The sequence below is a fragment of the Colwellia piezophila ATCC BAA-637 genome (assembly GCF_000378625.1).
Lineage (GTDB): Bacteria > Pseudomonadota > Gammaproteobacteria > Enterobacterales > Alteromonadaceae > Colwellia > Colwellia piezophila.
Genome location: NZ_KB905175.1, coordinates 48,763 through 106,433, shown reverse-complemented (window position 1 = coordinate 106,433; position 57,671 = coordinate 48,763). Strand labels below are relative to the sequence as shown.

Annotated in this window: 42 protein-coding genes (1 of these 42 running past the window's edge); 16 read left to right on the top strand and 26 right to left on the bottom strand. The window is 39.2% G+C overall.

Annotation, left to right across the window (positions count from 1 at the left end; translation table 11 throughout):
- Positions 1–3, bottom strand: partial view of an SRPBCC family protein gene (locus tag F580_RS0121325; RefSeq protein WP_019029802.1) — the start only. It extends 420 nt beyond the left edge of the window; 3 of the gene's 423 nt are visible here — the first part of the coding sequence; its start codon is at positions 1–3; its stop codon lies beyond the left edge, outside the window.
- A 515-nt stretch (positions 4–518) separates the two neighbouring features.
- Between F580_RS0121325 and F580_RS0121320 the strand changes: the two genes are divergently transcribed.
- From F580_RS0121320 to F580_RS0121295, 6 genes are all read left to right on the top strand, one after another.
- Positions 519–1,004, top strand: a complete 486-nt coding sequence (locus F580_RS0121320; protein ID WP_019029801.1) for a potassium channel family protein — start codon at positions 519–521, stop codon at positions 1,002–1,004.
- 3 nt (positions 1,005–1,007) lie between these two features.
- A complete protein-coding gene (gltS, locus tag F580_RS0121315; RefSeq protein ID WP_019029800.1) occupies positions 1,008–2,198 on the top strand; it encodes a sodium/glutamate symporter in 1,191 nt (396 codons plus the stop codon).
- A gap of 40 nt (positions 2,199–2,238) precedes the next feature.
- The gene (locus F580_RS0121310) at positions 2,239–2,604 is read left to right on the top strand and encodes a hypothetical protein (RefSeq protein WP_019029799.1); all 366 of its coding nucleotides are present in this window, start codon (positions 2,239–2,241) and stop codon (positions 2,602–2,604) included.
- 5 nt (positions 2,605–2,609) lie between these two features.
- Positions 2,610–3,164, top strand: coding sequence for a hypothetical protein (locus F580_RS0121305; protein ID WP_157443206.1), 555 nt, complete (start codon positions 2,610–2,612; stop codon positions 3,162–3,164).
- 49 nt (positions 3,165–3,213) lie between these two features.
- The gene (locus F580_RS0121300; protein WP_019029797.1) at positions 3,214–4,368 is read left to right on the top strand and encodes a hypothetical protein; all 1,155 of its coding nucleotides are present in this window, start codon (positions 3,214–3,216) and stop codon (positions 4,366–4,368) included.
- A 103-nt stretch (positions 4,369–4,471) separates the two neighbouring features.
- The gene (locus F580_RS0121295) at positions 4,472–5,329 is read left to right on the top strand and encodes a PA4780 family RIO1-like protein kinase (protein ID WP_040357820.1); all 858 of its coding nucleotides are present in this window, start codon (positions 4,472–4,474) and stop codon (positions 5,327–5,329) included.
- Positions 5,330–5,421: 92 nt separating this feature from the next.
- Here the strand turns inward: F580_RS0121295 and F580_RS0121290 are convergent, their stop codons facing one another.
- Positions 5,422–7,512 carry a S9 family peptidase gene (locus F580_RS0121290; protein WP_019029795.1) on the bottom strand — a complete coding sequence of 697 codons (2,091 nt, stop codon included), beginning with the start codon at positions 7,510–7,512 and terminating at the stop codon, positions 5,422–5,424.
- Between the two features lie 516 nt (positions 7,513–8,028).
- Here F580_RS0121290 and F580_RS0121285 point away from each other — a divergent pair.
- Entirely contained in the window at positions 8,029–10,290 is a 2,262-nt protein-coding gene (locus F580_RS0121285) for a YHYH protein (protein WP_019029794.1), read from the top strand.
- 319 nt (positions 10,291–10,609) lie between these two features.
- Here F580_RS0121285 and trhO read toward each other — a convergent pair whose 3' ends face one another.
- The 6 genes from trhO to F580_RS0121255 all read right to left on the bottom strand — a co-directional run bounded on the left by trhO (position 10,610) and on the right by F580_RS0121255 (position 19,970).
- A complete protein-coding gene (gene trhO / locus F580_RS0121280; protein WP_026301588.1) occupies positions 10,610–11,602 on the bottom strand; it encodes an oxygen-dependent tRNA uridine(34) hydroxylase TrhO in 993 nt (330 codons plus the stop codon).
- 741 nt (positions 11,603–12,343) lie between these two features.
- A complete protein-coding gene (locus tag F580_RS0121275; RefSeq protein ID WP_019029792.1) occupies positions 12,344–13,741 on the bottom strand; it encodes a sensor histidine kinase in 1,398 nt (465 codons plus the stop codon).
- 34 nt (positions 13,742–13,775) lie between these two features.
- A complete protein-coding gene (locus F580_RS0121270; RefSeq protein ID WP_019029791.1) occupies positions 13,776–15,206 on the bottom strand; it encodes a sigma-54-dependent transcriptional regulator in 1,431 nt (476 codons plus the stop codon).
- Positions 15,207–15,380: 174 nt separating this feature from the next.
- Complete coding sequence (locus tag F580_RS0121265) at positions 15,381–17,882, bottom strand: FtsX-like permease family protein (RefSeq protein ID WP_019029790.1); 2,502 nt, start codon at positions 17,880–17,882, stop codon at positions 15,381–15,383.
- A 54-nt stretch (positions 17,883–17,936) separates the two neighbouring features.
- On the bottom strand, positions 17,937–18,704 hold the full coding sequence (locus tag F580_RS0121260; protein WP_019029789.1) for an ABC transporter ATP-binding protein: 768 nt from the start codon (positions 18,702–18,704) through the stop codon (positions 17,937–17,939).
- 9 nt (positions 18,705–18,713) lie between these two features.
- Complete coding sequence (locus F580_RS0121255) at positions 18,714–19,970, bottom strand: efflux RND transporter periplasmic adaptor subunit (RefSeq protein ID WP_019029788.1); 1,257 nt, start codon at positions 19,968–19,970, stop codon at positions 18,714–18,716.
- Positions 19,971–20,438: 468 nt separating this feature from the next.
- Here F580_RS0121255 and F580_RS0121250 point away from each other — a divergent pair, with 468 nt between their 5' ends.
- Entirely contained in the window at positions 20,439–23,261 is a 2,823-nt protein-coding gene (locus F580_RS0121250) for a bifunctional aconitate hydratase 2/2-methylisocitrate dehydratase (RefSeq protein WP_019029787.1), read from the top strand.
- Between the two features lie 126 nt (positions 23,262–23,387).
- On the opposite strand, the gene F580_RS0121245 is transcribed toward F580_RS0121250, so the two are convergent.
- Positions 23,388–23,765 carry a hypothetical protein gene (locus F580_RS0121245; protein WP_019029786.1) on the bottom strand — a complete coding sequence of 126 codons (378 nt, stop codon included), beginning with the start codon at positions 23,763–23,765 and terminating at the stop codon, positions 23,388–23,390.
- Between the two features lie 78 nt (positions 23,766–23,843).
- Complete coding sequence (locus tag F580_RS0121240) at positions 23,844–24,650, bottom strand: zinc metalloprotease (protein ID WP_157443204.1); 807 nt, start codon at positions 24,648–24,650, stop codon at positions 23,844–23,846.
- A gap of 233 nt (positions 24,651–24,883) precedes the next feature.
- Here F580_RS0121240 and F580_RS0121235 point away from each other — a divergent pair, with 233 nt between their 5' ends.
- Positions 24,884–25,519, top strand: coding sequence for a DUF1326 domain-containing protein (locus F580_RS0121235; protein WP_019029784.1), 636 nt, complete (start codon positions 24,884–24,886; stop codon positions 25,517–25,519).
- 46 nt (positions 25,520–25,565) lie between these two features.
- Complete coding sequence (locus F580_RS0121230) at positions 25,566–26,297, top strand: DUF2182 domain-containing protein (RefSeq protein ID WP_019029783.1); 732 nt, start codon at positions 25,566–25,568, stop codon at positions 26,295–26,297.
- On the opposite strand, the gene F580_RS0121225 is transcribed toward F580_RS0121230, so the two are convergent.
- From F580_RS0121225 to ampD, 8 genes are all read right to left on the bottom strand, one after another.
- Positions 26,298–27,371 carry an energy transducer TonB gene (locus F580_RS0121225; RefSeq protein ID WP_019029782.1) on the bottom strand — a complete coding sequence of 358 codons (1,074 nt, stop codon included), beginning with the start codon at positions 27,369–27,371 and terminating at the stop codon, positions 26,298–26,300.
- Between the two features lie 108 nt (positions 27,372–27,479).
- Entirely contained in the window at positions 27,480–35,009 is a 7,530-nt protein-coding gene (locus F580_RS0121220; RefSeq protein ID WP_019029781.1) for an outer membrane protein assembly factor BamB family protein, read from the bottom strand.
- 274 nt (positions 35,010–35,283) lie between these two features.
- Positions 35,284–36,717, bottom strand: coding sequence for a dihydrolipoyl dehydrogenase (lpdA, locus tag F580_RS0121215; RefSeq protein WP_019029780.1), 1,434 nt, complete (start codon positions 36,715–36,717; stop codon positions 35,284–35,286).
- A gap of 197 nt (positions 36,718–36,914) precedes the next feature.
- On the bottom strand, positions 36,915–38,576 hold the full coding sequence (gene aceF, locus F580_RS0121210; RefSeq protein ID WP_019029779.1) for a dihydrolipoyllysine-residue acetyltransferase: 1,662 nt from the start codon (positions 38,574–38,576) through the stop codon (positions 36,915–36,917).
- Positions 38,577–38,595: 19 nt separating this feature from the next.
- A complete protein-coding gene (gene aceE / locus F580_RS0121205) occupies positions 38,596–41,283 on the bottom strand; it encodes a pyruvate dehydrogenase (acetyl-transferring), homodimeric type (RefSeq protein WP_019029778.1) in 2,688 nt (895 codons plus the stop codon).
- A 109-nt stretch (positions 41,284–41,392) separates the two neighbouring features.
- A complete protein-coding gene (pdhR, locus tag F580_RS0121200) occupies positions 41,393–42,154 on the bottom strand; it encodes a pyruvate dehydrogenase complex transcriptional repressor PdhR (protein WP_019029777.1) in 762 nt (253 codons plus the stop codon).
- 294 nt (positions 42,155–42,448) lie between these two features.
- Positions 42,449–43,360 (bottom strand): beta-lactamase regulator AmpE, encoded by a 912-nt coding sequence (gene ampE, locus F580_RS0121195; RefSeq protein ID WP_019029776.1) that lies wholly within the window; start codon positions 43,358–43,360, stop codon positions 42,449–42,451.
- Position 43,361: 1 nt separating this feature from the next.
- The gene (gene ampD, locus F580_RS0121190) at positions 43,362–43,931 is read right to left on the bottom strand and encodes a 1,6-anhydro-N-acetylmuramyl-L-alanine amidase AmpD (protein WP_019029775.1); all 570 of its coding nucleotides are present in this window, start codon (positions 43,929–43,931) and stop codon (positions 43,362–43,364) included.
- A 119-nt stretch (positions 43,932–44,050) separates the two neighbouring features.
- Between ampD and F580_RS0121185 the strand changes: the two genes are divergently transcribed.
- Entirely contained in the window at positions 44,051–44,572 is a 522-nt protein-coding gene (locus F580_RS0121185) for a retropepsin-like aspartic protease family protein (RefSeq protein WP_019029774.1), read from the top strand.
- A 13-nt stretch (positions 44,573–44,585) separates the two neighbouring features.
- The gene (gene nadC, locus F580_RS0121180) at positions 44,586–45,512 is read left to right on the top strand and encodes a carboxylating nicotinate-nucleotide diphosphorylase (protein ID WP_019029773.1); all 927 of its coding nucleotides are present in this window, start codon (positions 44,586–44,588) and stop codon (positions 45,510–45,512) included.
- A gap of 103 nt (positions 45,513–45,615) precedes the next feature.
- On the opposite strand, the gene F580_RS0121175 is transcribed toward nadC, so the two are convergent.
- Positions 45,616–46,887, bottom strand: coding sequence for a DUF3667 domain-containing protein (locus tag F580_RS0121175; RefSeq protein ID WP_019029772.1), 1,272 nt, complete (start codon positions 46,885–46,887; stop codon positions 45,616–45,618).
- 242 nt (positions 46,888–47,129) lie between these two features.
- Here F580_RS0121175 and F580_RS0121170 point away from each other — a divergent pair, with 242 nt between their 5' ends.
- Positions 47,130–47,678 carry a YkvA family protein gene (locus tag F580_RS0121170; protein ID WP_019029771.1) on the top strand — a complete coding sequence of 183 codons (549 nt, stop codon included), beginning with the start codon at positions 47,130–47,132 and terminating at the stop codon, positions 47,676–47,678.
- 151 nt (positions 47,679–47,829) lie between these two features.
- On the opposite strand, the gene F580_RS0121165 is transcribed toward F580_RS0121170, so the two are convergent.
- From F580_RS0121165 to F580_RS0121155, 3 genes are all read right to left on the bottom strand, one after another.
- A complete protein-coding gene (locus F580_RS0121165; RefSeq protein WP_019029770.1) occupies positions 47,830–50,016 on the bottom strand; it encodes a DUF6351 family protein in 2,187 nt (728 codons plus the stop codon).
- 92 nt (positions 50,017–50,108) lie between these two features.
- Positions 50,109–50,663: a peptide-methionine (S)-S-oxide reductase MsrA gene (gene msrA, locus F580_RS0121160; RefSeq protein WP_019029769.1), complete on the bottom strand. Its 555-nt coding sequence runs from the start codon at positions 50,661–50,663 to the stop codon at positions 50,109–50,111.
- Between the two features lie 682 nt (positions 50,664–51,345).
- Complete coding sequence (locus F580_RS0121155; protein ID WP_019029768.1) at positions 51,346–52,458, bottom strand: DUF3083 family protein; 1,113 nt, start codon at positions 52,456–52,458, stop codon at positions 51,346–51,348.
- Between the two features lie 139 nt (positions 52,459–52,597).
- On the opposite strand from F580_RS0121155, the gene F580_RS0121150 reads away from it, so the two are divergent.
- Both F580_RS0121150 and rmf read left to right on the top strand, forming a co-directional pair.
- A complete protein-coding gene (locus F580_RS0121150) occupies positions 52,598–52,816 on the top strand; it encodes a DUF3820 family protein (RefSeq protein WP_026301585.1) in 219 nt (72 codons plus the stop codon).
- A gap of 435 nt (positions 52,817–53,251) precedes the next feature.
- Positions 53,252–53,425, top strand: coding sequence for a ribosome modulation factor (gene rmf, locus F580_RS0121145; RefSeq protein ID WP_019029766.1), 174 nt, complete (start codon positions 53,252–53,254; stop codon positions 53,423–53,425).
- Between the two features lie 138 nt (positions 53,426–53,563).
- Here the strand turns inward: rmf and hemN are convergent, their stop codons facing one another.
- The 4 genes from hemN to F580_RS0121125 form a co-directional block, all read right to left on the bottom strand.
- A complete protein-coding gene (hemN, locus tag F580_RS0121140) occupies positions 53,564–54,934 on the bottom strand; it encodes an oxygen-independent coproporphyrinogen III oxidase (protein ID WP_019029765.1) in 1,371 nt (456 codons plus the stop codon).
- A gap of 113 nt (positions 54,935–55,047) precedes the next feature.
- A complete protein-coding gene (locus F580_RS0121135; protein ID WP_019029764.1) occupies positions 55,048–55,536 on the bottom strand; it encodes a DUF2489 domain-containing protein in 489 nt (162 codons plus the stop codon).
- Between the two features lie 5 nt (positions 55,537–55,541).
- Positions 55,542–56,159 carry a Der GTPase-activating protein YihI gene (gene yihI / locus F580_RS0121130; protein ID WP_157443203.1) on the bottom strand — a complete coding sequence of 206 codons (618 nt, stop codon included), beginning with the start codon at positions 56,157–56,159 and terminating at the stop codon, positions 55,542–55,544.
- A 124-nt stretch (positions 56,160–56,283) separates the two neighbouring features.
- Positions 56,284–56,541 carry a hypothetical protein gene (locus F580_RS0121125; RefSeq protein WP_019029762.1) on the bottom strand — a complete coding sequence of 86 codons (258 nt, stop codon included), beginning with the start codon at positions 56,539–56,541 and terminating at the stop codon, positions 56,284–56,286.
- Between the two features lie 183 nt (positions 56,542–56,724).
- Here F580_RS0121125 and tesB point away from each other — a divergent pair, with 183 nt between their 5' ends.
- Positions 56,725–57,582 carry an acyl-CoA thioesterase II gene (tesB, locus tag F580_RS0121120; RefSeq protein WP_019029761.1) on the top strand — a complete coding sequence of 286 codons (858 nt, stop codon included), beginning with the start codon at positions 56,725–56,727 and terminating at the stop codon, positions 57,580–57,582.
- The last annotated feature ends 89 nt before the right edge of the window (positions 57,583–57,671 follow it).

Sequence of the window (57,671 nt, the reverse complement as noted above, 5' to 3'; positions counted from 1 at the left end):
CATGCCTTACTCCGTTGAAAATGCTTTAAATAAGTAAGTTTAAGTTTATGCCATACCGGTAAAATTTCCAGAAAATCGCACAGCTAGATATATTCCTTGGTTCCTAGTGAAAAACTAACTCATAACTAAGCCGAGCTAATACCAATTCCAATAAGTTTCTTCCCCCTCAGCGAGAATTAAAAGGCTTAGAGGTAAGGCATTGATTGCAGAGAATGGTTGTTCAGGAGAATAAGCTCCTGCATTCTCTATTAAGCTACATCCCTGTAGCGTCCTTCTCAAAATCAATAACGCAACTTATAAGCCTTTTAAACTCGCCCTTTGGGAGCTTCCCAACGACTAGATAACCGCACATAATTCCTTTCATATAGAGTGACTATATACAAAAAATTCTATTTGTTCTCAAGTCGCTGGTAAGCTCTGAGTGGGAACTAATTTAATGGACTTGGTATAACCCTTTTCTATCGTCTCCGATTGTAATATCATCAAAAATATTATCAGAAAATAGCCAAGAGAAAAAAATGATTATTTTGCAAAGCGCTATGGAAAAAAGTAACTTATTTAAAATTGATGAATTTGGCGTGAAAAACTATAACTACGGGGCTTTAGGGCTGTTATCTGTTGTTTTATTCGCTGTCATTAATATGAGTTTAGGTTATGTTACTTTTGTCGCAGAAACCAGTGTAGTAGGTTCCCCTGTTAAAAATTATGCTGATGCTTTTTGGCTGATGTTAATGTCTTCAACCACCATAGGCTTTGGTGATGTTTACCCCATTACTTTGGTGGGACGCATTACGGTATTTGTTATGTTTCTTTTAGGTGTTGGCATATTAGGTGGCGTAGGTGCTGTCTTTGCTAATAAAATTTTTGGCTTTGCTGACACCAATATCAAAAACCGAGAGTTGAGAAAACAGAACGAAGAAATTTTGCAACAAAATGAAAAAATTTATCAGAAACTCACCACCTTAGAAGACAAGTTAGAAGCGTTCAATAAAGAGATAAAGTAACCTATGGAACTTGATGCGAGGCAAACGTTAGTATTAGCGGTGTTAGTACTGTTCTTAGGCCGTTTCTTAAATAAAAAAATCAACTTCTTACAAAAGTATAATATTCCCGAGCCTGTCACCGGCGGCATTATCGCTTCGCTATTTTTTAGTGCTATTTACTTTATTTTTGACCGAAGTGTCGATTTCTCTTTAGGACAACGTGATCAATTACTGATTGTCTTTTTCACCTGTGTTGGCTTATCAGCCAAGTTCTCTACTTTACTGCAAGGAGGTAAGGCACTTATAACCTTACTAATACTTGCTGTTGGTTACTTGTTCTTGCAAAACTTTACCGGTGTTGCCGTCACACTCGTTACCGACTTAGCTCCCCCCGTTGGTGTACTGGGCAGTTCAGTTTCGCTTAGTGGTGGTCACGGCACTGCTATTGCTTGGGCGCCAACCTTCGTCAGTGATTTTGGCATTGATAACGCCATGGAAATTGGTATTGCCTGTGCCACCTTTGGTTTGGTCTTGGGTGGGCTTTGTGGCGGCCCCATAGCCAACTATTTAATTAAGCGCCATAACCTGAGCTCCAATTGCCAGGAAAACCTGTCTGTCGGTGTCAATGATGAACAAGAAAAAATCACCGTGCATAGTATTTATACGGTGTTATTGGTGTTATGTATTGCCATTGGCATAGGTATAAACCTACACCAAGTGATTGATAGTTTTGGTATCAAGCTGCCTATATTTGTACCTTGCCTATTTGGCGGGATTATTCTAACCAATACGGTACCTCTGGTATGGAAGCAGTTACCTTGGCCGTCGGGCACACCATCGTTGGCCTTAATCTCTGATTTTTGCTTAGGATTATTTCTAGCAATGTCTTTGATGAGTTTGCAACTATGGACGCTAATCGACCTGGCCATGCCAATTTTATTACTGCTCGCCGCGCAAGTGATTATGGTTTTATTCTTTACTATTTTTGTAGTATTTAGAGCACTAGGAAAAAACTACGATGCCGCTATCATGGCATCTGGTTATGCCGGTTTAGCACTGGGCGCCACACCAACGGCCATTGCCAATATGACGGCGGTAACCAAAAAATATGGCGCGTCACCGCAGGCATTTATCGTGGTACCGCTTATTGGTGCTTTCTTTATTGATATTTCCAATGCCTTTATCATCCAATTATTTCTTGGTTGGCTGAGCTGATAAGCCACCAGATTAAGTTGCAGGACTAAGAGTTGACACTATGATGAAAAAAAATTACCAAGCGATAAGCTTTATTTTATTAAGCTGTTTTCTTTCAGGCTGTGTAAATTACAGTCGCGATGCTGGGGTAGAAAACCTTTGGCGTCAACCACAGACATTTAACAATGGCACGACCACTAGCCAGCAAGTGTTAGCCGCATTAGGGCCGCCTTCTCAGGTGTTAGCTGTTGGCAAGCAAACTTTATATTACTACCTGAAAGAACAGGTAACCCGAGAAGGCTTAATTCTACTTATATATAACGAAACCACTGAAATATCCGTGTTCGATCGCGCTATGTTCATCTTTAATGAACAAGGTATTTTAGTCGATTACTCCTATAGTAAATTGGCTGATAAGCCCGAGTAGTAACCATGCTAAGACAACGCAAGCTACTGAGAATCATTAGTTTATTTTTCCTGGTATTACTTACCTCATGCTCTATGGTAAAACGCCAATATGGATATGTTGCAACCGTACCGGCCTTCTCACCCAAAAATTACCATGATGTATTAACTCAAATGGGCGCACCTGACTCCATCGCAGTGCTCAACGACGCCTTTATCTTTGCCTATCATAGTGTCACCATCGATGAACCTCAATTAGGGCTGGCGATCCCTTCGTTCGATTTTTTTAAATTTACCTTGGGCTCGGCCACCGCAACCCATAACTATCATTTTTATGCTTTTTCGCTGCAAGGAGATACCATAAATTTACAACAAAACCATTGGCAAAATACCTTAGGAGATAGCTCCAGCATTGGTTTAATTTTTGTGGTTGAAGAAACGGTTGATTTAGCCAGTTTTGAAACGAAACGGGCTGCTAATGTTTGGGGCGAACGTTTGTTACTTGATATAAACCTCATCGAAATTTCTTTTGAAGAGATTGTCTTAGGCAAACGATTAGATTTAATTGGCCAAGATTACTGAACCACAAATAACGTGATAATATCAATCAAAAAAGGAATAATAGTCTAGGATGACTGCTAAAAAAATTGTATCGATCGCCATCGCCTGTACCCTAATAGTGGTTATCACAGCTTTTCTGAATAAAGTGACTTCTCAGATAACACCCAAGATATCGGCTAGCCCCTCAGCCAACCCCATAATTCCTGGTAAGGTCTCTGAATCTAGCTTAACTCACCAAAAAAACATTCAGGTCAAAACATCAACGCTAGATAAATTCTCGGTACGAATTAAGCATGAAGATGACAGTTACATCGTTCCGTGTAATAGAGAGTATTATGACAATATATATGATGATGACTTTTATGAAAAACTGACAGATTTCCATGACTATTTAGCAAAATCTAACGCCGCTGAAGATAAACTCGCTTATGTCTTATTTTCTGCCTATACCCAGCAAACTCCACAACTAGATTTATTGCAGAATTACTTGCAAGAATACCCAGATAATCAACTAGCGTTAATGGACTTAATAGGAGAGTGTTCAAAAAACCTACAACATAATACGTGTAGCCAAGTGCAATTTGACCGATTAAGCAAAGTAGATAGTAATAATGCCGCATTATGGCTACAAATAGCTAACTTTCATGCTGCTAACGGAGATAAGCAAGCAACCCTAAACGCGATACAAAAGGCAAATAAAGCAACTCAATTTAATGACTATTACTATCACTACCTTTCATTGTTTATGCAAGTTTCTAAAGGTGCTATTGATATTAACGATAAGCAACGACTGATTACAGGTATCGGCATTCAAGCAGCAAGATCAATATGGATTAGTGATCTATCTAACTTCTGCACCTCGGTTGATAATTTAGCTAACGATAAAAATCACGCCTGTTTAACGCTCGGTCAACTTATGGAAGAAGAAGGGAAACACTTAGTAGTCAATTTAATTGGTATGGGTATCCAATCCAAAATATATCAAGCTGAGAATAATGATGAATTACTCAAACAACTATCTACGAGGAAAGAAACACTTTGGAACCCAAGAGTAAGCCAGCTAAATTTTGATGCATCAAACCTTATGATTGCTGATGAGAAGCTATTTCAATATTGGCTCAGCAATGCGTTAATTTATGGTGAAGTGAAAGCGGCTAACATGCTGATAAAAGAAGCCATTTTATTATCAAAAAATCCCGATTATAACCCTTGTGCAAACGAGTAACATAACGTGAGTACAATCGACAAAACTCAAGCCTATTGCTAGCAGCAAGCACACAACTCATCTTTTACTATACTCCAGCACCCATCTGATGTATAACAGCGCAATGAAAATTCCAAAGCGACTATTGCCTCTCGTAGAAGAAGGCTTAATTGATGAAGTGCTCAACCAACTAATGAGCGGTAAAGAAGCCACAGTGTACCGAGTACGTTGTGGTGATGAAATTCGCTGCGCGAAGGTTTATAAAGAAGCCACTAAACGTAGCTTTAAAAAAGCATCACAGTATACAGAAGGCAGAAAGGGCCGAAGTAGTCGACGTGCTAGAGCCATGGAAAAAGGCTCTAAGTATGGTAAGAGCCAGCAAGAAGAAGCTTGGCAAAATGCTGAGGTTGAGGCTTTATATACCCTTGCCGAGCATGATGTTCGTGTGCCGCAAGCCTATGGCTGCTTTGACGGCGTATTGTTGATGGAACTTATCACCGATGATGAAGGTAATGTAGCCCCACGTCTTAACGATATTGTCATGCCAAAAGAGCAAGCCATTGAAGATCACGCGTTAATGATGATTTATATCATGCGTATGTTATGTGCTGGCATAGTACATGGTGATTTATCTGAATTTAATGTCTTAGTTGACGCTTATGGCCCTGTTGTTATCGATTTGCCTCAGGCTGTTGATGCCTCGGCTAACAATAATGCTAAAGCGATGCTGCTTCGCGATGTTAACAATATCACTAGTTATTATGCTCAATTCGCCCCTAACTTAGCCTTAACCAAGTTCGGTGAAGAGATGTGGGCATTGTATGAAGCCGGTGAGTTAACTGACACCACTAAATTAACGGGCCAGTTTGCAGAAGACACCCAAAGTGCTGATGTAGAAACTATCTTAGCAGAAATACAAGCCGCGTTTGAGCAAGAGCAAGACCGCCTAGCCTACCTTAAAGAAGCTGCTGAGCAAGACTAGTTCGCACACAAGATAAGACTTTACTTTACCATTGAAAAGGGCAGATTAACCTAGGTTAATCTGCCCTTTTTCGTTCTAACTATTAAAGATGACTATTGCTTAGTATATTTTTCTAACCATTTGAATACTTCATCGTACCAAACCACTAAGTTATCAGGCTTGCGAATATGATGGTCTTCATCTGGGAACATCACTAAACGGCTATCAATGCCTTTGCGCTGTAAGGTAGTAAAGGCACCTAAACTTTGTGCGTACGGCACGCGGTAATCTAACTCACCTTGAATCACTAACATAGGTGTTTGCCAGTTATTCACGTAAGCAGCAGGATTAAATTTTGAATAATCAGGACTTACCTTACCTTTATCACTACCCGTTTCTTTACCCCAAGAAGGACCGCCCATATCGTACTCTGGGAACCATAATTCTTCAGTAGTCTGATAGAAACTTGGCATATCATATAGACCTGCGTGATTGATTAAGCACTTAAAACCCGTTGGCCAGTTACCAGCAATCCAGTTCATCATGTAACCGCCGTAAGAGGCGCCTAATGCACAGGCATTATCGCCATCTAACCAAGGTTGGTCTTTAACAATAAAGTCTAAACCTTTTTGTAAGTCTTCTAACGGCTTACCACCCCAGTCACGACTAATTGAGTGAGTAAATTCTTGTCCGTAACCAGTAGAGCCGTGGAAATCGACCATCACTACACCATAACCTTGGGCTGCCCATAATTGCGCATTCCAACGGTAATGGAACATGTTGCCAAAACTGCCTTGTGGACCACCATGTACTAAAAAGGCAATCGGGTATTGTTTGCCTTTTTCATAGTTAGCAGGCTTTAACCAGTAACCATGTACAGTTTCATCATTCCAACCTTTAAAGTTAAATTGCTTATAGTCTGCAAATTTTACCTTCGCTAATTTGTCTTTATTAATACTCGTTAGTTGCTTTAACTGGTCACCGTGATCATCAATAGAGAAAACATCTTTGGGTGAGTTTAAGGTATGACGAGTAAAGTAAATTTTGCTGCCATGGCTAGTTACATCACCATTACTGCCAACATTATATATACGTCTTACTTCATCAAACTCAGGAGTAATTGAGAAGATGCTTTTTTGGCCAACATCTTGAGCAACAACATACAAAGACTTGTTATCTGGTGCGAAAGCTAAGCTGCTAATTGAGCGATCCCAATCTTGCGCTACAGCACGCGTTTTCCCCGTTCTGCTATCACGTAACTGCAAAGTAAACTTATCCGCTTCATAACCGGGTGTTTTCATGGCTTTATACGCTAAGAAACGACCATTTGAAGAATAAACTGGGCTAGCATCCCAGGCTTTATTATCTTCAGTGATATTTTTTAAGTTAAAAGCCGATTGACCCGCTGATAAGGCGACTTCAAAGATATCAAAGTTAGTGGTCCAAGCATGATCTCTCGCCGCCGCTTTACTTGAGGAATCTTTTGCTGCAAAGGCTATAGATGTGCCTTTAGGATGAAGGGTAACTTGGCTGATGCCAGCAAAATCACTTGACCAGTTTGGCATAATATCTTGGGCATTTTTTAGTTGTCCGTCTTTATCGACATGACCAACAAATAAGTGCTCTTTATACTCAGTGGTCCAAGTATCCCAGTGGCGCACCATTAATTCATCATAGGCGCGGATATTATACTTCTTCTCTTTATCAACTTTTTTAGCGTCAACGGTACAAGCTAAGCTGTGACAACCCGGCTTGACGGTAAATGACAAGGCAAATACTTGGCCATTTTTAGACAACTTGAAACCATTAACCCCTAGTTCAAAATCAGAGATTTGTTTAGCTTTGTTGCCGTTTACACTTTTTTGCCAAATTTGGCTACTACCACTGCGGGCAGAGAGAAAGTACACCGATTGAGCATCATCTGCCCAAACCACATTGCTCTCACTTTTTTCATTGTCGGTAAACTGGCTGACTTTACCGGTTTTAATATCTTGTTGATAAAGGTTATTGTCTTGGCCTTTTTTAAGGCCATAAATTAAAGTATCTCCTTTTGGCGAGACACTAACATCATGCAATTGATGTAATTGGTTCAATTTTTCAACGGTAAATATTTCGTTAGACGTATGCGCATTGACGCTTACCGACATTGATAACGATACGGATACGGTAAGCGACATTGCCGCAAGGGTAAATAATTTTTTCATTTATAATCTCATGTAAAACAGACTAGATTTTGAGTGCAGCAAGAATATACAATCTACAAGTTATATGCAATATAGCGGGCGTAGGTGATAGGAGAAACCTTGTAAACTAAAGGCACCAGTGTGTGACGCCAGTTAACTTTACAAAACTTTACTCATGCTTTACGCCAGCTTACATAATTTATTGCACACTTAGGTTAGGAAGAATAATGTTAAATAACCTCACCTCTGGTTAATGAATGTTTGATACTTGCAAAGTAACTATTAATATCAATTGGTGGCAATGCCAATAAAAAATATTGGTCTATTTATATCACTCAATATTGATAGTTTGGTGTATATCAAGGCGGTTCTGCTACCAATAGCTGGCTATTGGTAGCAGAACTAACGAAGATAGGCGCTAAAATAACTTATTGAGTAACTTTACTTATCCATAGTTGCGGTTAAATAGTCAGCTGATAAAAAAGTACCCTTCTTTGTATTATCAGATCACATTTTATCTATGAGGTTGCCCTTGTTATGTCAAAAAAAGCACCACTATTTATATCAATAATTACGCTATTAGCTATTACTTTATCAAGTATTTCGGGTTGTGGTGGCAGCGCCACAGAAGAGGCCGTAATTGTCGATACTGATCCTGCTGATGGCTCTTCAAATGGCACTGTAACCGAGCAGCCAACTGACGATGACAATGCATTATTACAGCCCAACATCTTATTTATAATCTCTGATGATCAAGGCTTAGATGCTTCTGCTCAATATGATTTAAGTGAAGATGTACCACAAACCCCCACTTTAAATAGATTGGCGCAGCAAGGACTTACTTTTGAAAATATGTGGGTAACACCAGCCTGTTCAACAACCCGAAGTACCATTATTACCGGAAAATATGGCATAAATAGTGGCATAGAATCAGTGCCCGCTACACTCTCCTTAGAACATGAAATCTTGCAGCAGTATTTACAACGTAACCCTGCATCTAAAAATTATCAATCGGCGGTTTTTGGTAAATGGCATATAGGCGGTGGCGATACAAATACTACCCATCCAAATGATGTCGGCGTTGATTATTATGCCGGTAATTTAGGTAACTTATCTGACTATTACGATTGGTCATTAACCATTAACGGTGTCGTAGAAAATTCGACCGAATACCACTCAACTAAAATTACCGACTTGGCTATCAGTTGGGTAAATGAACAAAGACAGCCGTGGTTTGCTTGGCTTGCTTATTCGGCCCCACATGCACCTTTTCATTTGCCCCCGGAGTCTTTACACAATAGAAACTTATCCGGCGATGCTAGTGATATCAATAACAATAAACGTGAATATTACCTCGCTGCTATTGAAGCGATGGATACAGAAATAGGACGCTTGCTCGACTCTTTAGACGAAGAGGTTAGAAATAATACCCTTGTTATTTTTATCGGTGATAATGGCACGCCTAGCAGTGTCATAGATAAAACGATATACAGTAAATCACATGCTAAAGGCAGCTTATACCAAGGCGGCGTAGCCACACCGTTTATTGTTTCAGGCCAAGGGGTAACTCGACTCAACGAAAGAGAGTCGGCCTTGGTAACCGCAACCGATTTATATGCCACTATTGCTGAAGTTGCTGGAATTTATGAAACTAAAGTTCATGATAGTCAAAGTTTTAAGTCGTTATTTACTGATGGCACCCTGCCAGGTAAAGATTATATCTACACCGCGTATAAATCAGATAAAGTCACCGGGTGGACGACAAGATCAGACGATTATAAATTAATTGAATTTGCAGACGGCAATCAAGAGCTTTATTCATTGTCAGACAGCTTTGCTGAAACGAGTGATTTTTCCGAAAATAATAACTTACTACCAAGTAATGATGCCGATTTACTGACACAAGTACGAAATTTATCTGCGGTTGCCGCACTGATATATAACGATGAAACCGTAAACCCCATTGATATAACTAATGTAACGCTCTTTAACCACAGTCAAAACTGTGTCGATTACATTGAACAATTTACCTCAACGGTGAGTGATATAAGCAATGCTACTGTTTTTCATGGTGACCTTGTTATCTCACAAGTTGGCGACAAATGTGTCTTTAAAACCAATGCTATCCCTAATCATGATTTCAATGATGGTGGCAGCGCTTTTCCTAATGATGTCAGTGAACAAAATGACCAATTTGAAATTACCGTTAATCCAATTAAGGCCAATAGTAAAACGGCTATTTCATTACTGGTAGATAATGCAATATTACTTAATGGCGTTAAAGTCGACTTGCTCGCTGCAGGATGTTACGGGGTAGGTAATGGAAAAATTGGTTGTAATGATATTGAACAACCTTGGCGATATGATCCTATGCATGCTGTTAATGGTTTTGCTGTTGACTCCCACAATGCTCATGCTCAACCTAATGGCACGTATCACTATCATGGTTCACCTATGGCATTATTTGCCGATGATGATAGCCAAGCATCACCCGTTATAGGATTTTCTGCAGATGGGTTTCCCATTGTAGGTTCCTATTTTGATGATCAAGGGGAGATTCGTAAGGTGAGGTCAAGTTACCGCTTGAAATTGGGCAGTCGACCAAGTGGCGCCGGCGATCCTGGCGGAAATTATGACGGCACCTACCGAGATGATTATGAATATGTTGAAGGCTTAGGTGATTTGGATGAATGTAATGGCATGACAGTAAATGAGGGCTATGCCTATTATGTAACGGCTAACTATCCTTACGTATTAGCTTGCTTTTCTGGTACGCCAGATAACAGCTTTAATAAATAACCTGAGTTCTGGATAAGCAATATTACACAACAAAGCTATTTTAACCGCTATCAGCGTTATTTCTCCTACCAATAGCCAGCTATTGGGTACATAAAAATGCCTTGATAACGACTAAACTAACATCATTGTGTATAACGTGTAATTTACTATTTAAATTTCATGATGTTATAACATTCATTAACCAGAGTTCAGGTTAAATAAGCTCATGATTTAAGACGTTGAATAGTGATTACTGAAACAATAGGGTTTAGCCCATAAAAAACGCCAGCTTGAAATTCAAGCTGGCGTTTATAAATGCTACAGACAGAAAAAGTAAGCGTTATTTAGCTGCTTGTTTAGCCTTTTTATCGGCTTTGCCTTGACGGCGCTCTTCAATAATAGCTTGAATGTCGCCACCGATATGGCTTTCACCACGTTCTTCAGCTAAACAAATTTGACGTTGACGTTCAGCATAACGATTTCGCTGTGCTTCAGTTACCTTGTCGTGACAACGGTGACAACTTACGCCCTTAACATAATGCTGACTTTCCTTTTCAGCTTCAGTTAACGGGAAGCGACAAGCAAAACATTGGTCATACTGACCTTGCTCTAATTCATGATTAACAGCAACACGGCCATCAAAAACAAAACACTCGCCTTGCCACATGGTCTCGTTACTAGGAACTTCTTCAAGATACTTTAAAATGCCACCTTCGAGATGATAAACCGCTTCAAAGCCTTGCTCTTTTAAGTAAGCAGTAGATTTTTCACAACGAATGCCACCAGTACAGTACATGGCCACTTTCTTGTGCTTATTTTTATCTAGGTTTTTTTCGACAAATTCGGGGAATTCACGGAATGTTTCGGTGTTCGGATTAATAGCATTTTTAAAGGTGCCAATCTCGACTTCGTAATCATTACGGGTATCAACTAAGAGGACATCGGGATCAGAAATTAATGCATTCCAATCTTTTGGTTTTACGTAAGTGCCAACAACTTGGTTAGGGTCAATGCCTTCAATGCCCATAGTAACAATTTCTTTTTTCAATTTCACTTTAGTGCGGTGAAATGGATTTTCTTGCGCGTAAGATTCTTTATGAGAAATGTTATCTAAACCTGGCTGTTCACCAAGGAAAGTCAATACGGTATCAATACCCGCTTGAGGACCGGCAATCGTACCGTTGATACCTTCTGCGGCTAATAACAGAGTACCTTTGACTTCAACGCTGGCCATTTTATTTGATAAGGGTTCACGTAAGGCTTCAAAAGCATCTAAACGCACGAACTTATAAAGCGCACAAATAGTAATAGCATTGCTTGAATCTGCTGACATTTTTGCAGATATACCTGTGGTAAGTGTTGATAATTTTTTTTCTGATGAACTCATAGAGTCTCCATTGAACTAGCTGGAACGTAAATCCAGTGCTGTAGATTAAATTTTTTAAATCAATAATAAACGTAACTTTTGTTATCTAAGTCACGTTTTTAGGGACGCGCATTCTAGCAGAATTATTTGACAATGAACATAGCCCACTAATTGAGCGGGTGTATTTGTCCACGGCTGGCGCATTATAACTCTATTGTCTACATGGTTTACGGTAGTTTATAGTTAGGGGGAGCTCTATAGCCACCTTTAGTTCAGCATTACCAATATCTTCGTGACTGCAATACTTTCAAATAAGGTAATTGAGTAGCAAACCAGCCAAAAATCGCCGAATCTGCGTGGTAAAACCCTGAAATGATTGAGAGTGCGCAGGTGTTTTCATCAGGACGCTGCAAGGATGCAGCTTATAAGACAATGCAGGACGCATATTGTCCTGATGATGAAAAAGCGGCGTTGGACAGGGACGTTCATTAACGCGGCACCTCGAAGTACTTGATTGAATGAAAGGTTAGGTTTTACTCGTAGCGCCGGGAGAGTCCAGAGAGGGCTCGGCGATAGCCCTCTCTGGGTGTAGTCGCCACCGCGACGCGAAAGAAGTTAAGAATACAGCTAGTTTTTAAAGACTATATTACATCAAGCAATACATGATAAGGAGTAAAAATGCGCTTACCGTGTGTGTTTGCCAGCTTATTAATTATTAATGGGTAAAATAATGCTGGCTACCGCACCTTGACAATCATCTCGATTAGTTAAGGTCAAACTACCGCCATGGTTAACAATAATTTGTCGGCTAAACACTAAACCTATGCCGCAGCCATCAGCTTTGGTGGTATAGAAAGGCACAAATATATTCTCACTGTTATTGATACCGGTTCCTTGATCACAGAGTTTAATCTCAACAATGTCATGCTTTTGCTGCCACTCAATAGTAATAATGCCATTACTGTTATTCAGCATGGCTTGTTGTGCATTTTTGATTAAGTTAACAAGGACTTGCTGCAATTGCTTTTCATCAACATAAATAACTAAAGACTGACCAGACAGAGAGATATTGTAACCATCAAAAAGTAATAACATCGACTTCATTAAGCTGGCTAAATCAACTAGGCATCTATCTGGTTTGGGCAAACAGCTAAACTCTTGATAGCGTAATAAGAACTCATTAAGGGATTGTGCTCGCTCAGCGATAACCGCTAATCCCTCTTCTAAATCCTCAAAGAGCTCAGTGTTGTTTACTGAGGTATTGATTGCTGTACTGTTGTTCTCTGTTGCTGTTTGCTCTATGATCACTTTTTTCTGAATGCCGATCAAACGTATTAGGGTGTCGCTTAACGAAGCTATGGGCGTTAACGAGTTATTAATTTCATGACTCAATACCCGTAATAATTTTTGCCAAGCTTGCCGTTCTTCTTCATGTAATAACTTTTGAATATCGGTAATGAAGATGAGCTTTTTTCGCTCGCCTTGCTCTAGGTACTCATCGGTATGAATAAAAACTTTTTTCTTATGCGCTTTAACCTCAAACTCGGTGACTTGACGGCTTTCGTGCGTTAATACGTCTTGTAAACCTAAGGTGCTAATAGGCCAACCAGCAACTTCATCAAAACGGTAAGAAAAAAGTTTTTCGGCTGCTGGATTCATTAATATGATATTACTATTTTGGTTCACAGCAATAATGGCAACATCTATTTGCTGGGTAACTTTATCTAATAATATTTGCCTTTCCCTACTGATCAGCTGCTGCTCAGCTAGCGCTAACGACAAGCCATTAAAGACCTGATTAAATTCTTTTAACGCGCCTTCACTTTCTAGGTGATTTGCTCTGATAGCATGATCGCCTGCTTGCATCGCGGTAATTAAATTGGCAGAGGTTCTAAATTGAACAATAACTTTTTGCCGAATGAGAAATGCACCATAAAAAACCGTCACTAAAAGTAAAAAAAACAGCATTATTTTTAAATATATCGATAACTCATGGCTATACAAGGTATAAAATAACAACGTCGTTGGTAATAGCCCAATAAATAAAGCGATATGTAATAGCTGGTTTTCAAATGAGGTTTTAACTCTGCCTTGTTGAATTTTCATCTGATACTTTTCATCCGATAAGACCGCCAATAATTCATAGCTTATGCTTTTCTAGACGACGATAATAAGAACTTCGGCTTAAGCCTAAAGATTCTGCGGTTTCATGTCCGTTATCATTAAAACGTGCCAGTCTATCCACTATAATTTGCCTTTCTATCACCTCTAGTGTGTCCTTGTTACAATCAAAAACACGGCTATCAATACCGACAACATCTCCTGTCGATTGTTGTCTCGAAAGTCCAAGATCTTCAGGGCTGATTAATTTATTCTGACTAAGAAAAATTGCCCGCTCTATCATATGGCTCAATTCTCGAATATTGCCTGGCCACTGATAAATCTCTAGTGCATCACAAGATTCCTGACAAAGTTGAGGCGCTTCTAGGGCGTACTTTTTGGCAAACTGTTTTAAGAAATACTGCGCTAATGGTAATATATCTGCAACACGATCTCGTAGTGGTGGGATATGAATTTCAATAGTGTTGATACGATAGAGTAAGTCTTGTCTAAACTTACCTTGTTCGATGAGATCGCCTAATAAGGCATTAGTTGCAGAGACTAAACGCACATCTACTCGTTGGGTTTTAGCACTACCGACTTTTTCAAATTGCTTTTCTTCCAACACCCTGAGCAATTTAGCTTGTTGAGATAAAGGAATATTGGCAATTTCGTCTAGAAAAATTGTACCACCTTCAGCCAGTTCAAAACGACCGATACGGGTTTCTTTTGCATCGGTAAAAGCACCTTTTACATGACCAAACATTTCACTTTCAAATAAGTTATCCGTTATAGCCCCCATATTGACTGCGATTAAACTATGTTGATGACGCTGAGAACATTGATGCAAGTAGCCTGCAAACATACTTTTTCCGGTACCATTTTCACCGGTAAATAGAATATTCATATCACTTTTCGCCAGTTTGGCTAATTGACTAAGCAGCTGTTTCATCACAGCAGATTGGGCCACTATATTTTGGCAATCTGTGCTGCTTTGTGATTTAAGTAAAGCATTCTCTTGTGCTAACTTCTGCCCTGCTTTTGCTATTTGTTGAATATGGCATTGTGCTTGTAAAATACTTAATAGCCGCTCATTTTTCCACGGTTTTTGCACAAAATCTGCAGCACCTTGTTTCATTGCTTCCACAGCAATATCAACACTGCTGTAACCTGTCATTACAACAATAGGCATATGTTCATCAAGCGAGCGCATTTTCGCGACTAGTGCCAAGCCCTCTTTACCGGATGTGGTGTCATCTTGATAATTTAGATCAATTAACGCCACTGAGAAGCTACGCCTTGCCAGTACCGTTAACAACTCCGCCGGTGAACTAACCGCGACAACTTGGTAATTCTGCGACTTTAATAACAGTTTTAACGTGGTAAGAATACGCGGGTCATCATCGGCAATCAGAATTGAAGGCGTACTTGTAGGAGGTGTTGATGGAATAGCTGACGTCATAGTATCCATTTCTGTAGCGTGAGGTAATAGGTTTTTAGGTCTTACTTTTCGAAATATTAGTTTTCAAAGTGAGACTGTTCCAGGTAATACTTTATAACTTTATCAAAGTATTACCTGGGTTTCTGCTAAAAGTGCATTTAATCAGTACTTATCCGGAACTTATGCAACATAAATTCGATATTATTAATCATGATGCAGCGCATCACTTGGCTCCATTAACACCACTTTCCGGGTCGGTACATAGGTGGCAACCAGCACCATAATGATGATTAATAAAGGTATCGCAATTAAACCAACTATATAACTGCCCTGGTTTATCACCATGGTATCTGTCATTTGATTGACCACCAAAAGTGATAAAGTAATGCCGATACTCAAACCAAAAACTAATTGCCAAAGTGCTTTTTTCATAAATAATTGCATAATGTTACTATCGCTGGCGCCAAGCGCTCGGCGTACGCCAATTTCTTGGGTACGTTGACTAATACTGTTGGCGGCAACCGCATAAATACCACTTGCGGCTAAAAATACTGCAATAACACCACATAATAAAAAGACTTTCGAAATGGCCGAGACTAAAATCATTGGTTGTGAGATTAGCTCATCGTAACTTTGTATGTGATAGGCCGTCGCGTTGCTATTCACCTGATTAATGGCTTGTTGTAGCGATTTTTCCGCTAATGCTTGTGAGCCTGAATAATGAATCGCCATATCAATCCAGTTGAAACCGATATTGTCTAACATAAAATAAGAGCTATATTGCTCACTAGACGTGCGCATAGCTGAGCCATGATAAGTATCAGAAACCACACCCACTATGGTTTGCCAACCACCTTCTCTATCTGCATCTGGATTTCTAAAAGCACGACGAACACGTTGGCCAACAGCATCACCATCTGGGAAGAAGTCTTGGGCAATGGATTCATTAATAATGATGGTATCAATTTCTTCACTGATATCACTTTGATTAAAGTCTCGACCACTTAACACTGTCATACCTAGCGCTTGCCAAGCATCACGAGAAACTACCTCATTGTTTGAATAGGGGTTTTCGTTATATACCGCTGCAGCTCTTCCTTCTATTTCAAAGAAGCTTGCCCCTTCGCCTGTACCAGGTAACTGGCTCATAAAAGCTACCCCTTCAATATTAGGCATCTGCTCTAAGGTGTCTTTTAGTTGATAATAGAAGGCTGTTCTTTTAAGAGTATCCTCTAATTCAAACTCGGTATCCCGGCGAATTGGGTAACTTTCTTCAGGTAATTCTACCGTTGCAGTAATTCTGTTTTTGGTATCAACACCGTAATCAGCTTGTCCTGCTGAATAACTGGTTGATAATAATATTGTCGCAATAACAAGTACCACACAAGATAACAATATTTCACTGATCACTAGGATTTGGCTAGCTCTGGCGGCCTTTTTTCCTTGTGATCCGCGAGTACCATCTCTTAATACAGCATTAAAATCACCCGAAAGTGCTCGCCATGCAGGGATAAACCCGGTAATGGCTATCATAGCGATAACAGACAAAATCAATAAAATAATAGCATCAGCATCTAAACTGACATGCCACCAAAATGGTTTTGCTGCATTCACTAGAAACATTTGATCAAAAACACTGTTGCTTAATTCTAAACCCCAACCTGCAATTAATACGGCTAAGAAGCCACCAACGGTGCAAATAAAAATACTTTCAAGTAACATTTGTAATATCAAACGATTACGCGGTACACCCAAGGCAACGCGTATGGCGACTTCTTTAAATCTTTCATTCACTCGGGCGAGTAATAAATTACCGACATTAATACAGGCCAATAATAAAATAAGTACTACTACAACTGCCATGGTGATAAATATTGAATAGAACTGGGTGATACTCGCTTCTTTATAAGGCACTGCTCTTAAGTAACCCTCGAAATCATCAAGTCGCCAGCGCATATTATCGGGTAAATCTTTGACCACTTTTTTGTTGAGTAAAGCCAACTCTTGGGAGAAAGCATCAAACGACACTTCTTTTTTTAACCTAGCGTAAGCAAATAGCCAACTGCGACTTCTGTCTGTTGGTGTTAACATGTTTTGTTCTATCGGCTGCCAAAGCTGGGCGACTGTCGGAAAAGAAAAGCCGGCCGGCATAATGCCTACAACTCTGGTAGCAATGGCATTAACTAAGATAATGCTATCAACAATATCTTCTTGTGCTAAAAAGTAATGCTGCCATATGTCGTAACCTAGTACGACCACAGGCTCAGCCCCTTCAAAGTGATCTGCCGCCTTTAAAGCCCGACCCATAATAGGTTTTACGCCAGCAAACTCAAAAACATTCCACTCAATACGTACCGAATTATATTTACGGGTTGCTGAGTTCTGCTGAGATTGTCCAATAAGCGCGGTACCTTCTTCATAAACACCAAATTCAGCAATGGCATCCATTTCATTTCTTATCGTTAAAAAATCAAAGGCATCAACGCCAATTCTAAATAGATGACTTTGATTATATTCCGCTTCAATGGAAATAACCGGCGCTTCTTTATTTAATAATAAAGGTTTAAATACCAAGCTGCTCAGTAAAGAATAGGTATATAAAGTAAGTCCCAAACCGATGGCAACAATAAAAACGGTTAGGGCAGTAAAAACTGGTTTTTTATGGAGCAGCCTAGCTGCATATTTTATATCAAGAGTTATAGACACCTGAAAATCCTCGTCTCTAGTTAAGAGTAATGATAAAAGCTAAAAATAGATAAATTACACCGCAATGGCTGTAGGTGTTTGGCTGAGTTGATCAGCGACTATCTTGCCATCAAATACCTCTATCATACGTTCAGCTCTTGCTGCAGAGCGCGGGTCATGAGTTACCATACAAATAGTTGCCCCTTCTTGATGTAATTGATCCAATAACGCCATAACGATTTGGGCATTTTTCGAGTCTAAATTACCCGTTGGCTCATCGGCAAGAATAATAGAGGGTTTGGCCGAAATAGCGCGGGCTACAGCAACACGTTGCTGCTGGCCACCGGAAAGTTGTGAAGGGAAATGATCGGCGCGGTGTAACATATCCACTTTTTCTAAGGCTGTATTCACCATAACTGCACGCTGTTTGGCATCAAAATCGCTGCGATATGTTAGTGGCAATTCAACATTTTCTGCTACGGTTAAATCACTGATTAAGTTAAAAGCTTGAAAGATAAAACCTATTTCTTTATTTCTAATCGCTGAACGTTCATCTCGATTTAAATCTGAGACATCATGTCCTGCTAAGGTATAACGACCACTGCTGGAATTATCTAATAAGCCCAATAAGGATAACAAGGTCGACTTACCGCAGCCTGAAGGACCCGAAATAGATAAGTATTCACCTTTATTGATCGTTAAATTGATATTATTGAGTGCGTGGGTTTCAACATCATCGGTATAAAAAATTTTCTTAATCTCATGCAGCTCCACTAAAACTTGTGTCGCCTTTTCTGCATTACTTATATCAGTTGTATTGTTGGTATTATTATTGCTTTTCATCACCTGCTCCTAATTTACGCTAATAGTTTGTAGTTTTTCCCAAGCTGAAATATCAGAAATAATAATATTATTTCCTACCGTTAAGCCTGATGTTATTTGAATATATTGTGTAGATGTTTGACCAAAGTGAATGCGTACTTTATCTGCTTGGCTACCGTCTGCTGCAAGTACATAAGCAAAAGCTTCGCTATGTTCATTAGCAAACATAGGCCGTTTAACAAAAAGTGTATCTGCTATATTAGCAATGGCGATAACACCATTGACGGTGAGATCAGGACGAGCATCTTTTGGCATATCACCAATAAGCTCTATATCAACTTGTACTGAGCCATTATTAACAATGGGATCTATGCGCTGTACAATGCCAACGATCTTACTATTGCGGGTATCTACTATGACTGCTTGACCAAGTTCGACATCTTTAATTTGTTTTTCCGGGATACGCAGCTCAGCAATAAATTCTCCGCTGCGCGCTAACCGGGCAAGATTACTGCCCATTAAGACCCGTTGGCCAAGTTCCATTGGCATCGCTTGTACAATACTGTCCATGGTGGCATGTACTTTTAAAGACTCAACTTGCTGCTGCGCTCTTTGATATATTTTATGCATGCGATTAAGTCTGGCTTGATAAGCTTTTGCTTGTGCAGCTAAACTTTCTTGTTTTTTATTTAAACGTTTTATTTCTAGCTGCCAACGCTCTTTATATTGCGCTACATCTATTTTTACTTCTTCATGAGCAATATGTGAGACAGCGACTGTGCCTTGGTCTAACAATTTTTTCTGGGCGGTATAGGTGAGTAACGCTCGTTGATGATTCAATTTTTCATTAATGACCGCGGCTTCTTGATCTAATAACTCTGAGGCTAACGAGGCGTTGAGTGCATTCGTTTCGGCGACCATCTCTTCTAATTGCCACTTGGTTTCTTCTAGTTGCTGTACTAATTGTGGGTTAGATAACTCCAGTAATAAATCACCCTTTTTTACCTTAGCGCCAGCTTTGATGAGGATACGTTCCACCCGGCCGTCAACATTGGTCGCTACCCAGCGAATATCTTTCGGCACTAGCACGCCAACACCTCGGACGCTTATATTGAGTTGACCACGCTGTACTTGAGCAAGCAATAATTCCGATTTATCAACATGGTATGCTGATGTGTTGCCTGAGAGGTTTACTATCAAGGTAAGTGCAACACCACAGATAGCCGCAATAGAAAACCAGTGCTTAACATTAATTTTTTTCTTCTGCTTCGAGCGAACAATATCCATAACTAAGCCAATTAATAATTCATGGTCTTGTTAGAGCAATCGCCATACCAATTATAAATTAATGATTAAATACAGACAGTTGATTACATTTCAGTTACAACTAAGCACATTTAGTCTCGATATCGAGACGAGGTTATTGAGAGGTAATTTCGATTTCGAAATTGGCAGTTACTAATAAAAAAAATTGAGAGAACATAATGCTTTGGTCAGTAATGCTTTATTGATTCATTCAAAAACAAAAACGCCTTTAGGCAAGACATTGATTGAAGAGAAAATGTTACCAGCAAAGTGGTATAACCACTATAACTATATCCACTACCAACTATAATCAACATGAATAGTGCTTATTTAACCAAATGATTAGTAGTGCTTAGAAAATCAGGTAAAATAGAGATAATAGAAATAAAATTTGTCCAAGCTAATGATGACAATGTTATTAGCGCCTTAGAACTAGAGAGAGAGTTTTAAATGAGTCTATATATAGAATACATTAAAGAAATTGAAAGTCGTAAAAATGATCTAGCATTGGCTCCATTGCCAATTGATGGCGCGGAATTATTATCTGAGATTATTGCTCAAATTAAAGATGTCGCAAATGAGCATCGCGAAGATTCCCTTAACTTTTTTATATATAACACCTTGCCGGGAACGACCAGCGCAGCTGGGGTAAAAGCGACTTTCCTAAAAGAAATCATCTTAGCTGAATTCGTACTAGCAGAAATTACCCCTACGTATGCTTTTGAATTGTTGTCTCACATGAAAGGCGGTCCTTCAATTGAAGTGCTTCTTGATTTAGCGCTTATTGACCTAACACAGTCTGATGACGCATCAGTTGCAAAACCAGCAGCTGAAGTATTAAAAACTCAAGTATTTCTATACGACGCTGATACCGCTCGTCTTGCCACAGCGTTTAAAGCGGGCAATGCAATTGCCAAAGATATTCTTGAAAGCTACGCACAAGCTGAGTTTTTCACTAAGCTGCCAGAAATAGCCGATAAAATTGAAGTTGTTACTTATATTGCCGGTGAAGGTGACATATCAACTGACTTACTTTCTCCTGGTCATCAAGCTCACTCTCGTGCTGACCGTGAATTACACGGCAAGTGTTTGATCACGCCAGAAGCTCAAGCAGAAATACAAGCATTACAAGCTAAGCACCCTAAAGCTAAACTAATGCTTATCGCAGAAAAAGGCACTATGGGTGTTGGCTCTTCTCGTATGTCTGGTGTTAACAACGTTGCACTATTGGCGGGTAAAAAAGCAAGTCCTTACGTACCATTTATTAACATTGCCCCAGTTGTTGCAGGTACTAACGGCATCGCTCCTATCTTCCTGACTACTGTTGATGTAACTGGTGGTATTGGTCTTGACCTTAAAAACTGGGTTAAGAAAGTAGATGCTAATGGCAACAATGTTGTTGATAAAAATGGCGATGCAGTGCTAGAAGAAGCTTACTCGGTAGCTACGGGTACTGTATTAACTATCGATACTAAAGCGCAGAAGTTATATAACGGTGATAAAGAATTAGTTGACGTATCTTCAGCATTCACTCCACAAAAAGTGGAATTCATGAAAGCAGGTGGTTCTTACGCGGTTACATTCGGTAAGAAATTACAAACATTTGCGGCAGAAACTTTGGGCGTTGAAGTACCTGCTGTTTACGCAGCATCTAAAGAGATCTCACATGAAGGTCAAGGTTTAACTGCTGTTGAAAAAATATTTAACCGTAACGCAGTTGGTGTTGCTTCAGAAACTCCATTACATGCAGGTTCTAACGTGCGCGTCACAGTGAACATTATTGGTTCTCAGGACACCACAGGCCCAATGACATGCCAAGAGTTAGAAGCGATGGCTGCTTCTACTATTTCTCCACTCGTTGACGGTGCTTACCAGTCTGGTTGCCACACCGCATCGGTATGGGATAGCAAAGCAAAAGCGAACATTCCTAAGCTTATGAGCTTTATGAATAAGTTTGGTCTTATCACGGCTCGTGATCCTAAAGGCGCTTACCTGCCAATGACAGATGTTATTCATAAAGTATTGAATGATATTACCATAGACGACCGCGCTATCATCATCGGTGGTGATTCGCATACTCGTATGTCTAAAGGCGTAGCGTTTGGTGCCGACTCAGGTACAGTGGCGATCGCATTAGCAACGGGTGAAGCGGCTATGCCAATCCCTGAATCAGTTAAAGTAACCTTTAAAGGTAATATGCAAGACCATGTGGATTTCCGTGATGTCGTGCACGCAACACAATTGCAAATGCTTAAGCAATTTGGTGGCGAAAATGTTTTCCAAGGTCGTGTGATTGAAGTACATATTGGTACTTTATTAGCTGACCAAGCATTCACATTTACCGATTGGTCTGCAGAGATGAAAGCAAAAGCGTCTATCTGTATTTCTGAAGATGACACTTTAGTTCAATCACTTGAACTAGCCAAAAGCCGTATCCAAATAATGATCAATAAGGGTATGGAAAACACAGCAAAAACTCTTACCGGTTTAATTGCTTTAGCTGACAAACGTATCGAAGGCATCAAATCAGGCACTACACCTGCATTAGCACCAGATGATACCGCTAAGTATTACGCAGAAGTGGTTGTTGATTTAGATGCTATTGATGAGCCAATGATTGCTGATCCTGACGTAAACAATGATGATCTATCTAAGCGTTATACCCATGATGTTATTCGCCCTGTTTCATTTTACACGGATAAATCAGTTGATTTAGGTTTTGTTGGTTCTTGTATGGTTCATAAAGGCGATATGCAAATCATCGCGCAAATGTTGCGTAACATGGAAGCGCAAGGTCAGAAGATAGAATTTAAAGCACCCTTAGTTGTCGCGCCACCAACCTACAACATTGTTGATGAGCTTAAAGCTGAAGGTGACTGGGACATTTTACAAAAGTATTCAGGTTTTGAATTCGATGATGCACATCCCAAAGGTGCTGCTCGTACTAAGTACGAAAACATCATGTACCTTGAACGCCCAGGTTGTAACTTATGTATGGGTAACCAAGAGAAAGCTGAACCAGGCGATACGGTAATTGCTACTTCTACACGTTTGTTCCAAGGTCGTGTAGTAGCAGATACTGCAGAGAAGAAAGGTGAATCATTATTGGGTTCAACACCTCTTGTTGTACTTGCAACTATGCTGGGTCGCTTCCCTACTCTTGCAGAGTACAAAAGTGCTGTAGACGGTATTAACTTAACTAAGTTCACTCCACCGACACATGAGCTGAGCACTAAGTTCACCGGTGAAGCTGTAGCAATTAAAATAGTCTAGTTCCTAACTAGGAGCTAATTAGGCGCTAGCTAGGCGCTCTATTTTACTAGTTAAAGAAATAAATAATGGGGGCTACTTTTATAAGTAGCCCCCATTTTTTTTGCCTAGATATTATTACCAACAAGATTAATTACTTAATGGACACTCAAGCTTAGCGGTTAAGTTTGGCATGATTAAATTAGGTGATGCCAGCGGAAAATCAAAGCTCTCAACGCCCTTAATTAATTCAAGTTTGTAGCCATATTGACCACAAATTAAATAACTACGGCGCAATAAAAATGCGGATAGGCGTTCGAAATTAATGTTCTGATTTGAGATAACTTCTAATTGATAATGGTTTTCATCAAATTGCGTTCTTTTAAATTGTAACTGGTGATCAAAGTCCCACTCAGATTGGACTTGCCCAAGCATGGTAATATTGGCTCCTGCACAACCTGCAAACAAAAAAGAACATAACATAGCTAATGTATATTGGCGTATTAGTTTGGTGTTTCGCAATGTCATGCATTACTCTCCTTAAAATTTAGCCTTATAATTTAGCAAATTATAAGGCTATGACAAAATACGAATTACTCGGCTTAGCTAGTGTCCTTTCGCCCAAGTGACATGAGTTAAATGTCTTATGCCATTATGATCAACGCGTAAAAACACTTCACTATTACCTCGCCTACCAAGCGAGTTCCCCCAACCAATTTCACCATTATTCCCTGAAAAGTTGGCTTTATTACAACCCTTGCCTTTCGGTGCATTACAACTGCCGCCATCAGATGAAGACCCTTCATCTGTTTGACTATATGAATCGTAACTATCTGAGTGACCGTATATATCAGCTATTTGCTGATAATCATGGCCGTTTGGGTAAGGAAAAGGCGGATCTTGGTAATCCATGCAAGAAAAGAGTGTTTTATTATCAAAATCTTCATCTTGATGATCTAAACCCAAATTATGTCCTAACTCCTGGCAAGTAACACTTTGCTTCCAACTAGCTTTGTCATAATAACTGAGTGAAAAATAACTATCATTTAACTTGGTATACCCTTGACTAATATGACCATTAGCATCCAATGAAATACCCGCTATACCTAACCAGCCAGTTTGCCCATAAGCTAAATTGCATATACGTAGCCCACCCTTTGGTGCTCGGCATTGTCGACGAATCTTTTTACTCGTGCCCCCATTAGTATCTTCAACCAAGGTCACTTCAGGAGAGGCACTCCAATCACCAACAGCTTGAGTTACATAATCATCCCAGTTGCTAGTGGTACTATTAATGAGTTCCAATTCAAAAGAGCTACTTTCTCTAGCCCAATGATAAGTGCCCCATGAATTATCTGCTGATGCCGATATTGATATTAAGCTTGTCAAAAAAAAGAGTAATGTTTTCATCATAAAACCTCATATTTAGTCAATTATGAATGCTTTCATTAGTATATCTTACCTTGTAATCACCTTTATTTGAGTATAGTAAAGACCGCAAGAATATCTTCCTTACATGAATAAGCTCCCCCCCCCCTACGACTCATTAACTTACACTTCCTCTGCATTATCAACTTACCTCAAAAGTCACGATACAAAAAAACAACCTATACTTATAAATCAATCTTCAACATCAGGAGACCATCATGTCTACTGAACAAGAGCAAGAAAACAACTGGTCGCTGTCTATGCATCAAATTGAATGTTGCAACTGTAGCCATGGCTGTGGATGTCAGTTTTCAGGTTTTCCTGACAGTGACGCTGGCAGTTGTGAAGCCTTATTAGGTTTCTATATCAAGACAGGCCATTTGGACGATTTAGATTTAAGTGATATTAAAGTCATATTTGCCGCAGCGTGGCCCAAAGCCATCCATCAAGGTGATGGCAAAGCCATATTATTTATAGACTCTGCCGCCTCTACTGAGCAAATAGGTGCCATTGCTAATATTTTCACCGGCCAGTTTGGTGGTATGCCCTTTGAAGCACTGGCAGGAACATTTTCTGAACTAGAAGGGCCTATCGTGGCTGATATTCAAATGAACATAGATAATAAACATTCTAGCTTTAGTATCGTTGATGTCATTGAGGTTGAGCATACGCCGTTAATCAACCCGATGAATGGTGAAGATCAGAATGTCCATATCACCTACCCTGATGGCGGTTTCTTTTGGAACGATGGCATCATTGGCACAACTAAAGCGATGTCGATAAAACATAATATGTTGTCGTTTAATCATGTTGGTCTCTTTGCCGCAAAAGCCGAAGTGAATTGGGCCAACTGATAATAATTGACAACCATTGATAATTTCACCACAAGGGTTCCCCCGAATGCTCAGGGCAATTCAACGAGTAAAACAGTGGCCAATATATTTGGTGTTAACCATTATCTTTGCCGCTTGGTATTACATGTTTTTTCTGATGACAATGAATATGGCTCCTGTCGCTCAGTGGAACTACTTAGATATTGCCATGTTATTTTTAATGTGGGCAATAATGATGGCAGGCATGATGTTACCTTCAGCCCTGCCGGTAATATATTTAATCGAAAAGATAAACCGTCAGCGTCAAGCTAGAAAGGCACCATACGCAGCAAGCTTTTACTTTATTTTGGGTTATTTACTCGCTTGGTGTAGTTACAGTTTTGCCATCACTATTCTGCAATGGTGGTTTCATCATTTAGCGTTATTAACGCCAATGATGAAAAGCGCTCAGCTTGAATTTACTTGCTTAATACTTTTATTAGCGGGTGTTTATCAATGGCTACCTATTAAGCAACGCTGCTTAAACCATTGTCGTTCACCCCTTGGATTCTTAACGTCTTCTTGGCAAGAAGGAATTAAAGGCGCTATTAAAATGGGCTTTAGCCATGGTCAATATTGCCTTGGTTGCTGCTGGGCGTTAATGGCATTGTTATTGGTTTTTGGGGTGATGAGTTTACAATGGATTTTTGCCCTAACACTACTCGTTGCTATTGAAAAAACAGCTCCTCAAGGCGCTTTATTTAGCAAGGTAATAGGAGCAATGTTAGTGTTATTGGCAATATATTTAGCGATAGAGTGATTAAATACTTAGTGGATGTTCCACTAATTTAAAGCTAGTGTTCGGCTCACCATAGACATAAATACTACAATTCTCCCAGCTAGTTGGTAACTTCCAAGTACTATGCTTTTCAATGGTATATTGGTGACGTTTATTAGCACAGCGTACATCCAAGGTATGCAATGAGCCTTTAATTTCTGTGAGTGAAAATTCCTTTCTTACTAAGGCCGTCGTCCAGAAATCTTCTTTGATATCGCCAGCTATGACAAGATTTTTATCTCCGGCAATAAGCATATCCACTTTATCAATGGTTTCGGCAAATTGCGCAAGATAGGGTTCAGCTACAGGAAGCTTTTTCAACCTTTCATAAGTTGCGTACGCGGCTTTAAACTCATTTAATTCAATCTCTAAGTTAAACACCTGGTAAAGTACTGATAATTTTTGTTTTTCATCACTTAAACGCCCCAATGCCTTAGCTACGCGGCTCAAATACTTTAACTGTTTATCTTTATCCCCTTGCACCTTGGCATAATCAGCTGATAATAATTGAAGATAATTATACTCAGATAAGTGCATAGATCTGTTCTTTTGCATCTTAGCTAAAAGTTTATCTAGCTCTTTAAAGTCCTTGGCTTCTAGTGCGTCGACAGCTTTGGTATATTTACCTTTAAACTTACGGCTAACACCTTTGGTACCACCGCCACTCATTCTAAAATCTAATTGAACTGTATTTACACATTGCTGAATAGCTTTTCCATTTGAAAAAGCAGGTTTATAGCGCCACTTTTTAGCCGCCTTTTTAGACTCTTTAATAAAATCTTGACTACCTGAGCTATCTTTTACAATAATATCTTCTACTCTACCCTCTTCGTTTATAACAAAACTTAAAATAGCCCAACCCTCCCTGCCATTTCTAGCAGCTGATAATGGGTATTTAGGGTTTACTCGCTTTATTGGCTCAGGAGTAGTAATGGTAGAGAGGTATTTAGAGATATTTTCAATGTCATCGGTATTAATGCTATTTTCTTGTGCTCGTGCTGCATTGGTCAACGTTAGTAGAGGCAATAACACTATAATGATCAATAATTTTTTCATCTGTCCATCCTTTGATTTAATTACAGGCTATATTTAGTTAAAAACCGACAATGAAGTTGGTTTTAACAAGACTCTGCAGGCAACAATAAAACATCACGATATGATGTTTTAATTGCTGTTAAAAATAATGTTATCTACCCATACCGTATCATCACCTCTGCTGACACTGCCATCTTTTTGATAACGAAACTCAATAACGTGCTGGCCATGTGATAACTCTGTTGTTAGCGTTTGCCAGTCTGCAGAAACGGTATTTTCAACCACATTCCCATCTACCAGTAAATAAAAGCGGTCACAACATGACTCAGAACTCACCTTTACTTCAAAACTCAATGTGCCTGCAGAAAAAACATTTTGCCAAACAATGCTGCTTATCTGATTATCACTAATATCGCCTGAGCGAAGTGCATAGTTCTCACTCCCAGTTTGCGCTATATTTTCAATAGTCCACTGCGCATTGGTATCACTACCATGGGTCCAATCATTTGGCAGGGTGACTGATTCAAAAGTAATATTTGCTTGATTTATCGCTGTGGGTTGAGAATCAATATCATTGGGATCGGTACTATAAATATTAATTTCATCGCCATCACTAAACAGATCACCATCACTGTCCACTACCAGAGGATTGGTAAAGTATTCGAGCGCCTCAGCGCCATCCGTTAATCCATCACCATCAGTGTCCGACACTATGGGTTTGGTCAAATAGCTATAGACTTCTTCGAAGTCATTTAATCCATCCTCATCGGTATCAATATTATTTGGCAAGGTAAGTGACTGAAACTCTTCAATATTGATTAAACCATCACTATCTAAATCAGTGATTGCATCAGTTGCATCATTATCATTCAGGCCAAACTTTGACTCCCACCATAAAGGCATGCCGTCATTATCAACATCTATAATGGGTACTTGCGCTAAAAAATAGCCTTTGAAACTTTCATCTTGTAATTCAATATTACTCAAATCACCAAAAACCAATAATACTTGCTGATTTCGATTTGTTAGCAACAGATTATTTTGGTCATTAATATTCATATCGTAAAAAGAAGCTGATACCGCATAATCATAGAAGTCGGTAATATTTAGCTGCTGAGTTTCTATGCCACCGGCATCATACTGTTTAATTACGCCATTCCACGAGGCGGTATAAATATTACTATGAGTATCAACGGCGATAGCTCTAGCTTCACTCACGGTAAAGCTGCTCATTAATTCCATAGTGTCAGGGTCATATTTATCCACTTGATAGCCAGAAAGTGCATAGAGCATATTATCTTGGCCAAGTGTTATATCGATATATTCGCCACCAGCGAAGAACTGCTCTGAATTGTTATCTAAATTAAAGCGCACAATGCCAGCGGTATCACTACCTGAAATAGACATATCGGTAACATAAACATAGTTATTAAAGTGCGCTATGCCGCCATAAGTGCCATTATTTACAATGCCCCAGCCATCATAGCTTTTATGGTGCCAAGTGGCATGAATGGGATTATAAATAGAAAGCGATGGTGAAAATACGCCATTAAAAACAGCGATACGTCCATCAGCTAACACGGTTAAATCTCTGGCATTATAATCCATTACTGGAACGTTAATTGAGCTAAGCAACTGTTGGTCAAAATCATATAAATACAATTTTTGGTTAGCTAAGGTAACGTTTTGCACACCCTGCTCGAATAAATTTAATAGCGGAGTAAATTGAAGATTATCTAAATACACACCGCAGTTATCGACTTTAAAAGCAACTGTATGCCTACCCCTAGGTATCACCGCAACTACTGATTGCCAACTTTCATCGAAACGGATTCGTTGATTTAGTTCATCATCAATATAAACAGAGATGTATGAACTGCTTTGACAATTGCTTTTTACGTCAAAAGTTAAATTATTACCATTAAAATAACCACTGAATGAGATAGCTGATTGACCTGCAGAGAAGATGCTATAGTCACCATCAGAGCTTTCCAGGTTACTTACTCCCCAGCTACTGGCAAGTGCATCATCAATAAGCCAATCAATGGGTAAAATGGCATCTTCAAATGAAAGAAGTAAGGTCTCAATAATGTTAGGTATTGAATTTCCATCATGTGGGTCTGTTTGTTCAGAATATTCATCCAGATTAGAAATACCATCATCATCGGCATCTAAAAGCGCATCGTTACCATCAAGTAAATTCAAGCTTTGGCTAACTTCCCAAGCATCGGGCATGCCATCTTTATCGCTATCACTACTTAATGGGTTAGATAAGTGCACATTAACTTCATCTGAGTCACTTAAACCATCGTTATCCGAGTCACTATTGGTTGGGTCGGTAGCGTGTTGAAATTCCTCTAAGTTTGAAAGCGCATCAGAATCAGCGTTGAGGGCGGCATCTGAACCATCTTGGCTATCCAAACCATATAAATTTTCCCACCAATCATCAATGCCATCACTATCACTGTCATGACCAAAATCAATAGCCGTTAAGACCCCGTTTGTTCCAGCAATATAAAGTGCACCTTCTACAGACAGAGATACTACTCCAGAAACAGGGTAACTCCATACTTGCTCATGAGTATTTAAGTCAATGGCATAGGTATTTACCCCGTCTTGCACAAACGCAAGGTTCAAGGTGAGTACAACATTGCCCTGTAACTGAGCATTATTTTGTGGACGCCAACTCCAAAGTTCTGCACCTGAAAACTGGTCGAGTACGGTTAAGCTACCAGATCTATTAGCATAAATTTTACCTAATGCAACTGAAGGTGTGCCGATAAATCGACTGTAATAGTCATTAGTTTCAATGCTCCAGATATTTTCTGCTGATCTGCTATCAAAAGCATAAAGGTTATATCCCGAGATAACTAACGCAGTATTTTGTCCGGTTAATATCGGTGTTTGACAGCTTATATTGAGCGCTTCATTCTTTTGAACTGCCAATCCCGTTGATTTATCCGCGATGACAAAGCCATCTGAAAAGTAAAACACATGTTCACTATCAACTGCTGGAGTCCAATTATCACACTGAGCTAACGTTTGAAACCACAACTCTTGCCCTGTTGAGCCATCAAACTTATAACTGCCTCCATAAGTGCCACCAGCAACATATATGTCATTATCAAAAATAGTAGGCGCTTTATAACGTGACCATTGGTTACCATAACTAGCAGCAAAGATACTTTCACCATTCCCTGCATTTAAAGCGCGTAGATAAGAGTTGTTGTCTTCCCTTGTTTGAAAATAGACTTTGCCATTATGCAAAGCGGGAGCATTTATAGAATGACTGTTGTCATAGCTTTGCTGCCAAGCCACAATGCCATTGACAGCATTAATGCCAAAGACAAATTGCTCACTGTTATTACCATTACTGGTGGCAAATACTTTACCATTAGCGGCAACGACAGGGTTTAAGCCGTTAACCGAAGGGATTACCACAGACCAACGTACAGATAGATTTTCTGGTGCAATAGTAATTGCAGAAAATCCTGAATGATCAGCATTGCCTTGATAGCTATTCCACAGTTTAGGGGCGGGAATATCGTTGATATCCGTAGGATCCGTTGTTAAGAAGAACTCCAGAGAGTTAGCGTAACTATCGTTATCAAAATCTAATTCTGCATCGCTATTCGAAAGCGGGTCAAAGCCATAAGTTATTTCCCAACCATCAGGCATGTTATCAGCATCCGAATCACGATTAAGCGGCTGGGTTAAATAGATGTGCACTTCATCACCATCAGTTAAACCATCTAAATCTGAATCGGCATGATTGGGGTTAGTTAGCTCAGTCATTTCATCAATATTAACTAAACCATCACTATCGGCATCAGCATTCGCATCATTACTATTGATATCAAGCTGATTGTTAATTTCATATAAATCAGATAAACCATCATTATCACTATCAGCGCTTAGCGGGTTAGATAGATGTTCATTGATTTCTTCGCTATCGGTTAAACCATCATCGTCTGAGTCAGTTAAAAGTGGGTTTGTGCCGTGCTCATTCACTTCTGCACCATCAAGTAAGCCATCTTGATCGCTATCATTTAGCAAAGGAGAGGTAAAGTGGCTATTGACTTCAGCGCCATCAAGTAGACCATCGTTATCAGTATCGGCAATAATGGGGTTAGTTTTTAAAGCAAACTCTTCAAGATTTATTAAACCATCATTATCTGAATCTAAAGCAGCATCATCTGAATTATTATCATCGAAGTTATATAAAGATTCCCACCATAGCGGCAAGCCGTCACCATCAGCATCAACAACACCTATAGCTGAAATATTTAGTGTACCATCACTTAAGAGTGTCACTAAATTCAGCTCGTCACCATTAGGCGTTAGGGCTAGCGGAGTTCCAACAACATCTAGCTCCGCCATCAAGGTCAAATCATCTAACTGCCAAATTTTAAGCTTTGGTGAATTGTTACTATTTTCTAAAGACACTATTAAGTTAGAAATAGAAATGATATCGATAGATTGAAGCCCTAAACTTGCAGTTAACGCTTCATTTAATAAATTATATACACCACCATTTCCTGTTATCGCGTATTCACCATCAGCAGTAATTTTTATTGGGGGAGAAATACCAAAATCACCTCGAATATCACCTTCTTCTGTAATATGGCCAAGTATTTGATCAACCCTTTGATAATGTAAATTACCAAACTCTATAGAATACACCCTAGAATCAATTTCATTCCATGCATAAGTGCTTGAATGACGATTCCAATCTTTGCTGTCTCTTATTTCACCCTGCTTGTCCAAAATATAATGGGTATTCCAGGCGCCATTGGCATTCTCCGCTAAGAGGAAATTTCCGACTGAAGCCAAGCTCCTAACATCAGCGCCAATATTGGCAAACATATTCTCTTTCAATTCATCAAGATCAAAGCGAGTTATCGCTCCTGATGAATAGCCGAGGTATAATCGGTTATGTTCTGCAGAATAAGCCATAGATAGACTATCGCCAAAATCATGATAGATAGTCGATGACATCACAATAGGGTTAGTAAATTGATTGGTGGCCGATAACCAACGGTAAATTCTGTTATTAACAGAACTGAGGAAGTAAATATTGCCAGCATCATCAGACACTATTTTATCTGGTATAAAAAGCGGCTGAGTGGCTAAAACATCACAGCCATGTCCATTACTATGACTCGATAACCAACAGGCAGAATCAAGTGGGTATTCATCGATAACGAGATTTGTTGATGATTCAGTAAAACCTTCATGCCAATTATCAGGGAAACCATCTTGGTCAGTATCCAACGAGGCTGAATTATCTAATGGGAATGCATCCAAGGTATTCTTAACGCCATCATTATCATTATCATCACTGGGTAAATAATCGATAAAATGAAGTGAGCCATTATGCTTTAAAATTAATAACGCACTATCAGTAAACGCTTTAACCGCTTTAAATTCACCACTGAGGTGTCTAACTTCAACCAAACGGAGGTTTGAGTCCCTTCTTTTTAGCGTTATATTCTCCTGATTACTTGACTGCAGTATTGTGACTAAACTGCCATCGTCTAACCAAAATGCTTGGGTGAAATTAGCATCTACCGCTGTTAACCAAGTTAAAGAGTCTGCATTGTATATATCACCGCTGCCTAGCAATACTTTGCTGCCATCAGTTGAGATAACAATGGGGCCTGAAATGCGGTAATCGCCATGGTAGGGTGACTCTACTAGATCAACAAATTCCCCATTACCGTTAATAGTACGATAATGCAAATCATTGGGGGAGATACCATCCCTAAAATGATAAAGTCGATTTTTTACGCTATTCCAAGCATTGACCTTTGAAGAATCATAATAGTTATTACTTTCACTCAATTTTTCGCCACTTCGAGCAAAAGTTACATAGTTACCTTGATAACCTCGACAATCTAGCGCTATCAACAAACTGCCCGCATCGATTAAAGCATTTACACATTGCTCAACAGAAGAAAAGTCAGTTAAAACATACTCTTGGTTTAAATACTTTATTTCACCGCTGTCTAAACCAACATATAGGCGTTGATGATCTTGATGAAAGATCATCGAGCTTACATTGCCAATTTGTTGGGTATTTATAACGTGATTAGTAGTAATATCAAAAGTTACTAAAGTGCCATCTTCTTGATAAAAATAAGCAATCTTGTCATTAGAAGCCGATATAAAGTTAGACGGGCTTTCAGCTAGCGTATTTAGGTAGCAATTTTCGCCATCACCATCGCCAACTAAATAACAATTGCTATTATCTGGATAAAAATCGGCATTATCGCCAATATTATCGCCATCAGTATCTTGCCACTCGCTAGGGTCAAAAGGGAATAAATCAACATTGTCATTACGGCCGTCACCATCATCATCAGTATCAATATCGTTGGTTAAACCATCGCCATCAAAATCAGATGAGGCATGAGCAGATATAATAAAATCAACATACTGCTCAGCCTGCTCAATAATACCTGCTAAATTACCTGCTCCTTCAATAAAGTCGCCAAAGATAATGTCACTAATATCATTTGTTGTTTGACCTGCCTCAAGGGTTATTTGTCCTTCAGTAATAAGTTTTTTTGTAATAATAACTTTAGCATTATCGATAAAACGTTGCAGTTCGTTTACCGATAACTCGCCCGATTGAACAAGCTGTATTTTCTCATCAATTAAAGCTGAAACTTGTTCAGAAAAGGGCGAAATCACCGCCCCTTGAACAAGTTCGTTTTCAATTAAATTAGTATCGATAGGTGGTAATGATAAAGTGAACGGGGTGGTCGTAAAGTCTAACTCTGGACGTGATAAGTCCTGAGCACCAGCACCGATATAAGCTCTCATCGGTACTTTACTCAGTAGCAATGACTTATCCGCCGGCAACAATAAAGTATAACTACCGACCTGGTTCGTTGTGGTAGAAATCTCGCCATCATCAAAATGTCTATTAAAATTTTCATCTAGGTAGACAATAGCACCGCTGATATAGCCATCAATAACTTGGCCACTCACTTCAATACTGTCTTTTACTATTAAGGATACTTGCAGTATTTGTAAGTCATCACTGCCGTCGTTAACAATAATTTTGATTTGATAACTGCCTGAATCAGTTAAACTCGGTTGACCTACTAAGCTAGAACTTATTGAATCAAAACGTAGCCACGCGGGGTGATCTGCTAAAGTGACTGACATTTCATCTAGATCTGCATCGGATATTTCAACCGGGATGAGAATTAGTTCTTTTTCTAGTACTTGGTACTCAGCCTGAGCAGTTATGATTACAGGTAAACGATTCATATTGAGCACTTCAATCGAAAACGTTGGCAGTACGGCGTTGCTTGTTCCATCTGAGGCAGAAATTTTAATCGCTGAATAAATACCAGCGTGATCGAAATTAGGCGTTCCTAACAACTCACCTGTTGTCGCATCGAAGGTTGCCCATGAAGGTAGGTTTTCAATGGTAAAATTAATCGAACCACTATTAAAATATTGGCTAGTAATTCTGAATAGGTACTGTGTATTCTCATTAACCGCCAAGACAGGTGAACCAGATAAAGCGGCAGTTGGAGTATTAACAACTTTAGTCTCATCTCCATCACTGCCACCACCACATGAAGTGATAAATAATGTTATGAAGATAATTGATATAATTTGAAGCGACCGTGGGATACACACAGACAAATCCATTTGTAAAAAGAGTATTGATTACGATTGTAAAGTAAACAATCCTATTAAACAATAACTTGCAAATGACTTCTAACAAATAGATTAAAAATAGTCCTTAAAGAGATAATCAACGCTAGGCATAATAAAACTAGCTTGATATTCGCTAAAAATTTGCAAAAAAAACGCGATAAGGAATTAACTTATCGCGTTTTATAGTGCTAATGAGCCGTCTTCAAAGAGTCAGCTCTATAGCGCATAAAGAATAATTTTTATTCTTTTGCTGTTATTTCTTTTTCTTAACTGCTTTAGCATTAGGTAAATCAGTGATTGAACCTTCAAAGATTTCTGCCGCTAAGCCAATTGATTCATTTAACGTTGGGTGTGCATGAATCGTTAATGCCAAGTCTTCAGCATCAGCGCCCATTTCAACGGCTAAACAGATTTCACCAAGCATTTCGCCCGCATTGATACCAACAATAGCACCACCAAGAACACGACCGGTTCCTTTTTCGAAGATCATCTTAGTTTTACCTTCAGTACGTGCAGAAGCGATAGCACGACCAGAAGCAGCCCATGGGAAGTTAGCAACTTCGATGTTCAAACCTTGCTCTTTTGCTTCAGCTTCAGTAACGCCAACCCAAGCCATTTCTGGATCGGTATAAGCAATTGAAGGAATGCAACGTGGGTCAAATTCATGTTTTTTGCCAGAAATAACTTCTGCAGCACAATGTGCTTCATGAACCGCTTTATGGGCAAGCATAGGTTGACCAACAACATCACCAATAGCGAAGATGTGTGGTACGTTAGTACGTAATTCTTTCGAAACGTTAATGAAACCACGCTCATCAACATTTACGCCGGCTTTATCCGCAGCAACTAAGTGACCATTTGGCTTACGGCCAACAGCAACTAAAATTTTGTCGTAGCGTACTGCTTCAGCAGGTGCTTTTTTACCTTCAAAAGTAACGTATAAACCGTCATCTTTTGCTTCAACCGCGACAACTTTAGTAGACAACATAATATTGAATTTTTTCTTGTTGTAGTTGGTATAAACTCGAACAATATCTTTATCAGCCGCTGGCACTAATTGGTCAGCAAACTCAACTACAGATACATTAGAACCTAAGGCAGAATATACAGTACCCATTTCTAGGCCAATGATACCACCACCCAATACTAACATTTCTGCTGGTACGTCTTTAAGCTCTAACGCGCCAGTAGAATCAATCACACGTGGGTCATCAGTTGGAATGAATGGTAAGTTAACCACTGATGAACCTGCCGCAATAATGGCATTATCAAAAGTAATAGTGGTTGTTTCGCCATCGTTACCTGCAACTTCGATAGTTTTATCAGAAGTAAATTTACCGTAACCATAAACTGTGGTTACTTTACGACTTTTTGCCATACCCGATAAACCACCGGTAAGCTGTGCAGTTACACTGTCTTTCCAGCTGCGGATTTTATCTAAATCAATTTCAGGCTTACCAAAAGTAACACCATGAGATGCCATTGCTGCTGCATCATCAATTACTTTAGCTACGTGAAGTAGTGCTTTAGATGGGATACAACCCACATTTAAACAAACGCCGCCTAATGTTTCACGACTTTCTACTAGTACTACATCTAAGCCTAGATCTGCTGCGCGAAATGCTGCTGAATAGCCACCAGGGCCGGCACCTAAAATAACTACTTGAGTTTTGATATTATTACTCATGCTTATCCTCAAATTAAATTGTCAATGATGATAAGCGATGTTTCACTCTCATCATTTGCTTGTTGTTACGAAAGTTTGATGTCGGCGATTTTACTCTTTACCAAGCAAAATCGCCATTATTAATTGCCTTTTATCGACTAAAGGCTATATGGTCGCTAGAGTATACTTCCTCGACCATAGCGCGAATAAATTCCCGCCTACAGTATCAATTTACGAATATCTGACATTACACCGGCAAGATGTACGGTAAAGCGTGCAGCTAAAGCGCCATCAATAACACGATGATCGTAAGACATTGATAATGGTAGTATTAGTTTAGGTTCAAACTCTTTACCATTCCACTTAGGTTTCATTTCTGATTTAGAAACACCTAAAATAGCCACTTCTGGGGCATTAACAATTGGCGTAAACGCTGTGCCACCAATACCACCAAGACTAGAAATAGTAAAACAACCACCTTGCATATCAGTCGCTTTCAACTTGCCATCACGTGCTTTCAAGCTGATTTCAAGTAATTCACGCGATAACTGGTGAATACCTTTTTGATCAACATCACGTACTACCGGTACAACTAAACCATTCGGCGTATCAACGGCAACACCTATATGTATGTACTTTTTCAAAATCAAACTTTCACCGTCTTCACTCAAGCTTGAGTTAAACGTTGGGAAGGCACGTAAGGCATTTGCCGCTGCTTTTAAAACAAACACTAAAGGTGTAATTTTAAAACCAAGCTTTTGCTTTTCACAAAGTACGTTTTGCTCTTTGCGGAACGCTTCCACGTTAGTGATATCAGCCTCATCAAATTGAGTAACATGTGGAATAGTTACCCAGTTACGATGTAAGAAGGGTCCAGAAATTTTCTGAATACGTGATAATGCTTTTGTTTCAATTTCGCCGAATTTAGAGAAATCTATCGCTCTGGCACTAACCACCTGTAAACCACCTTCACCGGCGGCAACAGAACTACCTGCATTCGCTTTCGGGCGAGATAATTCATATTTAACAAAAGATTGTACATCTTCTTTCAAGATACGATTTTTACGACCTGAGCCTTTAACTAAGCTTAAATCAACGCCAAATTCACGCGCTAAGCGGCGAATTGACGGTGAGGTATAAATACTACCTTTACTGACACTACCCGCTTGTGGGTGATGTGGTACTGGCGCAGCCTTAGGGGCTGTCGTAGCAGCAACTTTTGCTGCTACAACGGGAGCCGCAACCGCTACAGCAGGTGCTGGAGTCGCTGCAACTGCAGCCACTTCGCCGCCAGCAGTTTCAAGTTTGATGACTAATGAACCCTGCTTAACTTTATCACCAACTTTGATAAATACTTCTTTAACCGTACCGGCATGTGTTGATGGTACGTCCATAGTGGCTTTATCAGTTTCTAGCGTGATTAAGCCATCTTCTTCTTCAATGACATCACCAACGTTAACAAGTACATCGATAACTTCAACTTCACCGTCTTCACCAATATCAGGCACCGCAATTTCAATGACTTCAGCAGTGGTAGCAACTGCTGCCGCTACCGGTGCTGCTTCAACAATAGCTGCCGCGGGAGTTGCAACAACCGCAGGTGCTGCAACGGCTACTGGCGCTTCTTCTGCTGGAGTAGCAGCCGATGCACTTTGCATTTCGGCAATGACATCACCTTCTTTGATTTTATCACCAACACTTACCGATAAGCTCACTAGCTTACCGGTAAATGGTGCTGGAATATCCATAGAAGCCTTGTCAGTTTCAACCGTTATAATACCTTCATCTGCTTCTAAGGTATCACCAACAGCAAAACAAATTTCAATAATTTCAACTTCATCGCCACCAACATCAGGGACTAGGATTTTTTCAATAGACATATTAATTCTCCGTCTCTGATTATGCGTAAAGAGGGTTAAGTTTTTCAGTATCAATATTGAAGCGTTTAATTGCTTCAGTAACGACTGTACGTTTAATATCACCACGATTTGCTAATTCAAACAAAGACGCAACAACAATATAGGCGGCATTCACTTCAAAGTGAGTTCGTAAGTTAGCACGACTATCACTACGACCAAAACCATCGGTACCTAAACAACGATATTCAGTGTTTATGTAGGCACGAACTTGCTCTGAATAGTTTTTAATGTAATCCGTTGCGGCAATAGCAGGACCCGCTTCTTTTGTGATAACACTAGAGATATAAGGTACACGTTGCTCACTTTCTGGATGAAGCATATTCCAACGCGATACATCTTGGCCATCACGAGTCAGCTCATTAAATGAAGTTACTGAGTAAACATCACTAGAGATATTATAATCATTGGCTAGAATTTGCGCCGCTTCACGTACTTTTTCTAAAATAGTACCAGAACCCATTAACTGTACGTTAGCTATAGCTTTGCTCTTACCTTTGCTAGGTGCAACTTGTTCAAGTTGGTAAATACCTTTAATGATTTGATCAGTAACATCTTTAGCTTCAGGCAATGCTGGATGTTGGTAGTTTTCATTCATTAAGGTGATGTAGAAGAAAACATTTTCATTTTCTTCGTACATACGACGTAAACCTTCACGCACGATGACCGCAATTTCATAACCATAGGTTGGATCATAAGTAACACAGTTAGGAATTAAACCTGCTTGCACATGCGAATGACCATCTTGATGTTGTAAACCTTCGCCGTTAAGCGTGGTACGACCCGCTGTCGCGCCTAATAAGAAACCACGTGTTTGACTATCGCCAGCTGCCCAGGCTAAATCACCTACACGTTGGAAACCAAACATTGAGTAGTAAATGTAGAACGGAATAGTTACAGCGTTACACGTTGAGTAAGAAGTACCTGCAGCAATCCAAGATGCCATAGCACCTAACTCGTTAATACCTTCTTGTAATACTTGGCCTTTTTTATCTTCACGATAATAAGCAACTTGGTCAGCATCTTGTGGAATGTACTTTTGTCCTTCATTGGCGTAAATACCAACTTGGCGGAATAAACCTTCCATACCAAAGGTACGTGCTTCATCAGGAATAATCGGTACGATACGCTTACCAATTTTCTTATCTTTTAATAAGGCATTTAAGACACGAACAAAGGTCATGGTTGATGACACTTCACGCTCGCCTGAGCCTTTTAAAATTGCATCAAATACTTTTAGCGGTGGAATTTCTAAGCTTTCTTCCGCTTGTTGACGACGTGCAGGTAATGAACCACCTAAGGCTTCACGACGGGCTTTCATGTACTTAAATTCGTCACTGTCTTCTGGGAATTTGAAGAAAGGTAAATCGGCAATATTTTCATCACTTACCGGGATATTAAAACGGTCGCGGTAATGTTTAATTGACTCAAGGTCCATTTTCTTAACGTTATGAGCGATATTTAATGCTTCACCTGATGCACCTAAACCAAAACCTTTCACCGTTTTAGCCAAGATAACTGTTGGACGACCTTTAGTGTCCATGGCTTTTTGATAAGCCGCATAAACTTTCACTGGGTCATGACCGCCACGGTTTAAACGCCAGATGTCTTGATCAGACATGTTAGCAACCATAGCCTTGGTTTCAGGGTACTTGTTAAAGAAGTTTTCGCGGGTGTACTTACCACCTTTCGCTTTACAGTTTTGGTACTCACCATCAACGGTTTCGTTCATTAACTGTAATAATTTACCTGAAGTATCGCGGGCAATAAGTGAATCCCAATAAGAACCCCAAATAACCTTCACTACTTCCCAGCCTGCGCCACGGAATGTACCTTCAAGCTCTTGAATAATTTTACCATTACCACGAACAGGGCCGTCTAAACGCTGTAAGTTACAGTTAACGATAAAAGTTAAGTTGTCTAAACCTTCACGCGACGCTAAACCAATAGCACCTAATGATTCTGGTTCATCTGTTTCGCCATCACCAAGGAAACAGTAAACACGTTGGCCCGAACAATCTTTAATGCCACGATCGGTTAAGTATTTTAAGAAACGTGCAGTGTAGATGGCTTGTAATGGACCTAGACCCATAGAAACCGTAGGAAACTGCCAGAAATCATCCATTAAATGCGGATGCGGGTACGAAGGTAAACCTTTACCATCACATTCTTGACGGAAGTTGTTCATTTGCTCTTCAGTTAAACGCCCTTCCATAAAGGCACGAGCGTAGATACCTGGAGAAATGTGACCTTGAGCAAAAATAAAGTCACCACCATCTTTTTCTGAAGCTGCTTTGAAAAAGTGGTTAAAACCTACATCGTATAACGTTGAAGAAGAGGCAAAACTACCAATGTGACCACCAAGCTCTAAATCTTTTTTCGAGGCGCGTAGTACCAGTACTAAGGCATTCCAACGAATAGCGGCACGGATGCGTGATTCAAGCGTTTGATCCGCCGGCATATGTGGCTCTTGCCCAGGAGGAATGGTATTTACATAAGCCGTTGTTGCATCAAAGGGTAAGTGTGTACCACCACGACGCGCACGTTCGATTAGGCTTTCAAGTAGAAAATGGGCACGCTCTGGCCCTTCATTCTCTAATACTGATTCCATTGATTCTAACCACTCTTGGGTTTCTGCTGAATCAATATCGATATTTGGTAGATCTGACATATTGTTTAGTCTCCAATACTTTCTTATTTAATATAAAGTTTAATTACTGTTTAAAGTTAATTGTTCTAATTATTCGTTGTACTAATAGATAAATTCTTTCTGCTAGTTATTAAATCCGTCGCATCGATCTTTCCATGCGACTGTTCTCTTGAGTAAGCTTCAATAATAGCTCTTCTATAAAAGCTAAGTGTCGATGACTAGCACCCCACGCTTTTTGCGGCTGACCACTAACAATTGCATTGAGCAAACGTTTTCTATAATCCGTTATCTTGCTAAAGATCTCAGGACGTTTAGCCAATACTGTTAAATTTTGCGCAATATTATCTGCTAATAAAGCCGACATACTACGCGCAAGCTGTAATATCACCGCATTATGTGAGGCTGCACAAATAGCTAAATGAAACTCAACCACTGCTTCGGCTTCACCGCGAAAATCATCTTCTAATTGACTGTTGCCAATTTCATCATGCTTTGCTTGAATTTGTTCAAAGTCTGCGGGGGTACCGCGCATAGCCGCATAATATGATGCCATGCCTTCAATACCGTGACGGAACTCTAATAAATCAAATTGTGATTCAGTATTGTTAGACATTAATTCAAACAAGGGATCTGAAAAACCACTCAGCAGATTTTCACAAACAAAGGTGCCACCACCTTGTTTACGTGTCACTAAACCTTTCACTTCCAATTTCTGTATTGCTTCACGTAATGACGGACGCGATACTTCAAATTTCAGCGCTAGCTCACGTTCAGGTAAAAGCTTTTCGCCCGGCTGCAAGCTACCTTCAATAATCATCGCTTCTAATTGCGCTAAAATAATATCGCTGAGTTTTTGCGGTTTTATTTTTGATTTTAACTGTGTCGCGACCATAGAATTTCATCTTATTTTGGGTGAAAAATAAACTTAATTAGCTTAATTATTCTTGGTAAATTGGTCTTACCATTGCTTTTAATAAGCAATAAAATAGCAAAAAATGCCACTTTTGACAAGTTAATTTAGTAGATGATTAAGTTTTATGCAAGTAGAAAATACGCAAAAACATTGGATTTTCCACTTTTTATTGCGGTGTAGAAGTAAAACCCCAATGGTCTGACCAATGGGGTTTTTGGCCAGAACAGCTACTTCACAAGGGCTTTTTATCGCAAACTATCGGCTAACTAAGAGTTAGTTTAACAAACCCGCTAAGGTTAAGACTGAAATAGCCGCAAGGATAAGCAAGACATTACGCTTAGCTAAACGCACCAGTAAACAGGGTTCAGCGGTGCAATCACCACTATCAACCATAATATCTTCTGACTTTTGCGCGACATCAATTAATACTCTGTGCGTAGGCTTTCGACTATCAAAAATACTTTCCAACCACGTTGGCATTGCTTTAGAGAAATGACCAACAAACATATAACCAAAAGCGGTAATACGTACTGGTAACCAGTCTAACCAAAAAAGTACATCATGATGACTTTTACAACCGCTGTTTAAATCTGGGGGATTCTGGCTGTCATGGTGCTCATTTTCTTGGGCAACAGTTTGCTGCATGTCTTCACCACAGTGCTCAATAGCAGAGCCGGTATTTTCAGTATTTTGCTGCTCAATCACCGTGGTAAGTAAACGATAGAAAACTGCTCCTGCCGCACCAAATACGGCGAAATACAACATAATAGCAATGTAATAGCGGTAATTAAGCCAAATAAGTGCTTGGCCAAAACCCATTTGTGGTAAATTTTTATCCGTTAATAGCTGTTGATGATGCATTTCAGTAGTGGTTTCTTCACCCCGAAAAGCTGATTGTAAATATTGTTTATAGCTTTTACGCGTAGTAACACAGCCAAAACACACAATTAATATCAAGGTAGAAAGCAGCAATTGCATAACGGCATTATCAATGATGCTGAGCAATAGATACGTAACCACTACAGGTAATAAAATGAACGCTGCGCTAGCAACTGTGCCTTGTTTAGCGGTGAAATTTTTGCTAAAAAAGTGTAGGTAATGCTGGTAATAAAAATCAAATCGCCACGCCTGCGCAGATAACGAACGTTCCGCTGCTAGGGCAATTAGTAAACTTAATAAACTCATGTTAGGTTTTATTCCTTGTCGCTTGTTCAGTTAAACACTGACGAAAATACTGCCATTCAAATGCCGGCCCGGGATCGGTTTTTCTCTCTGGGGCAATATCACAATGACCAACAATATTGTCCATGATAATAGCAGGAAATTGATCTTGCAAACAAAGTGTTAACGCAATTAACTGCTGATATTGTTTTCTTGTATAAGGAATATCATCTGTGCCTTCTAATTCAATGCCGATGGAATAATCATTACAACGCTCTCTTTGCTTGAACGAAGAAACGCCAGCATGCCAAGCCTTATCAGTAAAAGAGACATACTGGTTAATGCTACCGTCACGGCGAATAAGACAATGTGCTGAAACTTCAACGCCCTTTAAGTCCTTAAAACTAGCATGGGCGTTACAATCGAGTTGACCAAGAAACAAATCATTAATGCAATTGCCATCAAACTGCCCTGCAGGCAATGAAATATTATGAATAACTAACAAACTAATTTCATCCGCTAATTCACGCGGGGAGAAAAACGGCGATGGTAAATTTAGTGCTTGCACTAGCCAGCCAGAAGAAATAGAAAGCATTAATTTCTCATTATTGTAGTAATGTTATTTGTCGGCGCTTGATCAAGGTAACACTTTGCGCTTTATTGCTTACTCGAGAAAACATACAATACCGCTAACCTTATCAAGAGCCGCTTAGTATGACTGAAGTTGACCCAACAAACAAAATGGCAAAAATATTTGTCTGGCTAGCTTGGATAATCGCGTTGGCATTATTAATGTTCTTATTTCAAGATGTACTTGATGAACAATACAACCCAAATACTCGGCCAGCAATGCGCTTAACCGAAAATGGCCAAGCAGAAGTGATTTTACAACAAAACAGGCAAGGTCATTACGTTGCTCGCGGTACAATAAATGATACCCCGGTGACTTTTTTACTCGATACTGGCGCAACCCAAGTATCCATTCCGGCACATATCGCTGAGCATCTAGGCCTTATCTCGCAAGGGAGTTACCGAGTACAAACCGCTAATGGTAGTATCACGGTTTATAAAACTGAAATTGCGCAATTGAGCTTAGGTAATATTTTCTTGTATAATGTCGCTGCTCACATTAACCCAGCGATGAAGTCAGATGAAATACTTTTAGGCATGAGTGCCCTAAAACAAGTAGACTTTCAACAAACGGGTAAACAATTAATCTTACGAGAACCCCTGTAACAGGAAGCAAACCATGCTTAATGCACAATTAGAAAAATTACAGCAAGATATTAGCAAAACCATTTCTTGGGCCCTTTGTGAAGATTTAGGCGCCGTTGGTGATGCCATGCCTCAAGCTAGCCAAGATATTACCGCTATGCTCATTCCTGAGAATGAACAAGCTGTCGCTACTGTAATTACTCGTGAAGATTGTATCGTCTGTGGTGTTGCTTGGGTCAACGAAGTATTTAAGCAACTAGATGCTTCATTAAATAAATCAGTGAAGCAAACCACTAACTCTTTACCTACAAGAATGTCATCTACCAAAATAACGTGGTTTGTAAATGATGGTGAAGCCGTTGCCGCCAATACCACGTTATTTGAACTTGAGGGTGATGCACGTACTTTATTAACTGGTGAACGTGTCGCGTTAAACTTTTTGCAAACCTTATCAGGTACTGCCACGTTAACCAGTCACTATGTAAAAGAGCTGGATGGCAGTAACACTAAACTACTTGATACTCGTAAAACCTTACCGGGTTTACGTAGCGCACAAAAATATGCGGTACTTTGTGGTGGCGGGGTAAACCATAGAATTGGTTTATTCGATGCCTTTTTAATAAAAGAAAACCATATCGCCGCTTGTGGCGGTATCAAACAAGCAGTAGCCACTGCTAAAAAAAATCACAGTGATAAAACCGTTGAAGTAGAAGTGGAATCACTTGATGAGCTTGAACAAGCACTGAGTGCGGGCGCTGATATTATCATGTTAGATAACTTCACTCCGCCAATGATAGAGCAAGCCGTAACCGCCACGCGCGGAAAGGCCAAATTAGAAGTTTCTGGTAATATGACCATTGAGATTTTGCAAGAATACGCCAAAGCAGGTGTCGATTACATCTCAAGTGGCGCGCTAACCAAGCACGTTAACGCGATTGATTTGTCGATGCGCTTTAAATAACGTCCTGCCAATTGGCAATAAAAAAGCGGTAAGCATCTTATGCTTACCGCTTTTTTTGTATCAATAAATTAACTAAGTCTAGGTATTAGCGAATACGTAACATCTAGGTATCCATTATCCCCCAGATCATAGCAATTATCGCTGTTACAGCTATCATAAGGCTATATATAGTACCAATAATACTAAACTTAACTAACGTGAAAAAGTAGCCCTGTTTATAAACTCTTTTCTGCATTAGAAATAAATATATGGGTATCCACAGTAACAAACCGCCGGCAAACACGCCGAAAAAATTAGCTATGCTTGGACTTGTCGGCGCTAGATAGTCATCTAATAGCTCCAGAATTTCTGAGAGTAATACCGTTATAAAAATAAAACTATGGCTGTGTAAAGCGACTGTTAAGTGTTCCATATATAAACGCTTGGAGAAAATAAACATTACTTTCAGTAATACCGCAAACAGTGGCAATAAAATAAACATCAATTGCGGTAGTTTGCCAATCACTTGCTCAATTAACGGGCCCGTATCAGAGTTAAAGGCTTTCTCGCCTTTTTCAGCCAGCTCTTCAGTAAAATTATTGAGTTTCTTATTACTCTCATCCGATAAAAAATCAAAAGACAAAGTACCATCTTCATTATTTCCGATATTTAACTCTTCAGAAACTATGCCACCATTCAGCACTTTTAATCGTCTAGCCGTTAACTTATCAAATCTCACTTGATCTTTTGGCGAAAACGCTTCCTCAGTATGATCAAATTCTAATTCAAGCAACTCACGGGTAAGTTTAATAATTTGTTTATTCTGGCCCGAACTATAATCACGGTTTAGATCTGCTAAATAAGTATTAAACTTAGCTATATCTGTATTAAGACGAGTTACTTGTGCAAGCTCTTCCATACTTTTGGAAGGTATTTTTGGTAACGTTTTTTGCTCAGTTGTTAATACTTCTATATGACCTTTAACTTGAGTAATGAGGGTTTTTTTATCATTAATATTAAAACCATTGTTATCGTCCGCCCCAACAAAAAATTTTAAGGTGATAAAAAAGACAATACTTATAAATAAATATAAGCGTAATGGCGGTACGTAATGCACTCGTCTACCAGAAAAATATTCATTGGTTATAAAAGCAGGCCTGGTTACTAATGGCCAAACGGTGCGACTGGCACGCGAATCAAAGCTAAAGATATCATCCAATAAATGCATAATTACCACCCAAAAATATTTCAATTTTGAGTCCGCTTCTTGGCCACAATTAGCACAAAAATTACCCGCTAATGGCTGATGGCAGTTTTCACAGTCTTTAATTTCCTCAGCTGGAACGATTGCCGTTTCAGCTGTTGGCTCTGTTTCGATTAATTCGTTTGTTGGCATAATGAATAGTTATTGAATAGCAATAGACGATAAAATCATAACACTATAAAACACAAAAGTTACATCTTGTTAAAAACTCTAGTAAATAAGGTGTCGTCAGTGACTAATTCTGCTAAATTAATAACGAGATGATAGATAAAATCAATGTATTTCAGTTGGCTCTATAAAAATAAGCCAAGTATGTCTAGGCATAATTACCGATAAGATACATTGTACATAAAGCCAAAATCAGGAGAATTATAATGGCGTTTGAAGTTAAATTTGAATTAACCGAAACAGATCTTGAGTATTTTCGCGATGTCATGCGTAAAGCCCAAGCAGGTGCAAAACAGCTCAGCGAGCAAGAAATATTAAAAAATGCTAAAGAACTTAGTCAAAGTATAAAAGCTAATGTCCCTGAATTTGTCCGTTTACGAATCCAAAAATTAGAAGTATTTGTTGCCATGATTGAAGATAATGAATGGCAAATACCCAGTGAAGAGCGCATCGAATTATTACATGCTTTAGCTTATTTTAGTGATCCTGAGGATTTAGTGCCTGATCATATTCCGGTATTAGGCTTTTTAGATGATGCCATCATGATCGAACTGGTCGCTGAAGAATTTAAAGATGATGTTGAAGCCTTTGAAGAGTTTTGTGCTTACCGTGATCGTGAAGAAGGCCGACATAGTGATGAAGCGATTACTCGTGATGAATGGTTACAGGCTAAACGTCACGAACTTCATAGCCGCATGAAAAGTCGTCGTTCATCAAGACGCAGTGGTCGTTCATCATTCCGTTCGGTATTTTAATACCAAGTCCATTAAGTTGGTTCTCACTCAGAGCTTGCTAGCGCTTTAAAACGCTTGGCTATTAGAACGTTAATGATTAAAAAGCGAAAGTGACGAAGAACTTTCTTCGTCACTTTCATATAACTTTACCCTAATCGACCTGAGCGCCCGCTTAAATATCTTTAGGCCTACCAGCATCTCCCTGTGCATAATCACATACCCCGTTAACAAAAATAACGCGTAAATCATTCAGGTGTGTTGTTAAATCAATAGCACCATACATACCTCGTTTAATCGCTTGCTCAAGCGGAATTTTATGACATTTAAAGACACTGCCTTGCCATGGGCCTTCTGCTTGAATACGACTATTTGAAAAAATGGCATAGCGCTCTGCACATGCTCCGCGCTTTAAGTTTGTTCTGCCAAAACCCACTTCATTCCAATGTCCATGCCAAACACCCTCTCCTTGAGCGATGACCTCGCCTTTATTATCAAAGCAGGCATCTTGTAATTGCACCGGTTTGCTTTGCGAAGCACTCAGTTCAGGAAATTGCTTACGTTTTAACAGCCATAAATCCATTAAATCAAAAGCTTGATCCGTAGGGTCAAAATCACGTTTAGCAACCCAAATAACTTGATTATCAAAATGGCCATTGGCTTGTTGTAAACGTATACGGGTACTGAAAGATGCTGACATATGGTGCATATCGAGCTTTTCTTCTAAATAGTGGCGAACATCAATAATAGGGAGTGCAAGCTTACCAATGAAAACCTGTCCACCTCGATAAGCAGCTTCAATAGCACCAAGTGAGGCACTACGTCGTGGCGCCAGTTTGTTATCAACAACTTCGGTAATATTACCACTGCCCCATAATGAGACCCAGAAAGGCATTTTCCGGCCAAACGGGGTAATAATTTTTTCAGCGGTCATTTGGTGTTGCTCTTTCCAGCTACCAATATTTTTATTGATGTGCACAAACTCAGCCAAGGTTAGCTGTTTTTGTTTTAACGCATGCAAGCCATATTGCACGCCTTCATTATCCCAAGTGCTCTCGACTAAACCATGGCGATCACGCCTGAACAGCCACGACATATCTTCCCAATAGGTCCAATTGGTTTTATTAACTACTTCATCGCTATAAAAGTGCCTTAAGAAACCTTGTCTTGGATTATGAATAAAAGTAGATAAGCCAAAGTAACCATTAATGCATTCACTATTGCCTTTGGGGAAGCTAGGTACCATACCCGCCATTAATTGCGCAACTGGCTGCAAAAACGCTATTTTTTGTGGGAAGTCTTGTAAGCTATTCATGCCTTCAAGTAATTGTCGCTGATCCCATTGTTGCCAGCGACTGTTGTCTTTGGCTCGAAAGGTAAAGTAGTTATTAAATAAGTCGCAATCCAAAGTATATATCGTTTGGCTTATCATATCGGGATAAGAGTATTGCGGAATTAGCCCATCGAGAATACCGCTACTATTTTGACCAATGAGATATTGCGCTAAGCCTCCACCTGAGCCGCCAATGCCAACCGTGTATAACGGCTCGCCAAATAAACTAACAAAATGCAGCTTTACTCGACGAGCCGTATCCTCTGCCAATAGCATATTATAGGTATAGCTAGTGCGATTACCGCTTGAACTAATAATTGCATAACCTTTTTGCACTTCGATTAAACGTCGAGTAATGGTTCTGGTTGCTTTTTGCCGCCCCTGCCTAAAACCTATGCCAGAGCCACCATTAAACTGATAGATTAATTTTTTATTCCATAAAGAACTGACCGTACGTGTCCCCAACTCTTCAGGTGTGATGGCCATAGCAATGGTATAGATAAAACGATTAATACTACCTTGCTCAGCGCGAAATAATTGCAGAGGTTGTTTGGCATCTCTTAAAGATGATAATTGAGAAAATTGCTCTGTAGTTAGTTTAACTAGGTTATCTTCGATATTTAAATAATAAAACTGCAGGTGAGTTTTAAATAAGCAATCTTTTGAATAGCCAATGACCTTATTACGCAAGGCTAAATTTTCATACACAGGTACGCCAAAACCTTCTTGATTATCAACTAATGGCTGACCTAAATGTGAGTCTATGGTCATGCAATAAAAGGGGTATTGCTTTGGCCCTGAATATAAAGAATTACCCGGACCAACACCACCTAACTTGATGGGAAAGTGAAAGGCTTCTTTTGGTCGAATAACTTGACTGATATGCGGAGTAATTGGCAGTAAATAATTTTCTTCTGCGGTTGCTACACGCTTAACTTGCCGGAACTTATAAGGCTGTTCTGTTGGATACAACCATACTAGAACAGCTAATAGTGTGAGAATAGAGAGAATAAGTTTTTTCTTATGCATAACATCACCACCGAAAAATGCCCTAAACTTATATTAAATATAGTGCAGCACATGGTTTTCGGTAGAAGATATTACGCTGAAAAAGCTGATGCTTATTTCAATTTAGCGATAAAGGTTTTTCTAAACTTAGCTAACTTAGGTGATACTACCGCTTGGCAATATTGATTTTCGGGGTTATTTTTAAAATATTCTTGATGATAGTCTTCACCACAATAAAAAATAACCGCGGGGCTTACTTTTGTGACAACGGGTTGATCAAATAATTTCTGCTCGGTGATTTCCTCAAGCATCGCTAAAGCCAAAACTTGTTGTTGACTATCATGAGTGAAAATTTCAGAGCGATACTGGCTGCCGATATCATTACCTTGGCGATTTAACTGGGTGGGATTATGTAAGCTAAAAAATATCTCCAATATTTCACCATAACTAATCACCTCACTATCAAACGTTAACTGTACCACCTCTGCATGGCCACTATTTCCCGTACAAATTTCTTTATAGGTTGGCTCTGTACTATCACCGCCCATATAACCAGAAGTCGCGCTAATAATGCCCTTAACACAATTAAAAGCACTTTCAATACACCAAAAACAGCCACCGGCTAACGTAGTTTTTTGTAATGCTTCTTTGTTAAGTTGCTCTGTCATTTGATTTGCTACCTTATTAATTTTTATGATGTATCTAATACTTATATATACCCGTACCACTTGAAGATGCTCGTTTCAGGAAACCTGAGCGAATCATAATCGAGACACATTTTTTGTTAATGGTTGTTCCCTTAAAAACAAATGTAACGACGAGTATGTTTTGCTCAGTTTTCCCCCAAGGGCTGGTTTATAAACGCTTTATGCTACGTTATTGATTTCGACAAGGGAACAACCATTCTCTTCAATCAATGCCTTGCCTAAAGGCGTTTATAATTCCAGCTGAATCCTGCATCTTCAGGTGGAACGGGTATAGAGATTAATAAGCTAAAATATCATCATTAACTTCACTGATATGCTTATTATACCCCTTTATTTGTTAATACTTATTTAATAAAATCCTATCACAGAATTTTTCAAAAGAACGATGCCAAATTAAAGCTATTATGGCACTGCGCAGTATTGCTACCGCCATTCAATTTCTGTCGATTATCTTTATCAATCACGGCTTAGCATATCAGCTGCCATGGACGTCTTTAATAAGTGTTGTTAGTTTAAAAGCCTTGGCGGTAAGTTCGCCTTAATAGACCATCACGAAGGTGGCGTACTAGTGACCTTAAATTGACCTATTCACACCAAGGAAGAAATCGTCTATCACTTACCAATGACAATGGTTAGGTCAAAATTAATAATTATAAGCAAGGTGTTGATGAAACCTGACCATCAACTCTTCTTTAGTCGGGTTGATTTCAAGCTCAACCGCCATCAACTGAATCGCTTGTTCTATTTGATTTAAAAAACGACCAAAACCATGATCACTGCTATTTTCAGGGGTCGCAACAAAGATTAATTGTACGTTATCTGTTAACTCACTAGCATTCCATTTACTGATAATCCCACATGGGCTTTTCTCGGGGTTGTAGCCCAACATTTGTAACTCTCCGACACGAGCAACGATCTCATGAATACTGTACCTGACAATAGGTACTAAACCATTCGCAATCAGCGCGCCATTGTTTAAGTTATAGCGCTTAGCTGCCATAGTAAATACATCAGTTAAGTAGGTATACAGAGGGTTGTAAGGATCTTTGGAGTGACTGTCCATTTCTACTTGCTGTAATAGTTCGTTGCTTATATTCAAGGTGACTACAGCATAATTCATTGCACTATAGTAGTCTGGTAACTGCACGTTTTGGCTAGCATAGCGTTTATTAATTGCACGTAATTTATGTACTTGGCTAGTAGTACAACCTTTGTTTTTTGCAAATAAATCATAGGTAAGGTGCTGATGATCCCTAAGGCGCACATCACTTTTATCTAATTGTATTTTTTCACAGAATTTTTGTACCACTTGACTCACTTGATGATGAAAACTAGCCGCATTAACTCGAATATCAGTGCCCGAAGCTAAAAAGAGTAAGCAAATTTTCTTTGCTCTTTTACACCCATCAAAAAATGATTTCTTAAGATGATGATTCATCGGATCGTAATAAAACAAAATCTGTTGATTTGTTTGCCATTGGTGCATTTCTTGGCAAAAGCGAACTCGCGGTAATTTATCGTTAGCAATAAATAAACAGTTATCGATCTCGACTTCATCGGTAAGCTCGAAAAGTAGTGTCGCAAGCTGCTGATAAAAATCATAATATGGCTGTGTTTTTGAATCACTGTATTTTCCTGATAATTGCTGAAGAAGCTCATCAGTCAAACTAAATTCAGCTAAAATATATTGATTATCACGCACATTACTAGGTAAGTAGGCTTTGTAAGCTGCACTTCGTTTTCTAATAATTGACATATTCATCCCTAATTTTATTCAAGCAGTTAACACACAATGGTTAATCTTTTAAGATAGGGGCAGTATAATGAGCACTAATGAAGCTTTTGTGACAGAGGTATGTCACAATTATGACAATCAAAGTAGCGAGACAAACATATTGTTAAATGACCAACAAGCATTGAAAACAGCAATTAACCAAACCATGCCTTTTGGTAAATATGCAGGTAGAAAGCTTTTACAACTACCCGAACCCTATCTGGTTTGGTTCCACAGCAAAGGTTTTCCCGAAGGGAAACTAGGCCAACAATTAGCGTTAATGTATGAGATAAAGCTCAACGGTTTAGAGACAATGTTACAACCTTTATTAAAATCTTAGTTATAGCTCAATTCCATCATCACCTAGGCGTGCTAAGCACTAACAGTGAGTTTTCTTTTAGAGTAATTTTGTCTAATAAATTGTCGGTTTAATACCTATAGCAATAACAAATATTACTCAAAATGACTAACAAGCTGTTTTATCAAAGTAAATTACAAAGCTGAAAAATAAAAATATTAGCTTTCTTTATTTGTGTGTATTTTGGCCGATAATTTCAGCTTATTTCACTTGCCTCAGCTCAATAAATCCTCTTAAATAACTTGTCGACTGCTTGAAATTCACACAAAAAATATCAAGGAAATTTGAAGAGTCGATCACTCTGCAGTATTTAGTAATAAGAGCCCTTAACTAATACCAAACGGATTAATAGGGTTCGTAAATTTCTTTGTCAATTGATTGATAAAATAATTACCAAGTGTTTATGAGGCGAAATAAATGAAAAGACAGAAAAGAGATAAACTAGGTAGAGCGCATTCCAATGGCTATCAAGCCGGTCTAGGTGGTAAGACTAAGGAGCAGTGTCCTTATCAGAATATTGGAGCAAAATCACAATGGTTAGGTGGATGGCGTGAGGCCATTACCGACAGAAATATGGGGATATTTCACTAACTAAATCAGAAAGTCTAACGTGTATTGCTCATCCCCAACTTAAATCGTTCGGGGATGAGTCTATTCCACAAGCTAATTGACTAACCGCTATCACGACCTTTTTTATAGTAAAGAGTACAACAAAGCTTACTCAAGCGATTAGATAACCCGAGAGAAGCGCTGCTGATTAATATGTTTTTTCATATAAGCATCAAAACTCATACAAATGATTCGAATTAATAAGCGCGCTTTTTGCTCTACTTTAATATGATTAGCATTATTTTCTACTAAACCATCATCAATAAATGTGTTCAATAGTGGTAAGTCTTCAGAAAAATATTCATCAAAATCAATATTATACTTTTCACTAATCACTTGTTTATCTAAATACAAGTTACACATCAATTCTTGAATGACTTCACCACGTAAAATATCGTCTGCAGATAAACTGACACCTTTTATCTGCGCGTGTTGTCTTTGTGTAATGGCTTGATAATATTCTTTTAAGTCTTTTATATTCTGGCTAAAGCTATCACCAATAGCACTGATTGATGACACACCTAATCCCAATAAATCACAGCCACCTCTGGTAGTGTAACCCTGAAAATTACGATGTAAGGTGCCATCACTTTGCGCTATAGATAATTCATCGCTAGGTTTGGCAAAGTGATCCATGCCGATAAAGTCATAGCCAAAATCACAAAGTGTTTCGATAGCCAATTTCATTAAAGCGAATTTTTCCTGAGTATTAGGTAGCCATTCATCACGTAATTTACGCTGCGCTGCAAAGCGACTTGGTATATGGGCATAACTAAATAGAGAAATACGGTCGACCTGCCACTCATGTGCCTTCACTAGTGTTTTAGAAAAATTTTCCAGTGTTTGATGGGGTAAACCATAAATGAGGTCAATGTTAATAGATTTAAAACCAACCGCTTTAGCATGCTGAATGAAATTACCAATAAACTCGGTTGATTGCACCCGGTTAATAGCTTGTTGTACCTTTAAATCAAGGTCTTGCACACCTAAGCTCAAACGATTGAAACCCAACGAATATAAGTGTTCCGCTAAATCCATCTCAATTTCGCGGGGATCAATTTCAATGCTCATTTCTAAATCAGCGGAGAAATTGAATTTTTCCTTCAACAGAGAGACTAGTTTTGTTATTTGTGGATGGGTTAAAAAACTTGGTGTACCACCACCCCAATGGAGTTGTTTAACGGTATATTCTGCAAACAAGGGTGCCTGTAAGGCGATCTCTTGGGCTAAAAAGTCTAGGTAAGTATCTGCTTTATCACGGTGGCGAGTAATAACTTTATTACAACCACAGTAATAACAAAGCGTATGACAAAATGGGATATGTACGTAAAGTGACAATTCGCGGTTTTGCGAGTTTTTTATCGCTTTAATAAAGTCATCATGTTTGAAATCTTCATGAAACTCCAACGCTGTTGGATAAGATGTGTATCTTGGTCCGCTAGTATTATATTTATTTAATAACCTATCATCGAAAAATTGACTTACTTTCATGTTTTCTTACCGTTTTATTTAGTTAACGAAAACATTATAGGCTTTTGAAATTTGTGGGTATTGATCGAGCGCAATAACAGACCATTACCTGAGCTGTTATTGGCGTTAGAATATCAAGATGTTAGACGAGTAAGTTGTTCAGTGGTGAACTGGTGAAGATCACCTAAGTCAGTCACCACCCCATCATGCATTTTATCTAATGCGGTCATGCGTTGGTAATCTTCACGCATCCGCTGCTTTTTGGTCAGCGTTTTCCGTGCGTCACGTATGGCGAGATCTTTAATGGCATCATATAAGCCAAAAACCCCCGGAAATTTTACTGGCATTTCCGTCATGGTTTTCAATGAAGATAGCAATACTGATAAACGCCAACAACCTTCATCAAACTCACATTGCTCTTGCTGCATAGCCCGGGTAATTAATAACACACTATCAAGGACTTTTTTATCGTGCTTATTTAATGCTTGTTGCTGGTTTCGTTGCGCTTGCGCTTGCTGCTCTTTTTGCTTGCTGACTTGTTTTAATAACTTACCTGCATAAAATGCTAAGGCGATTATAACAGCAGTACCGCACAAAAGAGCGTAAAGCCAAAAGTCACTCATTGATGTTACTCTTTCTCTTCAAAATCTGAAAAGTCTGGGCGATCTAATTTATCCCATAAGTCATCTTCGTTATTACTACTCTTAACTTCATCGCTTTCACTAGCTTCATCTTCATCATCAAGACCTAATTCGGCTGATAAGACTTGATGACGTTCCATCTTCTCATTGTAGTAATCAACTTCTTGCTCAGTTAAGGCAATATCATCTTCTTGCTTAGCTAAAAGGCTTTGTAGCAGTTCATCGTCCTCTATAGCATCAATTTCTTGCTCCGCAGTCAACTTAACGGCGGTACTTTCAACAACGGTATCTTCAACGTAGCGGATACTGGCAATTGCAGCTGATTTTTTGTTATTCTCTTTCGCTTTGACTTGTTTTGACTTCTCTACTTTTGCAGCAATTTTACCTAAAGCTATCGGCGTTTTATTACCTAAACGAGGATCTTTGTTAATTTTCTGTTGATTATTATCTGTTTGTACTTGGGTTGCTTCTTTTTGGCGATTACCCGCCACCTTACCCGTAGATTTACGGATACGTTTTTCAACACTTGCTAATTCTTGCTTACTTAACTTAGGCTTAGCTGTAGGTGCTCCACCTGGTTTTCTAGATTTTTTTGAACGTGACATAGATACAATTACTTTTTTACTAATAATGCCTGCCATTTTACGTTATTACTGGTTGAAAAACCTTAAAAAGCAGAAAAAAGACACAAAAAAAGCGCTAATAGGCGCTTTTTAATAACTTGTTAACTTAAAGTCTAATCTTAATATCTGGGTGAGTGTTAATTTCGCCCCCTTTAGAGATAACAACAATATTGTCATTACACGATAGAATTGCAATGTGAGAAGAATACAAATCTCTTATAAAGTTAAGTTTATAACCAAATTGGGTCAAGTTACTGGCAGCAAACTTCTGCGCTAACGTTAACGCTTCCCATAAATCATCAAAGTCACCCACTATTGGCTCTCGCCGCTCTAGTAGATCCTCTCTGTACATAGCTAGCGCCATATCCCCCCCTTCTAATCCACTATGATTAGTTTAATGTTTTATTCTTATTATTATATTTATATTTATATTTATATTTACGCACAAAATTTAACCTACTTTGCATATAACATCAATAGCGATTAAACTAATTCCCTGGAAACAATTGGCGTTTAGCTAATTACTTATTGAAATATAAGGTAAAATATGACAAGTGTATTGGATGAGTTATCTAAATTATTAAAGTTGGAAGTCATTGAACAAGGTATATATCGAGGCCAAAGTCAGGACTTAGGTTTTAGGGCACTCTTTGGTGGCCAGGTCATGGGGCAAGCGCTTTCTGCCGCACAAGAAACTATCGCGGCTGATCGTTCAGTCAACTCTCTGCATTCTTATTTTTTACGCCCTGGTGATGCAAGCCTACCGGTAGTTTATGAAGTTGAAGTGATTCGTGATGGCTCAAGTTTTAGCACTCGTCGCGTGCAGGCGATACAAAATGGTAAAGCCATTTTTTATATGACCGCCTCTTTTCAGCATAGTGAAACAGGTTTTAATCACCAAGATACTATGCCGGATGTCCCCGCCCCGGAAGATCTCCCCTCATTTACCGATTATATTAAAGCTAACCAGCAACACATCCCTGAGGCACTGCGCGAAAAATTTCTAGCTGAAAAGCCTATCGATATGCGTCCAGTACAGCAATATAACTGGCTACAACCAAAACCGACAACCTCTACAAGTCAAATGTGGATAAAAGCGAATGGTGAATTGCCCGACGATTTAGGTATTCATACCTATATGTTGGCGTACACTTCTGATTTCCATTTTTTGCCAACAGCCCTACTGCCTCATGGCGTAAGTCACTGGCAGCCAAACTTTCAAATAGCCACTATAGATCATGCCATGTGGTTTCATCGCCCATTTCGCTTTGATGATTGGTTACTTTATTGTATGGATAGTCCATCAGCTAGTAATGGTCGAGGTTTAGTACGAGGACAGATTTATAATCGTCAAGGTGAGTTAGTTGCGTCAACCATGCAAGAAGGCGTGATCAGACAACGCTAGCAGCATATTGGTTAAGAATGGTCGAGCTTTAGTACGTGGCCAAATATATACCTATACCGTTCCCAAGGTGAATTAGTTGCATCAACCAT

Bases quoted from the DNA above. Each gene is read 5' to 3' on its own strand.
- F580_RS0121320 (WP_019029801.1), top strand. From the start codon at position 519: ATGATTATTTTGCAAAGCGCTATGGAAAAAAGTAACTTATTTAAAATT.
- gltS (WP_019029800.1), top strand. From the start codon at position 1,008: ATGGAACTTGATGCGAGGCAAACGTTAGTATTAGCGGTGTTAGTACTG.
- F580_RS0121310 (WP_019029799.1), top strand. From the start codon at position 2,239: ATGATGAAAAAAAATTACCAAGCGATAAGCTTTATTTTATTAAGCTGT.
- F580_RS0121305 (WP_157443206.1), top strand. From the start codon at position 2,610: ATGCTAAGACAACGCAAGCTACTGAGAATCATTAGTTTATTTTTCCTG.
- F580_RS0121300 (WP_019029797.1), top strand. From the start codon at position 3,214: ATGACTGCTAAAAAAATTGTATCGATCGCCATCGCCTGTACCCTAATA.
- F580_RS0121295 (WP_040357820.1), top strand. From the start codon at position 4,472: ATGAAAATTCCAAAGCGACTATTGCCTCTCGTAGAAGAAGGCTTAATT.
- F580_RS0121290 (WP_019029795.1), bottom strand. From the start codon at position 7,512: ATGAAAAAATTATTTACCCTTGCGGCAATGTCGCTTACCGTATCCGTA.
- F580_RS0121285 (WP_019029794.1), top strand. From the start codon at position 8,029: ATGTCAAAAAAAGCACCACTATTTATATCAATAATTACGCTATTAGCT.
- trhO (WP_026301588.1), bottom strand. From the start codon at position 11,602: ATGTCAGCAGATTCAAGCAATGCTATTACTATTTGTGCGCTTTATAAG.
- F580_RS0121275 (WP_019029792.1), bottom strand. From the start codon at position 13,741: ATGAAAATTCAACAAGGCAGAGTTAAAACCTCATTTGAAAACCAGCTA.
- F580_RS0121270 (WP_019029791.1), bottom strand. From the start codon at position 15,206: ATGGATACTATGACGTCAGCTATTCCATCAACACCTCCTACAAGTACG.
- F580_RS0121260 (WP_019029789.1), bottom strand. From the start codon at position 18,704: ATGAAAAGCAATAATAATACCAACAATACAACTGATATAAGTAATGCA.
- F580_RS0121255 (WP_019029788.1), bottom strand. From the start codon at position 19,970: ATGGATATTGTTCGCTCGAAGCAGAAGAAAAAAATTAATGTTAAGCAC.
- F580_RS0121250 (WP_019029787.1), top strand. From the start codon at position 20,439: ATGAGTCTATATATAGAATACATTAAAGAAATTGAAAGTCGTAAAAAT.
- F580_RS0121245 (WP_019029786.1), bottom strand. From the start codon at position 23,765: ATGACATTGCGAAACACCAAACTAATACGCCAATATACATTAGCTATG.
- F580_RS0121240 (WP_157443204.1), bottom strand. From the start codon at position 24,650: ATGATGAAAACATTACTCTTTTTTTTGACAAGCTTAATATCAATATCG.
- F580_RS0121235 (WP_019029784.1), top strand. From the start codon at position 24,884: ATGTCTACTGAACAAGAGCAAGAAAACAACTGGTCGCTGTCTATGCAT.
- F580_RS0121230 (WP_019029783.1), top strand. From the start codon at position 25,566: ATGCTCAGGGCAATTCAACGAGTAAAACAGTGGCCAATATATTTGGTG.
- F580_RS0121225 (WP_019029782.1), bottom strand. From the start codon at position 27,371: ATGAAAAAATTATTGATCATTATAGTGTTATTGCCTCTACTAACGTTG.
- lpdA (WP_019029780.1), bottom strand. From the start codon at position 36,717: ATGAGTAATAATATCAAAACTCAAGTAGTTATTTTAGGTGCCGGCCCT.
- aceF (WP_019029779.1), bottom strand. From the start codon at position 38,576: ATGTCTATTGAAAAAATCCTAGTCCCTGATGTTGGTGGCGATGAAGTT.
- aceE (WP_019029778.1), bottom strand. From the start codon at position 41,283: ATGTCAGATCTACCAAATATCGATATTGATTCAGCAGAAACCCAAGAG.
- pdhR (WP_019029777.1), bottom strand. From the start codon at position 42,154: ATGGTCGCGACACAGTTAAAATCAAAAATAAAACCGCAAAAACTCAGC.
- ampE (WP_019029776.1), bottom strand. From the start codon at position 43,360: ATGAGTTTATTAAGTTTACTAATTGCCCTAGCAGCGGAACGTTCGTTA.
- ampD (WP_019029775.1), bottom strand. From the start codon at position 43,931: ATGCTTTCTATTTCTTCTGGCTGGCTAGTGCAAGCACTAAATTTACCA.
- F580_RS0121185 (WP_019029774.1), top strand. From the start codon at position 44,051: ATGACTGAAGTTGACCCAACAAACAAAATGGCAAAAATATTTGTCTGG.
- nadC (WP_019029773.1), top strand. From the start codon at position 44,586: ATGCTTAATGCACAATTAGAAAAATTACAGCAAGATATTAGCAAAACC.
- F580_RS0121175 (WP_019029772.1), bottom strand. From the start codon at position 46,887: ATGCCAACAAACGAATTAATCGAAACAGAGCCAACAGCTGAAACGGCA.
- F580_RS0121170 (WP_019029771.1), top strand. From the start codon at position 47,130: ATGGCGTTTGAAGTTAAATTTGAATTAACCGAAACAGATCTTGAGTAT.
- F580_RS0121165 (WP_019029770.1), bottom strand. From the start codon at position 50,016: ATGCATAAGAAAAAACTTATTCTCTCTATTCTCACACTATTAGCTGTT.
- msrA (WP_019029769.1), bottom strand. From the start codon at position 50,663: ATGACAGAGCAACTTAACAAAGAAGCATTACAAAAAACTACGTTAGCC.
- F580_RS0121155 (WP_019029768.1), bottom strand. From the start codon at position 52,458: ATGTCAATTATTAGAAAACGAAGTGCAGCTTACAAAGCCTACTTACCT.
- rmf (WP_019029766.1), top strand. From the start codon at position 53,252: ATGAAAAGACAGAAAAGAGATAAACTAGGTAGAGCGCATTCCAATGGC.
- hemN (WP_019029765.1), bottom strand. From the start codon at position 54,934: ATGAAAGTAAGTCAATTTTTCGATGATAGGTTATTAAATAAATATAAT.
- F580_RS0121135 (WP_019029764.1), bottom strand. From the start codon at position 55,536: ATGAGTGACTTTTGGCTTTACGCTCTTTTGTGCGGTACTGCTGTTATA.
- yihI (WP_157443203.1), bottom strand. From the start codon at position 56,159: ATGTCACGTTCAAAAAAATCTAGAAAACCAGGTGGAGCACCTACAGCT.
- F580_RS0121125 (WP_019029762.1), bottom strand. From the start codon at position 56,541: ATGGCGCTAGCTATGTACAGAGAGGATCTACTAGAGCGGCGAGAGCCA.
- tesB (WP_019029761.1), top strand. From the start codon at position 56,725: ATGACAAGTGTATTGGATGAGTTATCTAAATTATTAAAGTTGGAAGTC.